This window comes from Brevibacterium sp. CSND-B09 (assembly GCF_052906525.1).
On record NZ_JBREGI010000001.1, the window covers coordinates 906,788 to 963,008 of the forward strand.

Here is a 56,221-nt window from a genome sequence, read left to right on the forward strand (position 1 = left end):
TCGTCGCCGACAGCGAATACACCGTGAAAGTCACCGCCACCACTGCCGACGGAGACGAAGTCGACCTCGACGCAACGATCACCGTCGGTGACAGCGACGGCGCCCCGATGTCGGTGCGCACAACGCTCGCCGACGATCAGACGGTCGGCGTCGCCGCCCCCATCATGCTCAACTTCGGTTCCACCGTGTCCAAGGACTTCCGCGACGATGTCGAACGCCGCCTCTCGGTCAAGGTCACCGATGAAGACGGCAAGGAGCGGGAGGTCGAGGGCTCCTGGGGTTGGCTCTACGACGATCCGCAGTCCCGACTGCATTTCCGCCCGAAGGAATTCTGGCCCGCTCATTCGAAGGTCTCCGTCGACGTCCCGCTCAAGGATGTGCCGACGGGCGAGAACAGCGTGGGTCAGAACGACCTCACCCTCGATTTCGAGATCGGACGCAAACAGGTCGTCAAGGCCGATGCGCAGTCCCATCGTATGACCGTCACTCGTGACGGCAAGACCGTCATGGACTTCCCTGCCTCGCTCGGCGCACCGAAGTCCCCGTCCTACAACGGCACGCATGTGGTCATGTCGAAGGCCGCCGACTATACGATGACCTCCGAACAATGGGACTACGAGACAGATGTGCAGTGGGCGGTGCGCATCCACAACAACGGAGAATTCATCCACGCCGCCCCGTGGTCGGCAGGTGTCCAAGGCTCGCAGAACGTCTCCCACGGCTGCATCAATCTCACCACCGAACGGGCCAAGGAGTACTACGACTCCGCGATCTTCGGCGATCCCGTCGAGGTCACCGGTTCCCAAGTGAGCCTGTCGACCAATGACAGCGACATCTCGGACTGGGTGTACTCGTGGGATGAATGGAAGAAGCTGAGCGCCCTCGATTGAGAGCGCTCAGCTTGCTTGCCTGACTGATGCGGCAGGCTCCTCGCCGACGACTTACTTGTCGAGCTTCTTCACCGCTTTGTCGATCATCGGCACATAGCGCTCGAGCGTCCAGGGGACGGTGAGCGGGTTGATGATCGAGGATCCGGTGACGAAGGGCTGATCATCCGGAGCCACGACGGCCCCGGCTTTGATCGCCGGAATATTCGCATACAGTCCCTGCGATTCGATCTCTTTCCTGTTCTTCTCATCGGAGTAGAAGGTGAAGATGAGGTCCGAATCGTTGAGCTTGTCCGCATTCTCCAGACCGATGAGCGCTGAATCCGTTCCGGGCTCGTCGTAGTCTTTCTTCAGCTCGTCGATGATCGGATCCGGGGTCAGCCCGAGCGCCGAGACCATCGCCACCCGCTGCTCGTTGGGGTAGAAGACGCCGAGGGTGCCGGGGCCCGAGTTGTAGATGAAGGAGAATGTGAGGTCCTTGTATTCCTCTCGCTTCGCCTCTTTCAGCTGCGTCTTGATGTCGTCGACGAGGCCTTCTGATTCCTCTTCCTGACCGAGCGCCTTGCCGATCGTGGTGATCTGCTCATCCCACTTGATCGTCCACGGCTGCTTCGGGTAAGCCACGGTCGGGGCGATGGCATCGAGCTGTTTGTACTGCTCGGCCGTGATTCCCGACCAGGGGGCGAGGATGACATCCGGTTCGAGTTCGGCGATGGCTTCGACGTCGAGTTCCGTATCCCCCTGGAACTGTTCGGGCAGCTTCTCACCCTTGTCCTTCACGGCCTCGTAGATCCACGGCATGTAGCCGGTGTCATCGGATCCCCAGGCATATTCCTCCATGCCGACCGGCGTCTTACCCAAAGCGATCGCAGTTTCCGTCGATCCCTGGCCGAGGGTGACGACGCGTTCGGGCTCGGATTCGATGACCGCTTCACCGAGTGCGTGCTTGATCGTCACGGTCTCGAAATTCGCGGACCCGGATTCCTCCGCGGCCTGCGATCCCTGCCCGCAGGCGGTGGCGGTGAGCGAGAGCGCGACGAGCGCTCCGGCGATGACGGCCCGGCGGCTGTGAGGAACTGACATTCCTGTCCTTTCGACAGTGGTCGGAGCCTGATACGACCCCTCGACATTAACGTAGGCCAGCCTAACTTAACCTACTGCCGTTTCCGCAACACCTGTGAGCCACTTCACGTCAGTCATCCTCATCTGCTGACAGCAGAAACCCTCGCCGAGGCGGCCCTGCCGACCGTAGGCTCACCCCATGACCGACATGCTCCCGCATAGCCCGACCCCGCCGCCGCTGTGGCGTGAGGCGCTCGGCCGCGCTCTCCGACTGCGCCGCACCGATATGGGTCTCACCCTGGCTCAGGTCTCCCACCGGTCCGGGGTCTCGACCCAGTTCCTCTCCGAGATCGAACGCGGGCTCAAGGACCCGTCGTCGGAGGTCATCGAGGCAGTGGCCGAGGTGCTCGAGCTCCAGCTGCCGCAGGTCCTCGTGCTCGCTGCCTTCGGCCTGACTTCCGGGGTCCCTGCGACCGCGCTGCTGTCGGCGACCGATATGACGCGAGCCGCACCTGCTCCGCCGGCAGCGGATCAGGTACGGCTCGCCCTCGCGGCCTGAACGGCTCAGCCGTTCCCGGCCTCGAGCCGGTTCGCCCGCAGCACCTCGAGTCGGGCACGATATTCGGCCTCCTCGATATCCCCCTGGGCGAAGCGCTGGGCCAGAGTCGCCTCGGCGCTCCTCGTTCCCTCTCGTGCCGCAGCCGCCCACGGCGGTCCCCCGGCCTGCCGCCACCGGCGACGGTTGAGGGTCACGATGAGGGTGACGATGAGTCCGATGACGAGGACCCAGAAGATCGGAATGAGGAAGAAGAACGGCCAGGCCAGCGGTCCGTGTTCCATGTGCATGATGCCTCCTTGGCGGGTGTCCACGCCGTTCGTGGACCTGACATCAATGACACACCGCAGGCCGGTCGCTGCGAATCCGCCGAAGGGAGTCACCTGCGCTGCTCCGCACGGAGCAGAACTCAGTGCTCGTTCAGCCAACCGGGCGACACCAGCCCCGATTCGTAGGCGAGGACGACGAGGTGGACGCGGTCTCTGGCCCCGACCTTCGTCATGATGCGCGAGACATGGGTCTTCGCGGTCAGCGGGGAGAGCACGAGCGATTCGGCGATCTCGTCGTTCGACTGACCGCGGCCGACGAGCGCGAGAACTTCGCGTTCGCGGTCGGTGAGAACGTCGAGCCCGGAGTCGGGTTCTGCCTTCAGCCCCAAGGACATGCGGGAGAGCAGGTATTTCGTGACTTCGGGCGAGAGCAGGGCCTCACCGGCGGCCACGACGCGCACGGCGCGGATGAGGTCGGTCGGGTCGGTGTCCTTCAACAGGAAGCCGCTCGCCCCGGCGCGCACGGCGCGGACGATGTATTCGTCGAGTCCGAAGGTCGTCACGAGCACCACGCGGACGGCATCGAACCGCGGATCGGCGGCGATCTCCTCCGTCGCCCACAGTCCGTCTCCGTCGGGCATGCGGATGTCCATGAGGACGACGTCGGCGGGTGCTGTGAGCAGTGCTTCGAGCAGGGCATGCCCTCCGGAAGCCTGGATCGTGACCTCGATATCGTCTTCGGAATCGAGCAGTGAGGCGAAGCCGGCGCGCACGAGCTGATGGTCATCGGCGATGGCGACTCGGATCGGTGTCATCGATGCGGCTCCTCGTCTGGCAGCTCTGCATGGTCGGCGTTCCAGGGGAGGTCGACGTCGACGACGGTGCCCTGCCGACCCTTCGAGGTCAGGGTGAGTGACCCTTTCAGCAGCTTCGCCCGCTCGCGCATGCCCATGATTCCCGTCCCTTCGACTCCGTCTGGGAGTCCTGTCCCGTCATCGCTGATGCTCACCTGCAGCCGATCCGAGTTCCGTGCGATGACGACTCGTGCGCTGCCGGCGCCGGCATGTCTGAGCACGTTCGTCAGCGCTTCCTGGATGATCCGATAGGCGGCTGCGTCCGTTGACTGGCCGGGTGTCTCTCTCACTCCCTCGGAGTCTGTGGCCCGCCGGTCGTCCACCCTGATGTCAGTGGAGCCGACGAGGCGGGAGACCAGCGCCGGAACGGCGTCGAGCCCGAGGACCGGAGCCAAGGGCGCCGGTCCTGAGGCTTCCGCAGCACCGGTGTCGGAGCGCATCGTGTGCAGCACGGTGCGGACTTCGTTGAGCCCTGTGCGGCTGAGTTCTCTGATGGCCGCGAGTGCGGACCGTGCCTGTTCCGGATCGCGGTCGATGAGGTGTTCGCCGACTCCGGCTTGGACGTTGATCTGGGACAGAGCATGGCCGAGGACGTCGTGGAGGTCCCGGGCGATGCGCAGTCGTTCGGCCTGGACGACCTCGGCGTGGCGTGCGCTCTGTCGGGCTGCCTCCTGGCGACGGAGCTCGCTGCGCCGGCGGACGAATGCGCCGATGCCCACGGCGATGGCGAGCCCCATCGTCGCCGAGACCACCCGTCCTACCGACCAGTCGATTCCCAGCAGGGGACCCAGCAGCAGGCAGCCCGCCCAGACTCCCGCCGCCGAGGCGATCGCCCAGACTGCATTTCCGCGGACGATCGCGGCGACGACGGCGAAGAGGAAGCCGGCGTAGAACGGCGTCGTCCCGGGCCCGGCCTCCGCGGGCGTCCAGGGACCGCGGTCGCTCCACGCACCCGGTCCCATGCCGAATCCGCCGGGGCCCGGATCGGGCGTCGCCGCCGCCCACACGAGGACGTCGAGGAGGACGAGCCCTGCCAGTACGGCGACGCGCGGTCCGGGCCACCGCGCTGCGAAGAGGAAGATCGCCGGTGAGAGGACCGCGGTGCCGATGCGGATGATCATCGCGGCCGCAGACGTCTCGGTCGCCGCGGCGAGGACGATGGCGAACGGCAGCTGCAGCACCGCTGCGACGACGGTGAGCAGGACGACTCGCCTGCGCGCGCGGCGGTCTGGACGGTCCGGTCTCATTCTCCGATCGTAGCGACCCGGACCGGACGCCGTCGTCATCCTCGGGGAGTATCTCCGTCCACCTCGGTGAGAGTACGCGGTCAGAGGATGACGTCGACGAGTCCGAAGTCCCGTGCCGCCTTCGCGTCGAGGACGAGGTCGCGATCGAAGTCACGGTGGATCTGCTCCGGGGTCCGACCGGTGCTGTCGGCGAGCATCTCTTCGACGTCCCGCCGTTGCCGGACGATCTCGTCTGCGGCGACGATGAGGTCGGGGATCGTGCCCCGCGCCCCTTCGGCATGCGGCTGTCGCAGCACGGCGCGGGCGTGGGCGAGCATGGCCCGCTGGCCGGGTTCTCCGGCGGCCAGGAGCACGGCCGCATCGGCGACGGCCTGCCCGACGCAGGTTGTGGCCACGGGTGCGCCGATGTGGTGCATTGCGTCGAAGATCGCCGTCATCGCGGTCAGGGAGCCGCCCGGGGAATTGATGTACATACTGATCGGCAGGTCCCGGCTGCTCGAATCGAGGTGGAGCAGCTGCGCGATGATCGTGTTCGCCACCCCGTCGTCGATGGGCACGCCGAGGTAGACGATGCGGTTGCCGAGCAGATGCGAGTAGACGTCGACGATCTTCTCGCTGCCACCGGTTCGGTCGACGACGTTGGGGATCGTGTACTGGCTCATCGGCTTCCTCCGATCTGAGCTCGCAGGTCGGACGGGGAGTCGATGACGCGATCGATGAGTCCGTACTCAATCGCCTCCTCGGCGGTGAACCACCGGTCGCGCAGGGAGTCTTCGAAGATGCGGTCGTAGGTCTTTCCGGTCGCCTCGGCGATCCGGTGCAGGACGGTGTCTCTGACCGATCGGAGGTCATCGCCCTGGAGTTCGATGTCGGCGGCGGCTCCGCCGATTCCGCTCGATCCTTGGTGGAGGAGGATGCGCGCGTGGGGCAGGGCGAGGCGTCGTCCGGGCGTTCCCATGCTGAGAACGAATTGTCCCGCCGAGGCGGCCCACCCGAAGGCGATCGTGACCACGTCGTTGGGCAGAGCGGCGATGGTGTCGGCGATCGCGTGCATCATCGGCACGGAGCCTCCGGGAGAGTTGATCCACAGGTGGATATCGGAGCGCGGGTCCTCGGCGGAGAGGAGGACGAGTCGGGAGATGATCTCCATTCCGTTCTCGTCGCGCAGTTCGCCGTTGAAGACGACGGACCGGTAGGCGTAGAGCATTCGCTGGGATTCGGGGATCGCGGTGGCCGCGTCGGCCTCGTCGGAGTCGGAGAACAGAGGTGGTCGGCTGTGGGGCGAAGAGTTGAGAGTGAACATGCGTCCACACTGGCAGTGCCGGTGGGAGTGGGGAACCCTGATCCGCTCGGCGCGGACGTCTGCCGCTGTGAGCGGACGGACTCAGTTTCTCTGAACGGCCCGCACAGGCCCGCGTGCTAGCATCGACGCACTGGTTAGGGGGCGAGATGATGGCGAATATGTGGCTGACTCTGCAGCTGCTCGTCGTCGTGCTCTCTTCCGATCTCGACTCGGTCGTACCCCAGTCCCCCACTCATCTCATCGTCCTGGCACTCCTCGGTGCGGCCCTGCTGACGCCGATCGCCGCATGGGCGAGCATGGCTCTGCTGCGTGTGCTCTCGCTGTCGGCGCGCCCGCCGTCTCTGCCGGGCACGCGCCGAAGCATCCGCGAATTCCGCATGCCGGAGGAGCCCGGAACTCCAGGTACGGCCCTGCCCAGAGCCCCTTCTTCCGTCGTTCACGCCATCGCCTGAACGACCTGTTCCGTACGGAACGTCTCCCCGCCTCGGCGCGGGCAATTGTCATCAATCGTCACGGTGATGGCCTTCAACGGCCCATTCAACCGCGCCTCAGTGCGCCCTGTCCGAAGGACACTCACCTGTGAACATCTACGAATTCCTGCCCATCCGCCTGCTCGTCGAGGCCGCCTACACGGTGGTCACGGGGATCAGCGACATTCTCGAACCGCTCGCCGGCGGCTTCAGTGCCGCCCTGGCCGTCATCGTGCTCACCGTCCTGGTCCGCGTCGTGCTCATCCCCGTCGGGGTGTCCCAGGTCAGGGCAGGCATCACTCGGAAACGACTGGCCCCGAAGATCAAAGAGCTGCAGACGAAGTACAAGAAGCAGCCCGAACTCATGCAGCAGAAGCTCATGGAGCTGTACAAAGAGGAGAATGCTTCCCCCTTTGCCGGATGCCTGCCGGTGCTGGCACAGACCCCAGTGCTCATGGCCGTCTATGGCCTCTTCATCAATGCGACGATCGGCGGGCACGCCAATGAGCTGCTCGGTCATACGCTCTTCGGTCTGCCCCTGAACACGAGCTTCGTCAGACTGCTCGGCGCCGGCGATCTGACCGGCACCGCGATCACGGTCTACCTCATCCTCGTCGTCCTCATCGCCGTCGTCGCGGGGTTCTCCCGACACCTGCTCACCCCGGCCACACCCGAGACCCCGACCGCTCCCTCGACGAAGACCGGAGCAGATGCTCCGGCGATGCCGGATCTGTCCGGAGTGATGAAGACCCTGAGCTTCATGCCCTTCCTCACCGCGATCTTCGCGCTCTTCGTCCCCTTGGCCGCCGCTCTCTACCTGGCGACGACGACCACGTGGACGCTCGGCGAACGGCTCGTCCTCAACCGCCTCCTCGGCGCGAACGATCCCCAGCCCGAGCAGTCCTCTGCCACCCGCGGCTGACCCGGGACGCGACGCTGCCCGCAGCAACGACAGAGCCCGGGACGAAAGAACGGAATCTTTCGACCCGGGCTCATTCCGGTTCGAACGCGTCACTCAGAGGCGACGGCCGGTACAGGGCCGCCTCGGTGATCAGGCGATGATCGGCTCCGGGCGAGTGTCGGCCACGACCTTGAGTGCGCCGTCAACGACCGTGGCACGCACGGTGCCGCCCTCATCGACCGCCTCGGTGACGAGGAGATCGGCGATGCGGTCGTCGAGCTCGCGCTGGATCGTGCGACGCAGCGGACGGGCACCGAACTCGGGTTCGTAGCCTTCATCGGCCAGCCAGTCGAGAGCCTCTGCCGAGACGTCGAGGGCGATGCCCTGAGCCTCGAGGCGCTGCTTCGACGCGGCCAGCTGGTGATCGACGATGGACCGCAGCTGCTCGCGATCGAGCCGCGAGAACATCACGGTGTCATCGATGCGGTTGATGAACTCCGGCCGCATGAACTCCTTGAGGCGACCCATGACCTTGGCCTTGAGATCCTTCTCCGCGTCTCCCGCAGCTCCGGAGGCGAAGCCCAGCGGAGTGCCGGACATGAACTCGGAGCCGAGGTTCGAGGTCATGATGACCACGGTGTTGCGGAAGTCGACCGTGCGGCCCTGACCGTCGGTGAGCCGTCCGTCGTCGAGGACCTGCAGCAGCAGGTTGAACGCATCCGGATGGGCCTTCTCGACCTCGTCGAGGAGGATGACCGAATACGGGCGACGGCGGACCTTCTCCGTCAGCTGCCCTGCCTCGTCGTAGCCGACGTAGCCGGGAGGAGCACCGACGAGGCGGGACACCGTGTGGCGTTCGCCGAACTCGCTCATATCGAAGCGGATCATGGCCGACTCGTCGTCGAACAGGGTCTGCGCCAGAGCCTTCGCCAGCTCGGTCTTGCCGACACCGGTGGGGCCGAGGAAGAGGAAGCTGCCGATGGGACGGTTGGGATCGGCCATACCGGTCTGGCTGCGGCGGATGGCGCGCGACACGGCGGTCACGGCTTCGTCCTGTCCGACCACGCGGTCGTGGAGGACCTCTTCCATGTTCGCCAGTCGTGCCTTCTGGCTCTGCGTCATCCGCGCTGCCGGGATTCCGGTGGCCCGGGAGACCACATGCGCGATCTCCTGCTCACCGATGATCGCCTCGGCGGCAGCCGTCTTCACGGCCTCCGCGTCCGGGTTCTCAGCGGATTCGATCCGAGCGGTCACCTCGTTGATCTCATCGCGGACACGGCCGGCACGCTCGTAGTCCTCCACCTCGATAGCGGACTTCTTCTCCGCTTCGAGTTCGGAGAGATTGAGCTTGAGCGCGTCGATATCGACCGCGGGTCCGCGCCTGAGCGACATCCGGGCGCCCGCCTGGTCGATGAGGTCGATGGCCTTGTCCGGCAGGAAGCGGTCGGTGATGTAGCGGTTCGACAGCTCCACGGCCGCACGGACCGCCTCGGCAGTGTAGGTGACCTCGTGGAACTCCGCGTAGCGATCCTTCAGCCCGTCGATGATCGTCACCGCATCCTCGACGCTCGGCTCGCCCACGGTCACCGGCTGGAAGCGACGCTCGAGAGCCGAATCCTTCTCGATGGTGCGGTACTCCTTGAGCGTGGTCGCGCCGATCATGTGCAGATCGCCGCGGGCCAGGCGCGGTTTGAGGATGTTGCCGGCGTCCATCGAGTTCGCCTCGCCGTTGCCGCCGGCGCCGACGAGGGTGTGGAGTTCATCGACGAAGACGATCATGTCCCCGTCGTCGGCGATCTCGTTGAGCGCTCCGGTCAGGCGCTCTTCGAAGTCACCGCGGTAGCGCGTGCCGGCGAGCATTCCCGGCATATCGAGCGCGATGATGCGCTTGCCCTGCAGCTGCTTGGGAACTTCGCCCGAGTGGATGGCCTGAGCGAGGCCTTCGGCGACCGCGGTCTTGCCGACACCGGCCTCGCCGAGGAGAACCGGGTTGTTCTTCGTCCGGCGGGCGAGGATCTCGATCGTCTGCTCGATCTCCTCCGAGCGGCCGATGACGGGATCGAGTTTGCCTTCGGCTGCGAGCTCGGTGAGGTCCGTGCCGAACTTCTCCAGTACGGATTCCTGACCGTCCTCGCCTTCGGCCTCCTGGCCGGGGTGCATACCTGCGGCTTCGGCCGCCTCGGCACCGGCCTGCAGTGCAGCCTGGGTGACGCCTGCCTGGGCGAGGATCCGACCGGCGGGCATCTCCTGGTTGAGCACGAAGGCGAAGAACATGTGTTCGGGATCGATGTAGGTCGACCCGAAGGCTCGCGCCACCTGGTAGGCGTCGAGCAGGGCGCGCTGGGCCGAACCGGTCAGCGTGGGCGTGGAATCCGCCTCGGTGTCGGTGCTGGCCGGAAGGCGCTCTTCGATCGCATGGGCGATGGCCTCGGGATCGGCGCCGGCCTGGCGCACGGCGGAGATTCCGGGTTCGGAATCGACCATGGTGCGCAGGATGTGGAGCGCGTCGACCTCGGACTGACCGTGTCGTCCTGCGAACTCCGCGGCCGCTTCGATGACCTCGTGGCTGCGCTTGCTCAGCAGTCGGTTGATGTCGACGGAACGGCCTCGGCGAGCTCCGGTCTGCCCCTGGAGGAAACGAGCGAGGAACTCGTCGAACGAGTCTCCGCCCGAGCCTGCGGGTCCGAAGAATGTGGCCAAAGCTGACCTCCTCTTTCAAAGTTGAGCGTATACGACTCAATCAACAGGTGCATGCGGACATATATTCCCACCTGTCGACCGCCCGACGACGGAGTGTGAACAACATCACCGTCGAGAAATGCATTGAATGCATTTCTGCATTTGGTGCAAATTTGCAAGAGGTGCATAATTTTCTGGTGAGTTCCGAACCGACCGAATCCCTGCGCGAGCGCCAGACCCGTGAGCGCCGTGCGTCCATCCACGCCGCGGCCGTCGATCTCGTCTTCGATCATGGACTCGACGAGGTGACTGTGGCTCGGATCGCGGAAGCTGCGGAGGTCTCGACGCGCACGTTCTTCAACTATTTCCCTACCAAGGAGATGGCGATCGTCGGACTGACGACCTCCGACGATATCGCCGCCGCTCTGCAGCGATTCATCGAGGACTTCGAGCCCCGGCGCGAGCGTCTGGTGGAGGATCTCTCCTTCACCATCCGCGCCGCGTTCGAATTCCTGCTGCCGCGGTCGGCGAACAAGCAGAAGCTGCGCGCGATCCAGGCTCGGCATCCGCACCTCGGCATGCTCAGCATGGAGACGAAACGGCACTACTCCGAGCAGATCATCACCGGCATCCGCCGGCGGATCGAACGTCGCGGAATCACCTTTGCCGATGACGACACCGCCGCACGGGCCACGCGGATGCTCGCGCAGCTGTGCAGCATCCCGCTCGAGCACGCTTTCGCCTCCGCGCGATTCGACACCGAACACGAATTGGACGACGAACGGGTGGACCAGGCGTTCACCTCCTCGATCGAACTGTTCCTGACCCTCTTAGAAAGGCTGAAATGACCACTACCGCCACCGAGCCCGCTGCCGAGAAGCAGCACGGCGCCGAGGAGGAGCCGGAGATCGAGACCTCGTCGGTCATCCTGCTATTCACCGGCCTGATGCTGGCAATGTTCATGTTCTCGCTCAACCAGACCATGCTGGCCACGGCCCTGCCGACCATCGTCGGTGACCTCAACGGCGTCGACCAGATGCTTTGGGTCTCGACGGCGTTCATGTTGGCGTCGACGATCATGATGCCGATCTACGGCAAGTTGGGCGATTCGTTCAACCGGAAGAAGATCTTCATCTTCGCCATCTGCATGTTCATCCTCGGTTCGATCGTCGGCTTCCTGGCCCACAACATGGCCGTCCTCATCACCGCACGCGTCATTCAGGGCCTCGGCGGCGGCGGTCTCATCATCCTCTCGCAGGCTCTCATCGCCGCGGTTGTGCCGGCGCGCAAACGCGGCCCGTATATGGGCATCATGGGGGCGAACTTCGCGGTCACCTCGGTGGCGGGACCGCTGATCGGAGGCTGGATCACCGAGGGTCCGGGCTGGCGCTGGACATTCGCTCTCAATCTTCCGTTCGGCGTGCTCGCGCTCATCGCCGCCATCCTCTTCCTCAAGGTCCCCAAGTCGGATCGGTCGGTCAAACGCCATGTCGATGTCGCGGGAATGATCCTCATCGCCGAATTCACCTCGGCACTCATCCTCACGACTTCGTGGGGCGGGCATCAGTACGACTGGGACGATCCGATCATCATCGGACTCATCGCCATCGCCGTCATCAGCGCCGTCGTCTTCGTCTTCGTCGAACAGGCTGTGCCCGAACCCGTCATCCCGATGTTCGTGTTCAAGGACACGAACTTCGTCCTCTGCACGATCGCCGGCATGTGCATCGCCATCGGCATGTTCGGCGTACTTTCGTACATGCCCACATTCCTGCAGATGGCCCACGGGATCGAAGCGACCAAGGCCGGGCTCCTCATGGTGCCCATGATGGCCGTGATGCTGCCGAGCTCGGTCATCATCGGCTTCGTCGTCTCGAAGACGGGACGGTACAAGTGGTACCCGGTGCTCGGCAGCGCGATCGTCGGCGTCGCCCTCTTCCTCATGGGGACCTTCGTCACGGCCGATCAGAACGTTCTCGTCGTCATCGGCTGCCTGTGTGTGCTGGGCCTCGGCCTGGGACTGTCGATGCAGATGCTCGTGCTCATCGTCCAGAACTCGTTCCCGGTGGCGATGGTCGGCACGGCGACGGCGTCGAACAACTTCTTCCGGCAGATCGGCGGCACGCTGGGCATGTCGCTGATCGGTTCGCTCTTCACCTCGCGGCTGGCATCCAACCTCGAGGACGGCATCAAGTCCCTGGGACCCCAGGGCGCCCAGGCGATGAAGGGCACGGGGTCGAACTCACTGACCCCCGAAGTGGTCAAGTCGCTGCCCGATCCGATCCACTCGATCATCGTCAATGCGTACAGCGATGCGCTGGTGCCGATCTTCCTGTGGGTCTGCCCGCTGGGAATCATCGCGGCAGTCATCCTCATGTTCGTTCGCGAGAAGGCTCTGGCCACGAAGATCGATGCGGGCGCCCCGACGGACCATCAGCGTGAGGTCGTCGCGACCGACAGCATCGCTGTCGTCGAACAGCCTGGTTCGCTGACCCCCTCGGGCACGAGCTCCGTCAGCGATGAGATCGAGTACGAGAAGGCCACGCAGGGTGCCGGAGACTACTCTCTGCGGCCCCGCTCGCCCAAGCACTGATACGCACGTCCACGCAATGACAGCGCAGGCCCCGCAATCGCGGGGCCTGCGCTGTATCGCGGCCGGAGTCTGTCCGCGACTGCCGCGGAACTAGCCTTTCGAGGGCCATCCGTTCGGCTCACACCCCTGCAGGCCCTTCGTCTGCTGCTGCATGAGCGGTGCGGTCTTGCCCGGTCCGGGGCAGGATTCGTGGCCGTGGCCGAGAGCGTGACCGACCTCGTGGTTGATGAGGTACTGCCGGTACTGGACGATATCGTCGAACTCCTCCGTGGCGGAGACCCAGCGCTTGGCGTTGAGGATGACGTTGGGTCCATTGCGGCATGAGAGCTTGCCCAGGGTCCGCAGCGGCAGGCACATCTCGTCGACGGTATCGGGGCTGGCGATGGAGATCATCGTGTCCTGGCCTTCATCGACGAGCTCGATGGAGACGTCGTCCATGTCCTGCCAGCCGCGCTCGTCCTGGAGGGTCTTGATGATGAAGTCGCCGGCCTCATCGACGTCGATGGGCAGGTTGTCTTCGACGCGCAGGGCGACCTTGAACGTCTTGCCCTCGTCGCGGTTGGGTCCGGTCTCCTCTTTCGGCCGGTCCCATTTTCCGCTGCCATGATCGTCGATATCGTCTTCGCTGACTCCGGTCGCTCCTGCATCCTCGACGTTCGCGGTCTCGGTGGGCGTGGGCGACTCACTCGGCTTGGCCTCGGCTGAGTCGCTCGGGTCCGGCGAAGCGGCCTGCGTTTCGGCCGCCTTCGGAGTCGGCCGCGTCTCTTCGTCGGCGGCGGGCGCGCAGGCGCTCAGTCCGACGACCAGTGAGACAGCGACAAGCGAGGTCAGGGTGCGGAGGCGTGGACGGGAGGCGAGACGGGTTCGACTGAGCACGCCTGTGAGTCTATCTCCTGCCGATTCATCGAGAAACGGGTTGCGTGTCGAGAAACGTGCGCACACACCCGTGTCTCGACACTCAGCCCGTTTTTCGGCGAAGTCAGAACTCGAGCACGCCGCCGGGCCCGCGCAACCTGGCACGCAGACGACAGACCGGCCCCTCGACCACCGCGGTGTCACCGGCCCCGAGTACCTCGAGCACCTGCCGCGCCGCCTCGGGCTCCGGCGATTCCGCACGGAAATCGAGCAGTTCGAGGGCGGGCAGGGCCGCCTCGGCGGGATGGACGGATTCGCCCCAGTCGATGAGGAACGGCTGCGCACCATCATGCGGCAATGGAGATCGGGTGGTCAGTCGCCATTCGAGGCGGTCGCCCTCGGCGGTGTCCCGAGCCATGTCCTGGACCTCGCCGAAATCGATGCCCGCGGTGTTCGCGGCCGCGATCTTCGCGAGGAACGCCGGCGGATGGATGGCCCAGGTCTGCAAGGTCGGCTCGGCGGCCAGATGAGCGTCGAGCGGCAGGGTGCCGTCGGCGGGCGGCTCCTGCTGCGGGTCGGGGCCGAGGATCTCGAGGTAGGTGTGGGCTCCCTCCGGCCAACCATCCGGGGTGAGTCCGAGCAGATAGTTCGCGGTCCCTCGCCCCGGGTGCGAACCGCCGGGAACCGCGCGCAGCCCGGTAGCCTCTTCCACGGCGGCGACCCCGGCGTCGAGGTCGGGCACCGTGATGATGAGGTGGTCGAGCTGCGCGGGAATGGTGTTCAGAGAGTCCATGATCCACCCGGACCTTTCAGATGAGCGTGTAGGCCCTCAGTCTCCCCTTCTTCGACATCGAGGGCAATGATGTCGAGTCCGATGCCGAAGAAGTCGAGGACCGAACCTACCGCATCCGGGTCCTCGCTCGCGCCCCACAGGCTCTCGAGTCGGACCGACGGCATCTCCTGCATCGCGGGATGCTCGGAGTCCTTCCAGTCGATGAGGAACGGCTGGATCCCCGACCACGGCAGCGGGGTGTGCCTGGTCAGGCGCCAGTCGAGAACGGCTCCGTCCGGTCTGCGGCGGGTCATGTCATGGACCTCGCCGAGGCGGACGCGCGGTTCCCGTGACCGCGCAGCGGCCGTGACGAAGCCGTCGAAATCGTCCGGACGGATCGCCCACCTCTGCACGGTCGGCGCCGTGACCCCGGCCAACCGCGCGGCCGCCAGCACCGGGTCCTGCTCGGGGTCGGGACCGAGGATCTCGAGGTACGTCAGCGGTTTCGGACCGCTCTGACGTGTGAGTCCCAGCGAATCGGAGAGTTCATCGCTGAGCTCGAGTCCGAGCAGCGCGTTGGCCGTGCCCAAGCCCGGATGCGCACCACCGTCGACCGCACTCACCCCCAGACGGCCCTCACATTGCTCAACATATTTCTGCAGATCTGGGACGGCGATAACGAGATGATCGAATTCCGCACTGTTCAACATGTCTCAATATTAAGCCCCGGATTGACGGTAATTGCACGGATGCGCTTTACTCATGGCATGCGCATCCACTTCGGGCTCCACGCCGGACACCGCCTCTGTCTGCCGTCAACGACACCTGCGATGTCCGCATATTGTTGAACTATCACACTCAGCTCCCTCTGTTCCATCCCACTTGCCCGAAGGACCTCTTCCATGCCGGACCGTCTCTCCGCCTCCGCGAGTCTGACTCAGCGCCGCCTCGACCGCCGCTCGGTCCTCAGCCTCGGTCTCGGTTTCGGCACTCTGCTCACCCTCAGCGCCTGCACACCTCACGACTCCGGTTCGCTGGCCGAGGGCGAACCCGTCCGCGGTGGAGTGCTCACCTACTTCGAACCCCAGACCTGGACCCTGCTCTACCCGCCGTCGGTCGGCTTCTACCCCAACGGCGGGATCATGAACAACATCTCCGCACGCCTGCTGTGGCAGGATCCGAAGACACTCGAGCTCTATCCGTGGTTGGCGACCGAACTGCCGGAGACGAACGCCGATGCCACGACCTACACATTCACCATCCGTGAAGGTGTGACCTATTCGGACGGTTCACCGCTGACACCTGAGAATGTGGCGAAGAACTTCGACCTGTTCGGTCTCGGCGACGAAGCACGCACGCTGCCTGTGTCCGAGCAGATCTCGAACTACGAGCGCAGCGAAGTCCTCGACGAGCATCGGGTTCGGTTCCACTTCTCCGCCCCCTCCCCCGGTTTCGCGCAGGCGACGTCGACGATGAACGCAGGACTGCTCGCCGATTCCACTCTCGACCTCGACGCCGAAGGCTTCGGCCCGGGCGGAGCCACGCAGATCCACACCTGCGGGCCCTTCCACATCACGGCCGAGACCATCGGCACGAAGCTCTCCGTCCGTGCCCGCGAAGACTACGACTGGGCTCCCCCGCATCTGAAGCACCAGGGCCGAGCCCACCTCGACGGCATCGACTATCTGACCAACAACGAATACTCCGTGCGCATCGGAGCTGTGCTCTCCGGACAGGCAGACGGCGTCCGCGACGTCCAGGCTCCGGACGAGTCCCGTGTGACCGAGCAGGGGCTGCGCCTCTATGCGAAGGCGACGAACGGAATCAACAACAGCATCAACTTCCGGTTCCGCCACGACCTGCTTGCCGATATCGACGTCCGGCGAGCGCTCATCGCCGCCATCGATCGCCAGGAGATCGTCGACAAGCTCTTCACCCCGAACTACCCGCTGGCCACCGGTCTGCTGGCCAAGGGCGCCATGGGGTATGTCGACCAGTCGGGGTCGTGGGACTTCGACCCGGACAAGGCGAATCGCCTCCTCGATGAGGCCGGGTGGAGTGAGCGCAACGGGCAGGGCTACCGTGTCAAAGATGGGCAGCCGTTGGCGCTGACGGTGAATATCGCTCTGCCGCAGCCGCGGTCGAACGAGGTCCAGACCCTCATCCAACAGCAGCTGCGCCGTGTGGGCGTGCGTCTGTCGATCAATCCCGGCGACCAATCGAAGCAGACCCTCGACGCCCTCGAACTCGACACCGTGCAGATCTACCACTCCATGGTCGCCCGCGCCGACTTCGACAACCTGCGCTCGAACTACTCGTCTGTCAACCGCGATGTCTTCCTCAACGGAGCCGACCGCCCCGACGCCGACGACGATTCGGTCGATGCAAAGGTCGACAAACTCCTCGAAACGCTGGCGTCCGAACCGAACCAGGAGAAGCGCCAGCAGGCCGCCGAGGCGGTCCAGAACTACCTCGTCGACCAGGCCTATGTGCTGCCGTTCTTCGAAGAGCCGCAGGTCTTCGCCTTCCGCCGCCGCGTCCACGGCTTCGCCACCGAACCCGTGGGACGGCCCGACTTCTACAGCACCTGGCTGGCAGGAGAGAAATGATCCTCGACACCCGTTACCTCTTCCTGCGCCTGGGCCAAGCGATCCTCGTGCTGCTGCTCGCGTTCACAGCGGCGTTCATCCTGCTCAGCCTCATCCCCGGCGACGGCGTCACTGCCCGCTTCGCCGATCCGGCGCTGGGTCTGTCCAATGACCAGATCGCTGAGATCCGTGCGGCCACCGGTGCCGACGACTCCTGGTGGTCGCGTTACGTCCTCAGCCTCACCGGATTCCTCACCGGCGATTTCGGCTATTCGGTTCAGACAGGCGCGGCCGTGTCGACGATCATCGCTGCAGCTCTGCCGTCGACCGCGGTGCTCGCGGCCTCCGGGTTCGTCACCGCCCTCGTCCTCGCCGTGATCATCGCCGTCTTCGCCACCTTCGGACCGTCCACCGGGCCGACGGCTCGGGTGCGCCGGATCCTCGACTCGGTGCCCAGCCTCTTCATCTCCATCCCGGTGTTCTGGCTCGGAATCCTGCTCATCCAGGTCTTCTCCTTCCAGCTCGGCGTCGTCTCCGTCGTCGATCCCGGCCCCGCCGAGGCGCTCGTGCTGCCGACCCTGACCGTGGCGGTTCCGCTCTCGGCCCCGATCGCCCAGGTGCTCATCCGCTCCATCACCGAGGTGCAGGCCTCCGGCTTCGTCAAGGTCACCACCGCGAAGGGCGCCTCCGAACTGTGGATCCTCGTCCACACCGTCGCCCGCAATGCGGTGCTGCCGGGGCTGACGATCATCGGGCTCGTCTTCGGCGAACTCGTCGCCGGCGCCGTGGTCACCGAGACCGTGTTCGGCCGCAACGGCATCGGACTCATCACCGCCCAAGCGGTCACCCACCGGGACAATCCGATCCTGCTGGCCGTCGTGGTCATCGCCACCTTCGGCTACGTCATCATCAACCTCGCAGTCGACCTCCTCTACCCCGTCATCGACGTCCGGCTGCGCACGAAACGCAGCTCCGCCTCGGCGGGCAGGACCCTGCGCAGCCACGATGAACCGACGCGTCGCGCTCTCACGGCATCCGCGGCCAGCGTCGGCGTCGACCTCGAATGGGATGACGAGACGAAGGAGAAGAACTCGTGAGCATCGTCTTCACCCGCGGCCAGGGCACCGAGACCCGACGCGCACGCGGCGGCCGGGCACGCGCCGCGCTCTCCCCGGCGACCATCGTCTCCGCTCTGGTTCTGCTCATCGCCGTCGCCTGGGCGCTGGCTCCCGGGCTCTTCACCCACTTCGACCCCAACGACGGCGGAGACACCCCTGCCCTGCTGGCACCGAGTCTCGAGCATTGGTTCGGCACCGACCAGACAGGTAGGGATGCCTTCACCCGAGTCGTCTACGGCGCCTCCCAGTCCCTGTTGGCCGCGCTCGTGGCCGTCGGGGTCGGGCTGATCGTCGGCACCACGATCGGGCTCATCGCCGGCACCCGGCGCGGACTCATCGACGATGTGCTCATGCGCCTGATCGATGTGCTGCTGTCCATCCCCGCGATCCTGCTCAGCCTTTCGATCGTCGTGGTCCTCGGCTTCGGCACGATCAACGCGGCCATCGCCGTCGGCGTCACCGCCATCGCCCAGTTCGCGCGTCTCGCCAGGTCACAGGCGGTGCAGATCAATACGAGCGACTTCGTTGCCGCGGCCTACGGTTCCGGCGGCACCTTCTTCTCCGTCCTCACTCGCCATATCCTCCCGAATTCGATCTCTCCCGTGCTCTCGCTGGCGGTCCTCCAGGTCGGTTCGGCGATCCTCCAGATCTCCACGCTCGGGTTCCTCGGCTACGGCACCCCGCCGCCCACCCCGGAATGGGGACTCATCATCGCTGAAGGCCGCAATTTCGTCGCCACCGCCTGGTGGCTGACAGTGCTGCCCGGCCTCGTGGTCATGGCCATCGTGCTCGCCACCCACCAGATCGGCAACACCCTGCGAAAGGTGACATCATGACCGACTCCTCACTGCTGCGCATCGACGGCCTGTCCGTCGAATACTCCCACCGAGGCGGCTCCGCGGCACCGGCCGTGAGCGAGCTCGATCTCGCGGTCCGTCCCGGTGCGATGACCGCCGTGGTCGGGGAATCCGGTTCGGGGAAGTCGACGACGGCGAACGCCGTCATCGGTCTCCTTCCCTCCTCGGCCAGGGTCGCGGCCGGGCGGATCCGCCTCGGCGAGGTTGATCTGCTCAGCCTGGGCACCTCCGGTTGGCGCGGTGTGCGCGGATCTCAGATCGGCTACGTCCCACAGGATCCGGGGTCCTCGCTCAATCCGCTGCAGACGGTCGGCAAGTCCGTCGCCGAGGCGCTGCGCATCCACCGTCGCGCGGGCCGCGCCGAGGCTCGCGCCCAGGTCGTCGAGCTCCTGGACCGGGTCGGCATCGACCAGCCGGAGAAGCGGGCCGACCAGTTCCCGCATGAGCTCTCCGGTGGGATGCGGCAGCGTGTGCTCATCGCCGCTGCCATCGCGCTGCGCCCGCGCCTGCTCATCGCCGACGAACCCACCTCCGCCCTCGACGTCACCGTCCAGAAGCAGGTCCTCGACCTTCTCGATGAACTGCGCGCCGAGACCGCGATGGGCATCCTCTTCATCACCCACGATCTCGCCGTCGCCGGCGAACGCGCCGACGAGGTCGTGGTCATGCAGGGCGGACGCATCGTCGAATCGGGGCCGGCCGGACGGGTCTTCTCCGACCCGGCCACCGATTACACCACCCGTCTCATCGCCGATGCTCCCGCACTGCAGACAAAGGCACGAACTGCCCGCGCCGAGGCGACCAGGGAGTCCACAGACCCGTTCGTCTCCGTCGAATCGCTCACCCATGTCTTCGACCGGACGGATGATCGGATCACCGGCATCGAGGGTGTGGACTTCACCGTCGCGCGCGGGACCACGCACGGTCTCGTCGGCGAGTCCGGCTCGGGCAAGACCACCACGGGCAAGGCGCTGTCCGGGTTCCTCACCCCGCAGTCCGGGCATGTGCGCATCGGTGACTTCGATGCTGCGGAGCTCGGACGCGGTCGTCCCTCACGGCAGCGGCTGCGGGAGTTCCGGCGCACCGTGCAGCTCGTCCATCAGAACCCGTTCTCCGCTCTCGATCCCAAGCATTCGATCCGGTCGACGCTGACGGAGCCGCTGCGCAACTTCCGCCTCGGCGATCGCGCCTCCCGACCGCGGCTCGTGACCGAAGCGATGGACCGGGTGGCGCTGCCTGCCGACTTCCTCGATCGGCGTCCCGCCGAACTCTCCGGCGGTCAGCTGCAGCGAGTGGCGATCGCCCGCGCCCTCATCGTCGAACCCGAACTCGTCGTCTTCGACGAGGCTGTCTCGGCCCTCGACGTGACCGTGCAGGCGCAGATCCTCACACTGCTCGACGAGCTGCAGAGGGAGCTCGGTCTGACCTACGTCTTCATCACCCATGATCTCGCCGTCGTCCGCCAGATCGCTGATACGGTGTCCGTGATGTCGCACGGACACCTCGTCGACGACGGCGCGACCGAAGAGATCTTCACTCACCCGCGCTCCGCCTATACCCGCACTCTGCTCGAGGCGATCCCCCGTCCCGCGACGCTGTCGGTCGCCGCAGCGCCTGCGAACAATCGACCGGCGACCCCGACCCTGCTCACCGCAGCAGCAGAAAGCTGAGAACCATGACCCCGCAACCCACCGACACTCAGGCGACCGACACTCAGGTAGGCGGACCGAAGCTCGGATTCTTCACCCGCCTGCTCGAAGACGCCCCCGCCGCAGACCGCTATCGCTTCGCCCTCGAACAGATCGAGGCGGCCGAGGACTTCGGCTTCCATTCGGCCTGGGTCGCCCAGCATCACTTCTCCGCGGCCGAGGGCGGGCTGCCGTCCCCGCTCGTCTTCCTCTCCCACGCCGCCGCCCGTACCACCCGAATCTCTCTGGGCACCGCGATCATCACCCTGCCGATGGAGAATGCCGTGCGCGTGGCCGAAGACGCCGCCGTCCTCGACGAGCTCTCCGGCGGTCGCCTCGAGATCGGTCTGGGCTCGGGCGGGAACCCGAAGTCGTTCCCCGCCTTCGGCACGAGCTTCGATGAGCGTCGTGAGGTCTTCGCCGACAATCTCGCGACCCTGCGCACACTGTTCTCAGGCGACCGGCTGCCCACCGACCATGGTCTCTACCCCGCTCCCGATGGGCAGCGTCCGAGCCTCGAGCGACGACTGTGGCAGGCGACGTTCTCCGCCGGCGGAGCCGGTGCGGCAGGCGCTGCCGGTGACGGTCTCATGCTCTCGCGGACTCAGCCGCGTCCCCAGGACAATCCGGCGGCACTCCTCGACGAGGTGCAGCTGCCGGTCATCGATACCTATCTCTCCCAGCTGCCCGAGGGGACCGAACCGCGTATCCTCGCCTCTCGTACCGCCGTGGTCGCCGATGCCGAGGATCTGTCCCGGCTGCGCGAGATCACCGAGCCAGCGCTGCGGGCCGAGGCCGACCGCCTCGTCGGCTATGACACCTCCGGACTGAGCCTCGATGAGCTCCTCGTCGCCACCGACACCTACCTCGGCACGCCCGAGCAGGTGAGCGAACGTCTGCAGCATGACCGCGTCCTCGATCGTGCCACCGACGTCAGCTTCCAGGTGCACTCGGTTCCGGCGACGAACGAGACCGCTCTGCGGTCCATCGAACTGCTGGCCACCGAGGTGGCACCCGCCCTCGGGTTCTCCGTGACCAAGGAGAAGGTGCACTGAGATGGCAGATATCATCAACCTCCTCGCCGGAATCGCGGCGAACGATCCTCTCGATGAGCTGCGCGGCCACCGGGCGCAGGCGAAGGAGAACGCGCAGCTGAGTTTCGAGGCTCTGCTCGAACCCGCTGATCCGAAGAGCGTGAGCTTCCGCGACCGTTATGCGGTCGCCGCGTTCACCGCGGGTCTGCTCGGTTCGACTCGGGCCGAGGAGTTCTACCGTGATCTCCTGCGTGACGAAGACGAGTCCGTGTCCTGGGCGGTCGCCGAACTCCTCGACGAGGCGACCTCGCCTGCCGGCACAGCTGGTCCCTACGGAATCTTCGAATCCACGGCGTTGGCCGAAGAGAACGTTCCCGGGCCGTGGCTGACTGCCGCCGAGGCGACGGCGGAGAGACTCGGTGAGAAGCTGACGGCAGGACTCGAATTCGCTCATCTTCTCGTTCTCCATCCGCGCGACAGCCGCCCGGGTCACCTCGCGCTTCTGCTCGAGGCGGGATGGGACGAGGACGGCATCGTCACTCTCGCTCAGCTCGTGTCGTTCCTCAACTTCCAGATCCGCATCAGCACCGGACTCACCGCGCTCACCGATGCGGCCTCAGCGACCGCGGATACTCAACCGCACCAGGCGGACCGGTCGGAAGGCGAATCCGCGAACGAGACGGACGATGCCGACGACGGCCCCGCCTCGGCGAGAGTGGACGAAGCTCTGCAGGCCGTCGGCGACAGGGTGAAGACGTATCCGAATCTCCACCGCCCGAAGCTGTTCCAGCAAGGTGGCCTCGGGTGGGTGCCGTGGATCGCTCCCGTCGCCGAGTTGGACCTCGGCGATGACCAACGGGATGCCCTCATCGAGGCCGGACGGGCGAAGAACCCGTACTTCCGGCTGCTGGCGAGGGATCCTGCCGCACTCAAGGCACGGACCCTGACCGACTTCGACATCTTCTTCAACACCACCGACGGGCTCGGCCGGGCCGAACGCGAACTCGCCGCGACAGCGGCCTCGCGGCTCAACGGGTGCCTGTTCTGTGCGTCGGTCCACGCCGATCGGGCCACCGAGGAATCCGGGCGTCGTGACGTCGTCCAGTGCCTCCTCGACGAGGGAATCGGCACGAAGAGCCACCTCGGTGATCAGGTGTGGGATGCCGTCGTCGATGCCTCGGTGGCGCTGACCCTGACCCCGCAGTCCTTCGGCGTCGCACACGTCGAGCAGCTGCGTGCGGCGGGTCTCGACGACGGCGACATCATCGACGCACTCAGCTGTGCCGCCTTCTTCAACTGGGCGAACCGACTGATGCTCTCCCTCGGCGAACCCGAGGTGCTGAACGCCGGGAAGTGACCTCTTCTCGCAGGCGCGGTGGCTGCATGCGTCCTACGGCGTCGATTGTGTGGTCGATCCGCGTCGATTTCCTCGCGGAAACGCCGTGGATCGACCACACAATCGGGCATCAGCTGCGCCGGCTACCCGGCCACGCCTCGTCTCAGCCGACGTCCATGAGCGTCGAGCGGATGATGAAGCGGTTTCCCGTCGGTGATTCGACGCTGAAGCCGCTCCCCCGTCCCGGCACCACATCGATCGTCAGATGTGTGTGCTTCCAGTACTCGAACTGCTCCGTCGACATCCAGAAGTCCAGTCCGGCCTTCTCGGCATCGTCGATGGGCAGGTCGAAGTGGCCGAGCAGCACATCGGCTTCCGAGGTGAGGAAGTCGCCTTCGGGGAAGCACATGGGCGACGAGCCGTCACAGCAGCCACCGGACTGGTGGAACATGAGCTGTCCGTGTTTGTCGACGAGGTCGGCGAGCAGGTCGATGGCGGCCTGAGTCATCGCCACTCGCGATTTCTCTTCGCCCTCGATCGTCGGTGTCGATTCGAGAGCGGCTGTTTCGGCTGTTTCACTCATCAGAAGAATCCTTGTGCATTTTCGGAGTAGCTGACCAGCAGGTTCTTCGTCTGCTGGTAGTGGTCGAGCATCATCTTGTGGTTCTCACGTCCGATGCCCGAGGACTTGTATCCGCCGAACGCGGCGTGGGCCGGGTAGGCGTGGTAGTTGTTCACCCAGACGCGTCCGGCCTGGATGTCGCGTCCAGCTCGGTAGGCGGTGTTGCCGGTGCGGGCCCAGACTCCGGCGCCGAGGCCGTAGAGCGTGTCATTGGCTGTGGCGATCGCGTCGGCGTAGTCGGAGAACGAGGTCAGGGCCACGACGGGTCCGAAGATCTCCTCCTGGAAGATGCGCATCTTGTTCGTGCCCTTGAAGATCGTCGGCTGGACGTAGAAGCCGCCGGCAAGGTCACCGTCGAGTTCGGCTTTGTCGCCGCCGATGAGCACCTCGGCGCCTTCATCCTTGCCGATCTTCAGATAGGACATGATCTTCTCGAACTGGTCGTTCGAGGCCTGTGCGCCGACCTGGGTGTCGGTGTCGAGCGGGTTGCCCTGCTTGATGGAGCGGACGCGTTCGACGCCAGCGGCGACGAAGTCGTCGAAGATCGAGTCCTGGACGAGTGCACGCGACGGGCAGGTGCAGACCTCGCCCTGGTTGAGAGCGAACATCGCGAAGCCTTCGAGCGCCTTGTCTCTGAAGCTGTCGTCGGCGGCCATGACGTCGTCGAAGAAGATGTTCGGTGACTTGCCGCCGAGCTCGAGGGTGACCGGGATGATGTTCTGCGAGGCGTACTGCATGATCAGGCGACCGGTCGTCGTCTCTCCGGTGAAGGCGATCTTGCGGATGCGTTTGTTCGACGCCAGCGGTTTGCCGGCTTCGACGCCGAATCCGTTGATGATGTTGAGGACGCCGGGAGGCAGCAGATCGCCGATGAGTTCGGCGAGGACGAGGATCGACGCCGGAGTCTGCTCGGCAGGTTTGAGGACGACGCAGTTGCCGGCGGCGAGCGCCGGTGCGAGCTTCCATGTGGCCATGAGCAGGGGGAAGTTCCAGGGAATGATCTGTCCGACCACGCCGAGGGGCTCGTGGAAGTGGTAGGCGACGGTGTCGTCGTCGATCTGTGAGATGCCGCCTTCCTGCGCCCGGATGGCTGAGGCGAAGTAGCGGAAGTGGTCGACGGCCAGCGGGAGGTCTGCTGCCAGGGGTTCACGGATTCCCTTTCCGTTGTCCCAGGTTTCGGCGACGGCGAGCATCTCGAGGTTGGATTCGATGCGGTCGGCGATCTTGAGCAGAATGTTCGACCGTTCGGCGACCGAGGTCTTGCCCCAGGCCGGTGCCGCTGCCCAGGCTGCATCGAGTGCGGTCTCGACATCATCTGCGGTGGAGCTGGGGATCTCGGTGAAGGCCTGCCCGGTGACGGGGGTGATGTTCTCGAAGTAGTTGCCGTCCTTCGGCGGCACCCACTCTCCTCCGATGTAGTTCTCATAACGGGGCTTGAACGTGACGAGCGCGCCGTCGGTACCGGGTGCTGAGTAGACTGCCATGACACTCCTTCGTGTGAGTCCATCCACCCCACAACACGTGCCTCGTCCGATGGCGGTCGGAGGCGCGGAGCGGATGTGTCCGTGTCCTCTCACCTTAGGTCGGAACCCAGGCGCGGACAATAGCCGTTGAGGGAGTTCGCAGGTGACATTCGCCCGGAATCTGAGAGACTGTCGGCGTGGACATCAGGCCCTGCGCTCCGGAAGATCGCGACGCACTCGAGGCGCTCTTCGCACGCGCAGGAGAGGGCTCGCCCACGGGCACGCTGTGGGGAGATCCGGAGTCCGAAGCCTTGATCTACCTGACTCCTTATCTCCGCCACGATCCTCAGTCGGTTCTGCTCGCATGGACGCAGTCGGGACCGGTCGGATATCTGGCCGGATGTCTCGACACCGCAGAGTTTCCCCGCGAGGACAAGCTCTTCAGCGACGCCATCTCGGCTCGATTGATCATGCGACGGCCATCCTCAGTTGCTTTCTTCGCCCGCAGCGCGGCGGACGCGATCCGCGACCGCCTGCGCAAACGGCCCGCGTCCGGCGAGCTCCTCGATCCTCGGTGGCCGGCGCATCTGCACATCAACGTCGCGCCAGAGGCACGCGGTACGGGTGCCGGGGCAGCGCTGATGGCGGCGTGGATCGATCGGCTACGGGAGCATGGTGTTCCCGGCTGTCACCTCCAGACCATCGTCGAGAACCATGGTGCGGTGCGCTTCTTCGAACGCTCGGGCTTCCGCGTGCATGGACCGACCCCGCCGGTTCCGGGCATCCGCTGGCAGGGCGGCCGCGTTCATCAGCAGACGATGGTGCAGGAATTCCAGCGAGCGCGGACAGTCGTCCGCAGTCTCACCCCACCGGCTTCACCATGATCAGGCAGGGCGTGTCCGCTCCCCACAGGTCGGTCTCTTCCAGAGGTAGGAAGCCCATCTTTTCGTAGAAGTGTCGCGTCCGTGCATAGTTCGGGTCGTCCTTCGACGGACCGAGGGTCTTCACTTCGAGCAGCTGCGCCCCTCGGGCCCGCACATCCTTAGGCACGGCCTCGTCGCGCTGAGCCCTCCAGTCGGCTTCAGTCATGGGCTCCACCCTAGACTCCGCATCGATGCTCCGGTACCCCGTTGCTAGACTCAGTCCCATGAGCGAGCCCGAGTCCCCCGTCCTCCGACTGATCCCGTATCTCGCGGCGATCACCGTCACGGTGTTCGCCACGCTGTCGGTGGTCGGCACCGGGGAGTCCAACCTGCTCGTCACGCTCGTCGTCGCAGCAGTCGGCTATTTCGGCACATATTTCATCGTCAAGCTCATCATCCACGCCCTCGTCACCCGGATCGGTTCCGACCACCACGACGACCACGACTGACAGTCGGCCAGCCGCTCCTACTTATTCGCCTGCGCCGGGACGACGACCTTGCGGATGATGATGAGCGCCGAGGCGGCCACCGGCACCGCGACCACCGCACCGAGCACACCGCCGAGGGTTCCGCCGGCGATCGCGGCGATGATGACGAGGGCGCCAGGCACGTCGACGGCCTTGTTCATGATCCGCGGGCTGAGCAGATACGCCTCGACCTGCATGTACACGAGGTAGTAGATTCCGGCTGTGATGCCCAGCCCGGGCGAGACCATCAGGCAGGAAGCGGTGATGATGATCGCCCCGGTGATCGGGCCGACCAGGGGAATGAGCGAGGCGAGGAACGCCACGAACGCCAACAGCGCCGGCAGCGGAGCGCCGATGATGGTGAGGAAGATCGCCGAGCATACGCCGTTGATGACACCCAAGGACACCTGACCGAGGACGTAGCGTCCGATGGATCGGGTGACCTCCTCGGTGACGGACTCGACCGTCGGCCGCGATGAGGCTGCGACCAGGGAGAACATCGCGGATTTGATCGTCGGCATGGACACGGCGAAGTAGATGGTGAGGATGACGACGATGATCACCCCGGTGAGGAAGCTGAGGATTCCCGCCCCGATCGACACGACGCCGCCGCCGAGGGAGAGCACATTCTTCGGATCCGAGGCCCAGTCCGCGATGTTGGCGAACACCGCATCGATGTCGATCGCGCCGGTGAATTGCTCTTCGAGCTCCGTCACCCACCCGGTCGTGGCAAGGTTCGCCACGATTCCGGGCAGATCCGCGACGAACGTCTGGATCTGACTGATCACGGCCGGCGCGATGAGCAGTGCGACGCCGACGACGATGAGGATGAAGGCCACGACGACGATGAGCACCGACAGCGACCGCGGAACCTTGCGGTCGACGAGCCACTGCACGATCGGTTCGAGACCGAGAGCGAGGAACAGTGCCAGACCGATATAGATGATCACGGTCGCCACGGACTGCAGCGCCGTCATCACCACGATCGCCAACCCGACGCCCAGGGCGCCGGTGAAACCGAGCCGGAACGCGCTGTTGAGTGTGAGGGACTTGCCCTGCCCAGTGCCCATGGAACCCAGTGTAACCAGCGATCATGCACTGGTCGGTCGACTCACGTTAGGATCGGAGCGAACCCCCAACCGCTTCAGAAAGTGAATCGTCGAGAAAATGAGCGCAGATCCGAACAGCATCGATGTCTGGGAAGCGTTCCTCGACCCGCAGTCCGACTATTCGCTGCCCGACTTCGCCGCAGTCACCCCGGAGACGCTGCTGACCGCGGTTCGCACGGCGACCGATTTCGCCCGCGCCGAGGTGGCTGCCATCATCGCCGACGACGCCGAGTCCACGTTCTTCTCCACCACGGTGAGATTCGAATCCGCGTCCGTGCCGATGACCCGCATCGCCTCCGTGGCGGCAGCCATCGAGTCGAATCATCTGCGTCCCGAACTCACCGACGCCATCTCCGAGACCTGGGAGCTCCTGTCGGCCACCGAGACCGAGATCCTGCTGAACGTCGACCTCTTCCACCGCATCGAGCAGGTTTCGGTCTCCGACCTCAACCCCGAGGACAAGCGTCAGCAGGAACTGACCATCGATCAGTTCGTGCGTGCGGGCGCCCGCCTCGGCGAGGACGAACGCGAGCAGATGGCCACGATCGCGGCCGAACTGACCACTTTGGAGAACTCCTTCTCCCGCGCGCTGCAGCTCGATACGCGCGAGTTGGCCGTCCACCTCAGTGAGGCCGATTCCCTGGCCGGGATGAACGACGATCAGATCGCGGCAGCGGCGAATCGTGCCGCCGAACGCGGCGTCGACGGCTACCTGCTGCCGCTGAACAACTTCACCCAACAGGGCGTGCTCGAATCCCTGAGCACAGCCCAGACTCGTCGGCACGTGCTGAACAACTCGATGGCCCGTGGATCCCGCGGCGGCGACGGCGACACCCGCGCCCAGGTCGCCGACACCACGGCGCTGCGTGCACTGAAGGCGCATCTGCTCGGATACCCTTCCTACTCGTCCTTCGCCATCGACAATCAGACGGCCGGCAACCCCGATGCCGCTGCCGATATCGTCTCCTCTCTCATCAATCCCGCGAATGCCCAACTCGATGAGGAACTTGCGCAGGTCAAGGAGCGCTACGGCCTCGAGACGGTCGCGTCCGAAGACGTCAAGTACTACCTTGCGAAGTTCCGCGCCGACGAATTCGGCATCGACCCTGACGAGGTGGCCAAGTACTTCGAATTCGACACAGTCCTCACCGAAGGCGTCTTCCGGGCCGCCACCGGACTGTACGGAATCACGTTCGCCCCGTACGAGGGTGTCACCGCCTGGCATGAGGACGTCCGCGTCTATGAGGTCACCGATGTCAACGAACGTCACCTGGGGCTCGTCCTCATCGACCCGTATTCCAGGGATACGAAGCGCGGCGGGGCCTGGATGGACCAGCTGGTTCCGGCCTCCCGGCTGACCGGGCTGCTGCCGGTCGTCACCCTCTCGCTCAACCTCGCCAAGCCCGGTCCGGGCCGGCCCACGCTACTCAATCCGACCGAGCTGACGACGTTCTTCCACGAATTCGGCCACGTCCTCCACGGGCTCTTCGCGAACTCCACCTACCCGTCGACGGCCGGCACCGCCGTCCCCCGCGACTACGTCGAATTCCCATCCCAGCTCAACGAGATGTGGCGCTTCCACCCGCAGGTCCTCCCCCACTTCGCCAAGCACGTCGACACGGGCGAGCCGATGCCGGCCGAACTCGTCGACGCGCTCATCGCCTCGGAGAAGTTCGGGCAGGGATTCGACACGATCGAATATCTCGCCGCTGCCATGCTCGACCTGTCCTGGCATTCGCTCGAGGCCGGAGAGCACATCACCGAAGTCCTGTCCTTCGAATCGGAGGTGCTCGCCGCGGCCGGCTTCTCGCCGCTCGTTCCGCCGCGCTACCGGTCGACGTACTTCGGGCACATCTTCGCCTCCGGGTATGCGGCCGGCTACTACTCCTACCTCTACTCCGAAGTCATCGCCGCCTGGGTGAGCGAATGGTTCGAGTCCCAGGGCGGACTCAACCGAGAAGCCGGAGATGCCTTCCGCGAGGCGATCCTCGCCCCCGGCTATTCGGTCGACCCGATGGCGGCGATCGAACGCTTCTTCGGCACCCGCCCGGATGTCGCCCCGCTGCTGCGCCGTCGCGGCCTCGCGGAACCCGTGACCGAGGTCGACGGGGAGGAAACGACCGAGACCGAGTCCGGAGCCGCCTCGGCGATGTGGGATCACCCCAACCACGAGGCGGTCGCCGCCGATCTCGCGGCTGCGGGCATCGATCCGCGCATCGAGATCTTCGACGGCTCGACGCCGACGGCGGCCGCAGCGGCCGAAGCGCTGGGCATCGAGGTCGGAGCGATCGCGAACAGCCTCATCTTCTCCTCCGGCGGCGAACCCGTGCTCATCATGGCCTCGGGCGCCCACCGGGTCGACACCGCACATGTCGCCGAACTCATCGGCGTCGACTCCCTCGACCGGGCGTCGAAGGAACTCGTCCGCGAGGCCACGGGGCAGGTCATCGGCGGGGTCGCTCCCTGCGGTCATCCGGGGCCGATTCCGACCTATGTCGATGTGTCGCTGAAGGACTATCCTGTTCTCTGGGCCGGCGCGGGGACACCGAATTCGATGGTGCCTCTGACGTACGAGCAGCTGCTCACGGTCACCGGAGGAAAGGAAATCACCGTTGTCGCAGAAGAGTCCTGAGTCTGGGCGTTCCGAGTCCGAGTCTGGGCAGCCGGATCGCACCACCGATCCGGCGCACACCACCACCTCGGCTGCACGATTCGCAGCTTTCGCTTCCTCCCGGGGCCGCTATTATGCGGTCTTCCTCGCCGTGTTCTGCGCGGTGCTCATCATCTCGAACATCTCGGCCACGAAGGTCATCGGCTTCGGTCCGATCGTCACCGACGGCGGCGCGTTCCTCTTCCCGATCGCCTACATCCTCGGTGATGTGATCAGCGAGGTGTACGGCTTCAAAGCCGCTCGCAAAGCCGTGATCACCGGATTCGCCCTGCAGATCCTGGCCACCTTCGTCTTCTGGCTCGTGCTCATCTCGCCTCCGGGGCCCGGGTACGAGAACCAGGACGCGTTCGCCGCCGTGCTCGGCTTCTACCCGCGCATCGTCGCGGCGTCCCTCGTCGGCTACTTCGTCGGCCAGCTGCTCAACTCGTGGGTGCTCGTGGCGGTGAAGAAGCGCATGGGCGAGTCGAAGCTGTGGGTGCGGCTGCTCACGTCGACCGGTGTCGGCGAGTTCGTCGACACGCTGCTGTTCTGCATCATCGCCTTCGCCGGTGTCATCCCGGGGCTCGACTTCCTCAACTACATCATCGTCGGCTTCGTCTACAAGGTCGCCGTCGAGATCATCTTCCTGCCCGTGACCTACCGGGTCATCAAGCTCGTCAAACGCCACGAACCCAGCTACGAACTCGACGCGGCTGAAGCGTAGATTTCAATGACGCCTTAGCCGACCGGCGCGCGTTCGCGAACTGATGCACCGGACGCACAACGGCTGGCCCCGAACGGAAAGCGGTTGTCGGCGAGTGTCATCGAGTTTTGTCCCTGGCCGACATCGACTTCTGATCAGGTCATCGGGATAGAACTCGATGTGCTGATCAGAAGTCGATGACTGACCGGTACGGGCCGGCGGGCGACCGCAGCGACCGCCGGAAGCGCTGCTACTTCTTCGCGTAGTAGCGGCCGAGGACCTCGGTTTCGAGCTCGTCGAAGCGGCCGTCGATCATGGCCTGGCGGATCTCGGCGACGAGCGAGACGACGAAGTGCTCGTTGTGGATGGTGCACAGGGTGGAGAAGAGCATCTCCTTCGCCTTGTACAGGTGCCTCAGGTACGCCCGTGAGTAGTTCTGGCACGTGTAGCACGTGCAGTCGGGATCGAGCGGGCCGAAGTCGCGGCGGTACTTCGCGCCGGAGAGGTTGTACCGGCCGTCGCGGGTGTAGATCGCGGCGTTGCGGGCCACGCGGGAGGGCGAGACGCAGTCGAAGGTGTCCGCGCCGGTCTTGATCGCTTCGAACAGGTCGTCGGGTTCGGAGATGCCGAGCAGGTGCCGCGGCTTGTTCTCCGGCAGCTCCTCGCACACCCAGCGGATGATGATGCCGAGGTTCTCCTTCTCCAGTGCCCCGCCGATGCCGAAGCCGTCGAAGTCCATCGCGCCCAGGTCGCGGGCGGCCTTGCGCCGCAGGTCTTCGTACTGCGCGCCCTGCAGCACCCCGAACAGTGCCTGGTAGGGCCGGTGCGACCGCTCCTCGGTGAGGCGGAAGTGCTCTTCGATGCAGCGGATCGCCCACAGCCGGGTCCGCTCGAGCGATTCCTCCTGGTAGCCGCGGGTGTTCACCAGCGTGGTCAGCTCATCGAAGGCGAACATGATGTCGGCGCCGAGTTCGTGCTGCACCCGCATCGAGATCTCCGGCGTGAACCGGTGCATCGATCCGTCGAGGTGGGACTTGAACGTGACCCCGTCATCGTCGACGTTCGACAGCCGTTCCTTGCCGACGGCGACGAGCTCGTCGTTCTGCTCCCCCGTCGACTCCATCGAGATGACCTTCTTGAACCCCGAGCCGAGACTCATCACCTGGAATCCGCCGGAGTCGGTGAAGGTGGGTCCGGGCCAGTTCATGAATTTCCCCAGCCCGCCGGCCTCGTCGATGAGGTCCGATCCCGGCTGCAGGTAGAGGTGGTAGGCGTTCGAGAGCACCGCCTGACCGCCGAGTTCGGCGACCTCGTCGGGGCGCACGGCCTTGACCGTGGCCTTCGTGCCGACGGGAATGAATGCGGGGGTCTGGATGTCGCCGTGCGGGGTGCGGATGACTCCGGTGCGTCCGCCCGTGTCCATGCGGGTGCCCACCTCGAAGCCGAACTGCGATCGGTCGTTGATGGGGGCGGTCTCGGATGCTGCCGGAGTTTCGTCTGTAGTCACCAGACAAGCTTAACTAAGTCCATGACGTTCCCCCAGATGCTCACCCTCGCCGAGGCGGCCGCCCCCATCGTCATCGACGGCGGGCTGGGCAGTGCCGCCGAGGACCGCGGCATCGACCTCGACCACGCACTGTGGTCGGCCGAGCTCATCCGCCGTGACCCCGACACCCTGCGCGCCGTGCACACCGCCTTCGCGAACGCCGGAGCCCGGATACTCACGACCGCGAGCTACCAGGCGACGCCGCTCGGGTTCGCCGCGGCGGGAATCAGCGCCGAGGAGGGCAGCCGGATCACCGGCGACAGCGTGCGCATCGCGCGCGCTGCGGCAGATCGCTGTGCCGCACCAGGCACAAGTATCCTCGTCGCAGGGTCCGTCGGCCCGTATGGGGCGGCGCTCGGCGACGGCGCCGAGTACACGGGAAGCTATCACCGGAGTCCTGAGGATTACACCGCCTTCCATCGTCCGCGCATCGAAGCCCTCGCCGAGGCGGGTGCGGACCTGCTCGCCATCGAAACCCAACCGCGCCTCGATGAGATCCGCGCCCTCATCGCTCTGGCCGAGGACATCGGCCTTCCGGCTTGGGTGACCGTGACTCTACAGGGCACCACGGACACGACCGCCCCGACCATGCCCGACGGCAGCACCCTGGCGGACCTCGCCGAGGTGGTGGCCGCCTCGGCGAGCGTGAATGCGATCGGGGTCAACTGCGTTCGCCCGTCCCTCGTGACCCCGGCGCTGAGCGAACTGTCCAAGCACACAGACCTGCCGCTCATCGCTTACCCGAACTCGGGCGAAACCTACGACGCGGACACTCTGACGTGGCACGACGGCGCGGAGCCCGGCGTCGGGTCGTGGCCGGTGGCGGAGTGGACCCACCTCGGCGCACGGATCATCGGCGGCTGCTGCCGGGTCCGTCCCGACGACATCGCAGAGCTGTCGGAGCGGACCAGCCGCTGAAGGGATCCCTCACCCCTGAGCGCCGACGAGCTCCGGATAGTACTTCTCGGCGACGTTCGGGTGGGAGCGCAGTCGGGAGAGGAAGGCGTTCTCCCCATAGACGGCGTGGAGGGCGTCGCGTTCGTCGTCGGTGACCCCGCGGGCCTCGGCGGCGAGTTCGTCGGGCAGTGCGACCTCGGGCAGGCGGGCACTGAGCGCCGGGTTATAGAAGAATGGGATGGAGATGCGGTTCTGGCCGGGACCGGTCGGCAGGACCCGGTGGACGGTGGCCTTGAGGTAGCCGTTCGTGGCGACTTCGAGGAGTTTGCCGATGTTGACGACGAAGGCGTTCTCGATCGGGTCGGCGTCGATCCAGCCGTCGTCGGTGAGCACCTGCAGGCCCGTCGTGCCCGACTGCGGGTAGAGCAGGGTGAGTGTGCCGCCGTCGCGGTGTTCGCCCACACCCTGGGTCACCGTTTCCGATTCGGCTTCGGGGTAGCGGACGATCTTGATGAAGGAGGCGGCGTCCTCGGCGAACGCGGACGCGAAGTGATCGGCGTCCTGGCCGAGACTCAGCGCCCACTGCTCCAGCAGCCTGGCTCCGACCTCGCTCAGCTGCGCATGCCAGGAGTCCGTGGCCTCCCGCAGCTCGGGCAGCGATTCCGGGTACTGGTTGGGTCCGGTGAGATGGTCGAAGTCGTTGACCGGTTCGGCCACGGGTGCGCGTTCGGGGCCGATGTCGATCTGCTCGCGCCAATCCACGCGGCCCTGGGTGCGTTCGCCGCCGGTGCGGGTGTAGCCGCGGAAGTGCGGGGAGTTCGTGTTCTCGATCGCGAGCTTCTCGTCCTCGGGCAGTGCGAAGAAGTTCTGGGCGACATCGATGATGCGGCTGAATTCGGCGTCGGGGATGCCGTGGCCGGTGAGGTAGAAGAAGCCGATCTCGTGAGTGACGCGACGCAGGTCCTCGCGGAACTGTTCGGCGGTCGCGGGGTCATCGGCGAGGCTGAGGTCGAGAACAGGCAGCTGGGTGAGCGTCATGGGGATTCCTCTCTTTTCCCAGCACCTTAGGCCGCGCCCTGACGGGGCCGGCCGCGACCGGTCACAGTCGGTCGCGAACCGTCACATTCCGAGACATGAAGAGGAGAATCAGCCGAGCATCTTGCCCGGGTTGAGGATCCCCAACGGATCCACCGCCGCCTTGATCGAGGTCTGCAGCGCCCGCGCACCCGCATCGAGTTCGCGCACCAGCCAGTCCTTCTTCAGATACCCGACCCCATGCTCACCCGTGATCGTCCCACCCAAATCGAGACCCAGCTGCATGATCTCAGCGAACGTCTCCTTCGCCTCGGCCACACTCGCCTCATCCTGGGCATCGAAGAGCACACTCGGATGCATATTCCCATCCCCGGCATGCCCGGCCGTGGACACCTCCACCGAATGCCGGGCCGCGATCTCATCCAACCTGGCGAAGAACTCGCCGAGGCGGGACCGAGGAACGCACACATCATCGATGAGCTCTCCCCCACCAAGCCCCGACACGTACTTCTCCATCGCCGGAGACACCGCCCGACGAGCCGCGACCAACATCTCCGAATCCGCCGGATCATCGGAGAAGAACACCTCATCGGCACCCTGCGCTCTGGCGATCGCCTCGAACGATTCCAGCTCGGTCACACCGGCCTGCCCCGGAGCATCCGACTGCACCAACAACAGCGCACCGGCCCCGTCGGGCAGCCCGAAATCACCATAGGCATTGATCATGCCAACGGTGCCGCCGTCCATGAGCTCGAGCATCGACGGGGCCGCCCCGGAAGCCATGAACTCAGAGACCGTATGCCCGGCCGATTCCAAGTCCGGGAAGATCCCGACACCGGTCACCGGCGGAGCCAACAGAGGTCTGAGCCCGAGGGTGATCTCGACGATGACTCCCAGAGTCCCCTCGGACCCGACGAACAGACCCGCCAGATCGAGACCGGCCACACCCTTCGCCGTCTGCCGACCCAACCGGGTCACTGTCCCATCGGCGAGGACCACGGTCAGACCGCGCACGTAGTCTCGCGTCACCCCGTACTTCACACAGCACATGCCACCGGCGTTCGTCGCGACGTTCCCGCCGATCGTGGAGATCGCCACCGACCCCGGATCCGGCGGATACGACAGACCGTGCTCGGCCAGAGCCGATTTGAGATCTTGGTTGATGACACCGGGCTGGACACGGCAGGTCTGGTTCACCTCGTCGATGTCGACGATCGCGTTCAGCTTCGCGACGTTGAGCAGGAGCGCCCCGTCGGTGGCGTTCGCCGCCCCCGACAAACCCGTCCTGGCACCCTGAGTGACCACCGGGATCCGATGCGCGGTGGCGAAGCGCATCACCGCGACCACATCATCGACGTCGGCAGCTCGCACGAGCGCCGAGGCGGTCCCCACCGGACAGAACAGGGCCTTATCCGCCGAATAGGAGCCGATGACATCCCGATCGGTGACCAGGGCGCCTGCGCTCAGCTCGGCCGCAAGTCCGTCCAGGTCCGTGCCCACCGTCGTCTCCGCACTCATCGTCACAGCGACGCGGCGACCTTGAGCACGCGCTCGAGAGCCTCATCGGGTCCGATGCTCACACGCACACCGCCCTGCAGACGACGCACGGCCACGGCCTGCTTCGCGCACTCGCCTTCGAAGGCGACGGCCGCCTCGGGGTCGAGCGCGATCCACACATAGTTGCCCTGAGCATCGGGCACGGACAGACCCAGCTCCCGCAGATCGTGAGCGAACCGGTCGCGCACCGCGGCGACTTCCTTGGCGCGCACGGCCACCTCGTCGACGCGTGCCAGGGATTCCCGGGCGGCGGCCTGGGCACCGGCGGTGACGGAGAACGGGGCGATGACCTGGCGCATCGCCGAGGCGATCTCGGCGTCGGCGATGCCGTAGCCCACGCGCAGACCTGCCAGGCCGTGCGCCTTCGAGAAGGTGCGGGCGAGCACGAGATTCGGGTGCTTGGCGCGAGCGGCGAGGGAGTCGGCCGCCTCGGTGGCGAATTCGAGGTACGCCTCGTCGAGGACGACGATGACGGACTCGGGCACCTCGGCGAGGAATCCCTCGAGTTCGGCATCGGTGATCGTCGGACCGGTCGGATTGTTCGGCGAGCACAGCAGCACGAGGCGGGTCGTGTCATCGATCGCCGCGGCCAGCCCGGCGAAGTCGTGCCGACCGTCTTCCAGGAGGTCGACGGGGCGCTTCTCCGCGCCCCGCGCCGAGGCGAGGATCGGGTACATCTCGAACGACGGCCACGGATAGACCACGGACGTGCCCGCTTCGAGGGTGATGTTCGTCAGCGCCGTGAGGACCTCGGAGGCCCCGGCGCCGGGGACCACCTCGGCGGGTTCGACATCGAGGTGGGAGGCGATATCGGCCACGAGCGCGGCTGCGGTGGGATCGGGGTAGTTCCCCGGAATCGCCGAGGCGGATGCCGCCGATTCGACGACACCCGGCAGCGGCGGCAGGTGGTTCTCGTTCGACGACAGTTTGTACGGGGTCAGGCCGGGGGATGCGACGGGAGGCTTGCCGGGAACGTAGGGAGGGAATTCGGCGAGCGCGTCACGGAGCTGGAAACGTTTGGACATGTGCCCATAGTTGCATATCTTGTGGCGGGCAACACAGACTGTCTTGCCAAAGCGTCCGAATGGTCGGATAAAGGCGAGCAGGGCGGACGTCCATCCGCTGTGAGAATGCTCTCGCGACGCTTCGTTCCCTCCTCCCGGGTTACAGGTGGGCCGATGCCGGAGAGTACCCTGAGAGACGAATACATGTAGTCAGAGACGAGGAATGAGAGTCCAAATGCCCTCACCGCAGGAAAAAGTCGACGTCGTCTTGATCGGCGGCGGCATCATGAGCGCCACTCTGGGCGCCATGCTGACCGAACTTCAGCCCGATTGGGACATCCGTGTCTACGAGAAGCTCGACTATGTGGCAACAGAGAGCTCCGACCCCTGGAACAACGCCGGGACCGGCCACGCCGCACTCTGCGAACTCAACTACACCCCCGAGGACTCCAACGGTCAGATCGACCTGGAGAAGGCCTCGAACATCAACCAGCAGTTCCACCACTCGCGCCAGTACTGGTCGCACCTCGTCGACACCGGTGTCATCACCGATCCGACGACCTTCATCAATCCCATCGCCCACGTCAGCTACGGACGCGGCGACAAGGGACGTGACTACATCAAGAACCGCTACGAGACGATGGTGCGCAATCCGCTGTTCGCGGACATGGAATACACCGAGGACGCGGACACTCAGGCCGAATGGCTGCCGCTGATGTTCTCCGGCCGTGGTCCCGGTCAGGTCAACGGCATCTCGCGCATCAAGCAGGGCACCGACGTCGACTTCGGCTCTCTGTCGTCTCAGCTGCTCAGCTACGTCGCCGCCAAGGGCGCGACCGTGCGCACCAGCCACCAGGTCACCGACCTCGACCGTTCCTCCGACGGCTGGACTCTCACCGTGAAGGATCTGCTCTCGCACGAGACCCACCAGGTGGGCGCGAAGTTCGTCTTCGTCGGCGCCGGCGGCGGTGCACTGCCGCTGCTGCAGAAGTCCGGCATCCCGGAGGGACGCGGCTACGGCGGCTTCCCGGTCTCCGGCTACTTCCTGCGCACCGCGAACCAGGATCTCGTCGCCCGCCACCAGGCGAAGGTGTACGGCCAGGCCGCTCAGGATGCTCCCCCGATGTCGGTGCCGCACCTCGACACCCGTGTCGTCGACGGCCAGGACTACCTGATGTTCGGTCCCTACGCCGGCTTCTCGCCGAAGTTCCTCAAGAAAGGCCGCTTCACCGATCTGCCGCTGTCCGTGCGCGGAAACAACATCGGCACGATGCTCAATGTCGCTAAGGACAACACGGATCTTGTCACGTACCTCCTCGGTGAGCTCGCCGCAACGAAGAAGGCACGCTTCGAGGCCCTGCAGACCTTCATCCCCTCCGTCGACCCCGCCGACTGGGAACTCATCCAGGCCGGTCAGCGCGTGCAGGTGATGAAGAAGGATCCGAAGAAGGGCGGCGTCCTCCAGTTCGGCACCGAACTCATCTCGTCCGCCGACGGTTCGCTGGCGACCCTGCTCGGTGCTTCACCGGGTGCCTCGACCGCGGTGCCGATCATGATCGAACTGCTCAAGACCTGCTTCCCCCGCGAGTTCGCCGGCTGGGAGAAGAGCTTCAAGGACATGATCCCCTCGCTCGGCCGCGACCTCGTCGATGACGAGACGCTGCTCAAGGAGGTCTCCGAGTACACCTCGCGGACCCTGCAGCTCATCTGAGTGGACTGACGCACTCAGGCGACTGACATACAGGAGAAGCGGCTGGCCGGAATCCTTTCCGGCCAGCCGCTTCTTACGTCCCCTCAGGAGTTCGGAGCGTCGAGAACCTCAGAGCTCGACCTGGCGGTTGACGTCCTTGTACAGCAGGTAGCGGAAGCGTCCGGGCCCTCCGGCATAGCAGGCCTGCGGGCAGAAGGCGCGCATGGAGATGAAGTCGCCCTCTTGCACCTCGACCCAGTCGCCGTTGAGACGGTAGACGGCCTTGCCCTCGAGCACATAGAGGCCGTGCTCCATCTCATGCGTCTCCGCGAACGGGATGACCGCTCCGGCTTCGAAGGTGACGATGTTGACGTGCATGTCGTAGGCGAGGTCGTCCGGGTCGAGCGGGCGGGTTGTGCGCCAGCGTCCGTCGGTTCCGGGCATCGGCGACGGTTCGACATCGGCCTCGTTGCCGAACTTCGCCTCAGGGGTCAGCCCCGCCACGGGCTGGTAGCGTTTGCGCACCCAGTGGAAGCGGGCCGCCTCGGTGCCGGTGGACGTCGCCGACCACGTCGATCCGGCGGGCAGGAACGCGAACCCACCTGGAGTCAGCGTGTGCGCGGTGCCCTCATGGGTGACCTCGAGCGTTCCGGCCATGACGAAGAGGAACCCTTCGACCTCGGGCTGCGGTTCCGGGGCCTGCGAGCCGCCGCCGGGTGCGACTTCGAGGATCGTCTGCGAGAACGTCACCGCTCCCCCGGCCACGGGCTTGCTCAGCACCCACGACCGGGTCCCGGTCCACTCGGGCAGATTCGAAGTGACGATATCGCGCATCACTCCGCGCGGAATGACCGTATAGGCCTCGGTGACGAGTGCACGGTCGGTGAGCAGATCGGACTGCGGCGGGTGGCCGCCGGTCGGTGCCCAGTAGGTGTACGGGTCGGTCGTCGTCATGGACGGTGTCTCCTTCGGTCGGTGGTCAGTGGGCTCAGTCGAGCGAGCCGGTGCGGGCGAGCTGCCCGAGCTGGGTGAGGCTGAGATTCGTCCGCGAGGTCACGAACTCCTCGGTGTGGGCTCCGCAGACGAGCCCCCGGTCGAGGTAGCGGGCGAGCGCCTTCGCGGTCGCGGGTTCGTCGAGGACCGTCGAATCCGCCTTGAACACGTAGTCGTGCAGCCGCTGAGCCGCCCGTGGCCCGCCTTCGCGGTAGAAGGCGAAGGTCGCCAGGAACCTGGTCGGCAGCTGGTGCGGGTGCAGGTCCCAGCCCTGGTAGATCCCTCGTTTGAGATGGCGGCGGACGAGGCCGGCGTGCAGCGCCCACGCGTGGTGGACCTCCGCCGGCTCGCCGAGCGGGAGGATGTTCGTCGACCCGTCGGAGAGGTGGACTCCGGTGCCCGCGACGGCGAGCATCATCTGGTTCTTCGCGAAATCCGCGACCGGATGGTCCATCGCCTGGTAAGCCGCGGCCACTCCCATCGACGCCGAATAGTCATAGGTTCCATAGTGCAGCGAGGTCACGCGCCCGGCCCCGGCCTGCAGCGCTGTCGCCAGCGGCACGGTGCCATCGGCGGCGAGGACGAGCTGCGGGGTCTCGACCTGGATCTCGAAAGTGATAGTCCCTTCACCGAGGCTGTGCTCGGCTTCCAGCGCTCGCGCGGCGAGCACCATCGCCCGGACCTGATCGACGGTGCTGACCTTCGGGAGGGTGAGCACGAGATTCTCCGGCAGTCTGCCGCCTGCCTTGATGAGTTCGGAGAGGAACAGGTCGAGAGTGCGCAGACCGCGTTCCCGGGTCGCTGACTCCATGCATTTGAACCGGATGCCGACGAAGCCGGGGGCTGCCTTCTCCGCGCGGCCGGCCACCGCATCGCGGGCGGCCTGGACGACCCACCGATCCTCGGTCTCATCCCCCTGGTCGCCGAATCCGTCTTCGAAGTCCAGACGCAGGTCCTCGATCGGCTCACGTTCGAGCTTCGCGGTGACCGCCTCGGCGAGGAGTTCGGCCTCCCGCGCCACCTGGTGGATGCTGGGCACCTGGCCAGGGATCGCGGGACCGGATTCCTTCCGGGCTGCGGTGATGACGCGTTCGGCCAGCTGCAGCATTCCGCCGTGGGCCTCGACGCATTCGAGCGCCTGCTGCCCCCACTGGTACGGCAGGTCCGCATTCGTGCGGTGTCCGGGCACGTACACGGTGTGCACTGGCTGGCGGACGTCACGATCACCGGGGTACGCGGTCGCCAGTAGCTCGTCCGTGTCTCCCAGCAGTGAGTCGATATCGGCGAGTGTTGATCGTTCCACTTTCACATTCTCTTTCTCTGCACGGGGTTCGACGGCGAGGCGGCGATGCCTGACCTGGCCTCATTGTCTCTCATTCTCCGTCCCCAGGCACACAAGGCTCTCTGGGGTTTCAGGACGAGACCCGGGCGACCGCCTCGGCGACCTTCTTCGCGACTTCGGGATCGAACACGGAGGGGATCACGTAGCCGGGGTGGAGTTCGTCCTCGGGGATGCACGAGGCGATGGCATCGGCGGCGGCGACCATGATGTTCTCATCCACGTCGCGGGCTTCGGCGTCGAGGAGTCCGCGGAAGATTCCGGGGAACGCGAGCACATTGTTGATCTGATTCGGGAAGTCGCTGCGGCCGGTGGCCACGACGGCTGCGTGTTTCGCCGCCTCGGCGGGGTCCACCTCGGGGTCGGGATTGGCCATGGCGAAGACCAGCGCGTCCTTGTTCATCGCCGCGATATCGTCACCGTCGAGCACATTCGGGGCGGAGACGCCGATGAACGCGTCGGCGCCGACGACGGCTTCCTTGAGGGTGCCGGAGAAGCCCTCGGGGTTCGTATTCGCCTGCAGCCACTTCTTGTGGTCGGTGTCGACCGTCGAGCCCGGGCCGATCGCCCCATCGCGGCCGCAGGCGATGATGTTCGCGGCACCGGCGACCTGGAGGAGGCGGATGATGGCGTTGCCGGCCGCGCCGACTCCGGAGACGACGATGCGCAGGTCCTCGATCTTCTTGTCGACGACCTTGAGCGCGTTCTTCAGCGCGGCGAGGGTGACGACGCCGGTGCCGTGCTGGTCATCGTGGAAGACGGGGATGTCGAGCTCCTCGCGCAGCCGGGCCTCAATCTCGAAGCAGCGCGGGGCAGCGATGTCTTCGAGGTTGATTCCGCCGTAGGCCGGTGCGATGGCCTTGCAGATGGAGATGATCTCCTCGGTGTCCTTCGTGTCGAGGGCCACCGGCCACGCGTCGACATCGGCGAACTGCTTGAACAGCACGGCCTTGCCCTCCATCACCGGCATGGCCGCTTCGGGGCCGATATCGCCGAGGCCGAGCACCGCGGTCCCGTCGGTGACCACGGCGACGGTGTTGCGTTTGATCGTCAGCCGACGTGCATCCTCTTTGTTCTCAGCGATCGCCTTGCACACACGGGCCACACCCGGGGTGTAGGCGCGGGAGAGGTCGTCGCGGTTGCGCAGGGGCACCTTCGGGGTGGATTCGAGCTTGCCGCCGAGGTGGAGCAGGAAGGTCCGGTCCGACACCTTGTGGACGTCGACTCCGGGCAGGGCACCCAGCGCATCGGAGACTTCGTCGGCATGGGCGACGTCGCGGGTATCGGCGCTGACGTCGATGATGACCGAGTGCGGAGTGGACTCGACGACGTCGAGGGCGGTGACTGACGCGCCGGTGGCGGCGGCCGCGGCGACGAGGTCGGAGGTCGAGGCCTGACCGACCTGGGTGCCGACGCGCAGAGTGATGGAGTATCCGGGGCTGGTGGCGACCATGGGCAATATCCTCCTTGATATCGAGTTTCCGTATTATGGATAGTAACTTTTGCCTAGTGGAAATACTAGACGGTGTCAGTGGATTCGGAAAGTTTCTTCCATTTCGGGACTAGACTGAACGGAGTTTCACTGCCGAGACTCACCACAGATTAAGGAACATCGATGAGCAGCAAGGACACCCCGGCGATCCGCCAGTCCAAGGGCGGCGTGCAGTCCGTCGAACGCGCGTTCGGACTGCTTGAGTGCATCGCGAACTCCGCAGGATCGGCGACGCTGAGCCATATCGCCGCGGACGTCAATCTGCCCCTGCCGACGATCCATCGCCTGCTCAACACCCTGGTCAACCTCGGTGTGGTCCGACAGCTGCCCGACCGCGGCTATGCGCTCGGACCCGGGCTGGTGCGACTCGGCGATATCGCCGGCTCCCAGCTCGGTGCCGTCGCCCGCCCCTATCTGCGCGAGCTCGTCGCCGAGCTCGGGGAGTCGGCAAACGTGGCAACGATGGACGGAGACATGGTCGTCTACGTCGATCAGGTCGCCTCCGAACGCCAGATGAGGATGTTCACCGAGGTGGGACGCCGTGCCCATATGCACGCCACCGGGGTCGGCAAGGCCATTCTCGCGGGGCTCGAGTCCGAGCAGGTCCGGCATATCGCAGCCACCGCCGGAATGCCCACCCCCACGGAATACAGCATCGGGACGATCGAAGACCTCGAGGCCGAGCTGGGCCGCATCCGTGAGCGCGGCTATGCCATCGACGAGCAGGAGCAGGAGCTCGGCGTGCGCTGCTTCGCCATGGCCATCCCGGACTCCCCCGCTCCTTTGGCGATCTCCGTATCGGGTCCGATCAGCCGCGTCGACCAGTCGTTCGCCGATCGCGCCGTGCCCCTGCTCAAAGACGCGGCCGCCCGCATCTCCGCAGAGATGCAGAGCGGCCGCTGACTCTGGCTTCAGCTCCCGGACCGGGTCAGGAGTCTCCGCCGGCCGTTCCCGAGGTGCCGGCGTTGACGTCGTTCAGACGATAACGTCGAGCCGCCTCGGCGGGAATGGATCCGTCGATCTCACCGCGCTTGGCAAGCAGCTGCAGGGTGCGCACGACCATCGAGTGCGCGTCGATCTTGAAGTGCCTGCGCGCGGCGGCGCGGGTGTCGGAGAAGCCGAACCCGTCGGCGCCGAGCGTCGCGAAATCGTGGTCCAGGTACGGCCGAATGAGATCCGGCTGGGTGGAGTCGAAGTCGCTCGTGGCCACGATCGGGCCAGGCTGACCCTCCAGCTTCTGACGCACGTACGGGACGCGGTCGGCCGACTCGGTGCCGTCGGCGGCGCTGAGCTCCGCGGCTTCGCATTCGAGGCCGTCGCGGCGCAGCTGCGCCCATGAGGTCACTGACCACACGGCGGCATCGACGCCCCAGTCGGCGGCGAGCAGGTCCCGGGCCTCGAGAGCCCAGGGCACGGCCACACCGGAGGCGAGCAGCTGCGCTTGCGGACGGTCGCCGGGGGCCGCCTCGGCGACGCGGTGGATGCCCTTGAGGATGCCCTCGACGTCGACGTCTTCCGGTTCGGCCGGCTGGAGCATCGGCTCGTTGTACACGGTGAGGTAGTACATGACGTTGCGCTCGTCCTCGCCGAGGTCGTGCTCTCCGTACATGCGATGCAGACCGTCGCGGACGATGTGCCCGATCTCATAGCCGAAGGCCGGATCAAAGACGCGCACGGCCGGGTTCGTGGCCGCGAGCACCGGGGAATGTCCGTCGGCGTGCTGCAGGCCCTCACCAGTCAGGGTCGTGCGTCCGGCGGTGGCGCCGATGATGAACCCGCGGGTCATCTGGTCGCCGGCGGCCCAGAAGGCGTCACCGGTGCGCTGGAACCCGAACATCGAGTAGAACACGTAGATCGGGATCATCGGTTCGCCGTGGGTGGAGTACGCGGTTCCCGCGGCGGTGAATCCGGCCGCGGCACCGGCCTCGTTGATGCCCACGTGGAGGAGCTGACCGCTGGTGGCCTCCTTGTACGAGAGGAACATCTCGCGGTCGACGGCGAGGTAGTTCTGCCCGTTCGGGTTGTAGATCTTCGCGGTCGGGAAGAACGCGTCGATGCCGAAGGTGCGGGCCTCATCGGGGATGATGGGCACGATCCGCTCGCCCAGCCCCTTCTCTCGCATGAGGTCCTTGAGCAGCCGGACGAAGGCCATCGTCGAGGCGGCCATCTGCTGCCCCGAGCCCTTCTTCGTCTGTGCGAACGCCTTGTCGCTGGGCGCGGGCAGGGTGATCTTGTTGTGCTCGGGTTTGCGTGCCGGCAGGAATCCGCCGAGCTGACGCCGACGGTCGAGCATGTACTGGATCTCTTCGGAATCCTTGCCCGGGTGGTAGTAGGGCACCGCGTACGGGTCCTCGTCGATGACCTTGTCGCTGATCGGAATGTCCATCCGATCGCGGAAGGCCTTGACGTCGTCGGCGGTGAACTTCTTCATCTGGTGCGTGGCGTTGCGGGACTCGAACGTCGTGCCCAGGCCGTAGCCCTTGACGGTCTGCACGAGGATGACGGTCGGCTTGCCCTTGGTGTTCACGGCCTTCTGGTAGGCGGCGAAGACCTTGTGATAATCGTGGCCGCCGCGCTTGAGGTTCCAGATGTCGTCGTCGGACAGGTGGTCGACGAGCCCCTTCGTCGCAGGTGTGCGGCCGAAGAAGTTGTCGCGGATGAATCCGCCGGACTCGGCCTTGAAGGTCTGGTAGTCACCGTCGAGGGTCTCGTTCATGATCTTCACGAGGTCGCCGGTGCGGTCCTTGGCCAGCAGGTCGTCCCATTCGCGGCCCCACAGCACCTTGATGACGTCCCAGCCGGCGCCGGTGAAGGTCGCCTCGAGCTCCTGGACGATCTTGCCGTTTCCGCGCACGGGTCCGTCGAGACGCTGGAGGTTGCAGTTGATGACGAAGGTGAGGTTGTCCAGCCCTTCGTTCGCGGCCAGCTGCAGGGCGCCGCGCGATTCGGGTTCGTCCATCTCGCCGTCGCCGAGGAACGCCCACACCCGCTGATCCGAGGTGTCGGAGATGCCGCGGTTGTGGAGGTAGCGGTTCATCTGCGCCTGGTAGATAGCGTTGATCGGGCCAAGACCCATCGACACGGTCGGGAACTGCCAGAACTCCGGCATCAGCCGTGGGTGCGGATACGAGCTCAGTCCGTGCGGGGCACGCGAGACCTCCTGCCGGAACCCGTCGAGGTCGGCCTCGGTCAGGCGGCCCTCGAGGAACGCCCTGGCGTACATTCCCGGTGAGGCATGGCCCTGGAAGAAGACCTGATCGCCACCGCCGGGGTGGTCCTGACCGCGGAAGAAGTTGTTGAATCCGATTTCGTAGAGCGTGGCGGCGCCGGCGTAGGTGGAGATGTGCCCGCCCACGGAGATCTCGGGCCGCTGCGCCCGATGGACGAGCATGGCGGCGTTCCACCGCAGCCATCTGCGGAAGCGGCGCTCGACCTTCTCCTCGCCGGGATAGAACGGTTCCTGGTCAACGGGGATGGTGTTGACGTAGTCAGTGGTGGTGACCTTGGGCTGGGCGACGGAGTTCGTGGCCGCGCGTGCACGCAGCGCCTCCATGATCTCGCCCGCGCGCTGGGTTCCGCGCGCGTCGACGAGCCCTTCCCAGGACTCGATCCATTCATCGACCTCTTCGTCGACGTTTCCCCTCGGACTCGCCGAGGTTGTGTCCTGTGTCATATCGGGGTTTCCTTCTCACGGGGTCCGGGCTCCCGGAACAGTACCCCGGGAGCCCGGAGATGGAAAGTCCTGTCTCAGCAGGTGATGTTCAGATCTCAGCAGAAGCCGGCGACCTGTGCCCATGCGTCCTTGTTCTCGTCGACGCCTTCACGGGTGAAGGTGGCTTCGATGAGGCCGTATGGGCGGTCGGCGACGATGAAGACCTCGTTCGGGTTCTCGAGCCCGAAACGTTCGATGTCATAGAGGAAGTGGTGCTTGTTCGGGCAGGAGAAGCGGATCTCGTCGATCTCCGGCACGGCCTCGATGACCTTCTCGCCCATCTGGTACAGCGTGTGCTGCAGGGCGTGGGAGAAGTGATCGGTGAAGGAGTCGAGGATGATCTCCTTGACCTTGGTGTACACGGCTTCGAAGTCGAGGTCGGTGGTGTTGTAGATCCACCGGGTGGCGATATCGGTCGCGAGGATCCGGTCCTGGGTCTCCGGCAAGGTCGTGTACTTGTCCTTCGGGTAGCCGACGAAGCCCGACTCCGTGGTCTTGAGCACGGTGAGTCCGTTGAAGCCGGAGATCAGCGTGTCCTTGTCGCCGTCACGGGTGAAGACGACAGTGCGGACTTCGGGTGCGGACTTGTAGAACGAGTGCTTGTGGTCGTTGATCCGGTCCCAGCCGTATTCTTCGGCCTCCCAGCGTCCGCCGGTGACCCAGTCGAAACTCGAGGTGAAATGGTCGGCCAGGCCCATGAGGAACTGTTCGGGGGAGCTCACGCCCAGCTCCTTGGCCTTCGCGAAGACCGTGTTCTTCTGGGTGTCGGTGGCGACGACATGCTCGTTGTCGCCCTCGGTGTGAGCGGTCTCGAAGTCGCCCCACAGCTGTGAGGTGACATTGAGATCGCGGATCTCGTGGCGGTCGGTGTCGCGGTAGACCCGCATGAGTCGGTTCTCTGCCTTGCCGTACTGGTTCGATGTCAGTCGGACCTTGCTCATTTTCTTCCTCCAGTTCGTCGGCGTGCGCACCTGCACACGCCGTGACCATTCGATTGGCGAGGCCTGCCGGCAGGGACCGGTCAGCTTCGGCGGTTTGTTGAGGATGGCGATCCTGCAGGGGGCCTGCTTCCCCTGTGAGCGATTGCGGGCGCGGCTCAGCTGCCGCGATAGGTGCTGTAGGCGAAGGGGCTGAGCAGCAGGGGAATGTGATAGTGCTCCTGCCCGGCCTGGACGGTGAAGTCGATGGTGACCACGGGGTGGAAGTGATCGATCTCCCTGGCCGCGAAGTAGTCGCCGGTGCCGAAGACGATCCGGTAGTCCCCCGGCTCGAGGTGGTCGGGGCCGAAGTCGGAGACTCGCCCGTTGTCGTCGGTGCGGGCCGAGACGATGGTCTCGGTCCCGGAGTAGAGAGTGACCTCGAGGTCGGCGGCGGGGGTGCCGACCATGGAGTCGAGCGCGTGGGCGGTGATGAAGCTCATGAGAGGATCCCTTCGAGTCTCAGTTCGGCGATCTGGATGAGCTGCTGCCCGACCTCGGCGGTCTCATCCTCGTCGGTGTTGTCCATGCGGCGCTGCAGTTCGGAGAGGATCTCCTCAGGGGTGCGACCGGCGGCGCGGATGAGGAAGACGCGGTCGAAGCGGTCTTCGTAGGCGGCGTTGCCCGCGGCCAGCTGGGACTGCACGTCTGCTTCCAAGGTGCCGAGTCCGGCCTGTTCACGGCTCGAATGGGCCGCCTCGGCGCTGTCACCCTTCGCCTTCTCACCGATGCGCGGATGATGGGACATCGCCGCGTCGATCTCGGCGGTGGTCAGCGGTGCGGCGGCGCGGGACGCCGCCTCGGCGGAGTCGAGGTCGGCCAGGGGGCGGGCGTCGACGATCGCGTCGATCCACCGGTCGACGTCGAGGCAGGGACGCAGAATTCCGCGGGCATCATCGGCTGGGAGTCGGTTGAACTCGGCCAGGTCCACGGTGACCTCCTTGGCAGGCGCTGAATGACTTTCACCGTTCGGAATACCATTTCCGAACAACTGCTCCGAGTCTGCTGGGCGTCATCGGCAATGTCAAATTGCTCACACATTTTTGTGGAAACTTTCTTCCGTATAGTGGATACTGTTCGTGTGGCAACCGCCGCACACCCGGCCATCGACGATGAGGTTGAATGAGTGCATGAGCCTGACAACGACAGATCAGACCCCGTCAATCGTCTGCGCCCCTGACTCATTCAAGGGTTCGGCCTCCGCTCCGGCCGCCGCAGCCGCCATGGCCCGCGGAGCTCGAGCAGTCTTCCCCGGCGCACGAGTCACCGAACTGCCCTTCGCCGACGGCGGGGAGGGCACGCTCGACGCCCTGCTCGCCGTGTGGGGAACCCGGCCGCGCACCGTCGACACGGTCGATGCCCTGGGCAGGACCACCTCGGCGGACTTCAGCCTCTCCCCCGACGGAAAGACCGCGGTCATCGAGGCGGCCCAAGCCAATGGCCTGCCTCAGGTCTCGGACGTGGAGCTGCAGCCCGAACGCGCCGATACCTTCGGCGTCGGGCTCATCGCGACCGCGGCGCTCGACCTCGGCGTCGAGGAGATCCTGCTGTGCATCGGCGGCTCGGCGAGCACGGACGGCGGGACCGGAATACTGGCCGCCCTCGGCGCCCGTTTCACCGATGCCGCAGGTCGGCCGGTCGCGCCGGGCGGAAGCGGCCTGGCCGCGATCGCTGCGGTCGACACCTCGGGGCTGGACCGGCGGGCGACGGCCGTGCGGTGGCGCATCGCCGTCGACGTCGACAATCCCCTCACCGGGCCCCGCGGGGCCGCTGCGGTCTTCGGTCCGCAGAAAGGGGCGGACGCGGACTCGGTGGCCGTGCTCGATTCCGGACTCGCCCACTTGGCCGAGGTGCTCACCGGCACCTCTGCCGAGGCGAAAGACCTGGCGGCGACTCCGGGATTCGGGGCTGCCGGCGGGATTCCGTTGGCGCTGACGACGATGCTCGGCGCCGAGGTGGTTCCCGGATCGACGATGGTCGCCGAGGCCGTGGAACTGTCCGAGGCTCTGGCCGACGCCGATTTCGTACTCACGGGAGAGGGATCCTTCGATTCCCAATCCTTGGGTGGGAAGGTCGTCGCGGCCGTGCGGGACCATGCCCCCGCCTCGGCGAGGGTGATCGTCATCGCCGGTCGGGTCGGCCTGACCGCCGCGGAATGCCGGGATGCCGGGATCACGGCGGCGCTGTCGATCGCACCGGGACCGGCGGACCTCACCACCCTGTCCGAGCGCGCCGAAGCGCTCATCGAGGACACGGCCGCACAGGCGTGCGCACTCAGCGCACCGCCGGACGCACCATTTCAACGACGAAAGGACGCACCATGACCACGACCACTCAGACTCAGCTCACCGTCGGAGACATCGCTCCCGACTTCACGCTCACCGACGCCGAGGGGCGGACGGTGTCGAAGGCCGACTATGCCGGCCGCAGCGTCATCCTCTACTTCTACCCGAAGGCCGCATCGCCGGGGTGCACGACGGAGGCCTGCGACTTCCGGGACAACCTCTCGGCGCTGGCGGCCGCCGGCTTCGAGGTCCTCGGGGTCTCCCCCGATGACACCGAATCGCTCAAGGAGTTCGCCGCCGAGGAGGGGCTGACCTTCTCGCTGCTCTCCGACCCTGGCGCTGCAGTGGCGAAGGCCTACGGCAGCTATGGACAGAAGACGGTCGGCGAGCACACGTTCCAGGGCACCCAGCGCTCGACCTTCGTCATCGGCGCCGACGGCACGCTCACCCACGCCGAGTACAACGTCGACGCCCGCGGCCACGTGGCCCGCCTCCGCGAAAAGCTCAACGCCTGACCCCCCTAGTTACTACCTGGCGGCGGCGGTGCCACCTCGCGCGAGGTGGCACCGCCGCCGCCACCTGCGTCTGGGAGCGCTTCCGGGCACTCAGTTCGTGCGCAGACGGGTGGCGAGCTCTCCGAGGATCCGCTCGAACGGAGCCGCGCGGAAGAGATCGCCGTATGTGAGCCGGATGATCGTGTACCCCCTGGCTTCGAGTGCGGCCTGACGCGCCTTCTCCGCGGCGATGCTCTCTTCCGGCGAACGTACCTTCATCGTGTACTTCTCCATGCCGTCGATCTCGATGATCAGACGGGCATCGTGATTGCAGAAGTCGACTCGGGCGACAACGCCTCCGGAGTGGTCGAAGAATTCGACTTGCGGTTCGAAGCCGATGATTCCGTGTTCGAAGAAGCGCACTGCTGCGATCGACTCCGACGGGGCTTCGCGCCTGCCATCAGTGAGGTCGAGGGCGCGCAGCACCGCCGCGTCCCCGCGTAGTTCGGGGCATTCGGCCAGCACCGCCTCGATGCGGAATCGCGCGGTGCGGCGTCGGCGGATCACCTCGTCGAGCATCGGCACCGACATATCGGGTCCGTAGTCGCGGGCGACGTCGATGAGCGTCCGTTCCATCGTCGTCACCGCATAGATGCCGACCATCTGGCGATGTGGTGACGGAACTTCTCTGTCCCGGACATATAGGTGCTTGTACTTGCGGCTGATGTTGGGACGCAGCACCTCCACCCTGGACTCGGCCGGATAGGCGATCGGGAGGCCGTGGATGAGCGCCGCCGACAGATGCGAGAAGACCTCACGCCCCTTCGTCACTCGCCACCGTCCAGAAGCGGTGTGGATCTTCTCAGCACGAGTCCGGATGAGTACGCGAAGACGCTCGATCTCATCACGCATGTCGCCGTGGTGGCCGAACTCCTCGAAGTCCTCTTCACTCAGTGCCGACCAGATCGGCTCATGTCGCGCGTCCGTGCAGGAGCCGGTGGCCACATATCGTCCTCGCGCTACGCGTTCGAGGCAGCACTTCTCCCCGCGCCGAATCTCGTCTTTGGTGAACCCGAGCCGATAGAGCTTCTGCGTCGTCATACTTAAGTACATGACACCAAACTGCACTCTTGACCTTCAAAAGACAATAACCGAGAGCAATCTGTGGATAACTTCTCCCCACAACTACCTGACGGCGGCCGTGCCACCTCGCGCGAGGTGGCACGGCCGCCGTCAGGTAGTAAATCAGCGGGCTTTGAGGAGGCGGCCTCCCGGGGTCTCGAAGTCGACCGGGGCCCCGCGCAGCACCGTCTGCGTGACCTGCCCGCGGACGGTGCGGGTGTCGTACGCGCTGATCTGGTTGCGATGCCAGAGCTCCGTCGCCCGCACGGTCCACTCGTCGTCGGGGGCGAAGACGGCGAAGTCCGCGTCATTGCCTTCGGCGATCGAACCCTTGCCTTCGACCCGAGCCACGGCCGCCGGTGCCGCGGACATCCAACGGACCACCTCGGCGAGCTCGATTCCGCGCTTCGCGGCTTCGGTCCACACGAGCGAGAGTCCCAGCTGCAGCGACGAGATCCCACCCCACGCCGCACCGAAGTCGCCCGTGTCGAGCAGCTTGAGCTCGGCCGTCGAGGGCGAATGGTCGGAGACGATGCAGTCGATCGTGCCGTCGATGAGGCCCCGCCACAGCGCCTCCCGGTTCGATTCCTCGCGGATCGGCGGGCAGCACTTGTGTGTCGTCGCCCCGTCCGGGATCTCCTCGGCAGTGAAGACGAGGTAGTGCGGGCAGGTCTCGACGGTGAGCTTGACCCCTTCAGCCTTGGCCGCAGCGATCTGATCGAGCGCATCCGCCGAGGACAGGTGCAGGATGTGCGCCCGGGCACCGGTCTCCCGAGCAGCGTCGATGACGCGAGCGATCGCGACGTTCTCGGCCTCGCGGGGGCGCGTGGCGAGGAAGTCAGCGAACCTCGGACCCGAGTTCTTCGGTGCCGAGGTCATCACCTCGTGATCCTCGGCATGGACGATGAGCATTCCGTCGAAGGAGGCGATCTCGGCCATGTCCGCCGTCATCTCCGCCGGTTCCAGCGGCGGGAACTCCTCGACGCCGGAGTCCTCGAGGAAGCATTTGAACCCGTAGACGCCGGCCTCATGCAGGGGGCGCAGATCCGCGGTGTTGCCGGGGATCGCCCCGCCCCAGAAGCCGACGTCGACGAAGGCCTTGGGCTCGGCGACCGCCCGTTTCGTCTCCAGAGCTGCGACGTCGACCGTCGGTGGCAGCGAGTTCAGCGGCATGTCGACGATCGTCGTCACTCCCCCGGCCGCGGCCGCGCGGGTGGCGCTGGCGAAGCCCTCCCATTCGGCGCGACCGGGATCGTTGACGTGGACGTGGGAGTCGACGAGACCGGGCAGCAGCACCTGATCATCCGCGATCTCGATGACTTTCACCTCCGCCGAGGCGGCCGTGCCCAGATCCTGTCCACCGCGGGCGATCTCGGCGACCCTCCCGTCCCTGACCCCGATCGTCACCGGTTCGATGCCCACCGGCAGCAGAGCCTTCTCGGCATGGATGATCAGGTCGAAGTCGGCGTCGTTGCTCATGTTCCTCCTCGGTCGCCCGCCCCTGGGGGCCGGTGGATTCAGTTTCGGTATACCGTTCTAGCCTACTCGGCTCGGGCGGTTCGGCCCAGCCCTCCGGCGGGTTGGACTCTGCCTATTTCGCTGCGGCCAGTTCGCCCATCGGGCTCAGCGCCGTCGGAGCGTCGGCCAGGGTCTGGGCGAGCGTCTCGAACTCGTTGATCTGATCGAGGGCGGTTCCCATCGAGATGTTCGTGACGCGCTCGAGGATGACCTCGACGACCACGGGCACCTGGTGTTCGTCCATGAGCTCCTTGGCCACGCGCAGGCCTTCGCCGATGAGTTCGGGGTCCTCGACCCGCAGCGCCTTGCACCCGAGCCCCTGGGCGACGGCCACATGGTCGACTCCGTAACCGGACGATGCGGAACCGGCGGTGTTGATGTTCTCGAATGCCAGCGACACCTCGTAGTCCATCTCGAACCCGCGCTGGGACTGGCGGATGAGACCGAGGTAGGAGTTGTTGACGACGACGTGGACATAGGGGATCTGGTGCTGCGCTCCGACGGCGAGCTCTTCGATCATGAACTGGAAGTCGTAGTCGCCCGACAGCGCCACGACGGTCTCGCCGGGCTTGCCCTTGGCCACACCGAGCGCGGCCGGTCCGGTCCAGCCCAGGGGCCCGGCCTGTCCCGCGTTGATCCAGTGCCGAGGTCGGTAGACGTGCAGCATCTGGGCGCCGGCGATCTGGCTGAGCCCGATCGTCGAGACGTAGGTGACGTCGCGGCCGAAGGCCTGGTTCATCTCCTGGTAGACACGCTGGGGTTTGATCGGCACCTCGGTGAAGTTCGTCTTCCGGTGCTCGGTCGACTTCCGTGCCGTGCATTCGCCGGCCCAACCGGTGAAGTCCGGCAGCCCGCCCGACCGAGAGCGTGCGGCAGCCAGCAGTGCGTCGAGGGCGGCTCCGGCGTCGGAAGCGACCCCGTAGTCGGGGGCGAAGACGCGTCCGATCTGGGTGGGTTCGATGTCGATGTGGACGAACTTCCGACCCTTGCGGTACACGTCCAGATTCCCGGTGTGGCGATTGGCCCAGCGGTTGCCGATGCCGATGACGAGATCGGATTCGAGGAAGGACGCATTGCCGTAGCGCACATGCGTCTGGATTCCGACCATGCCCGCGGCCAACGGGTGGTCATCGGGGATCACACCCCAGCCCATGAGGGTCGGCGAGACCGGGATGGAGGTGAGTTCGGCGAATTCGACGAGCCTGGCGGCGGCGTCGGCGTTGATGATTCCACCGCCGGCGATGATGATCGGGTGCTCCGCCTCGGCGATGAGGTCGAGGATCTTCTCCGCCTGCGTCGCGGTGGCCGCGGGCTTCGCCGGGGCCAGCGGTTCGTAGGTGTCGATGTCGAATTCGATCTCGGTCTGCTGCACGTCGATGGGCAGGTCGATGAGCACGGGTCCGGGACGGGCAGAGCGCATGAGCTGGAACGCGGTCTGGAAGACACCGGGCACCTGCCCGGCTTCGAGCACCGTCTTGGCCATCTTCGTCACGGGCTTCGCGATCGAGGCGATGTCGACGGCCTGGAAGTCCTCCTTGTCGAGCACGGCGACGGGTGCCTGGCCGGTGATGCACAGGATCGGCTGGGAGTCTGCGGCCGCGGCGTAGAGGCCGGTGATCATGTCGGTGCCTGCCGGGCCCGAGGTGCCCAGGCAGACTCCGATGTTGCCCGGTGCCGAACGGGTGTATCCGTCGGCCATGTGGGAGGCTCCCTCGACGTGCCGGGCGAGGGTGTGGCGGATTCCGCCGTGGGCCTTCATCGCCGAGTAGAGCGGGTTGATCGCCGCCCCCGGCAGCCCGAAGGTCTCGGTGGCACCTTCCTTCTCGAGGATGAGCACAACGGCGTCGACTGCGCGCATACGTGTCATTGTTCGTCCTTTGTTCGTGAGCCGGCGACGACGCTGTCGCCGGCTCGGTTCATGGTTGGGCGGGACCGTCGGTGTCGTTGGGCCGACGACCCCGCCCGGCTGGTGTGGCCTCGCCGAGGCGGTCGTTCAGTTCTCGTTCTTGCCGGAGAGGGCTTCGATGACGGTGAAGAGGCCCGAGTGATCGAGTCCTCCGTTGCCCTGCTGCACGGTTGCGGCGACGAGCTGGGCGACCGTGGCGCCGAGCGGGATCGCGACTCCGGCCTCGCGGGCGGCGGCGGTGACGATGCCCATGTCCTTGTGGTGGAGTTCGAGCCGGAATCCGGGGTCGAAGGAGCGGTCGAGCATCTTCTGCCCCTTCTGGTCGAGCACCTTGGACCCGGCCAGACCGCCGCCGAGGACCTGCAGCGCCGCACCTGTTTCGACTCCATAAGCCTCGAGGAAGACGACGGCCTCGGCGAGAAGTCCGATATTGCCGGCGACCATGAGCTGGTTCGCGGCCTTGACCGTCTGGCCGGCCCCCGAGGGGCCGACGAGGACGATGGTCTTGCCGACGGCTTCGAAGACATCGGACACCGCGTCGAAGTCGGCCTGGTCGCCGCCGACCATGACGGAGAGGACACCGTCGATGGCTCCGGGCTCCCCTCCGGAGACAGGGGCATCGAGCGGTTTGAGGCCGGCGGCCTTGGCCTGTTCGGCCAGGTCCTTCGCGACATCGGGGCGGATGGTGGAGAAGTCGATCCAGGTGGCCCCGGCGGACGCGTGGGCGAGGATTCCGTCGTCGCCGGTGAGCACGGCTTCGACGTCGGGTGAGTCGGGAACCATGGTGATGATGACGTCGGCCCCGTCCACCGCCTCGGCGATGGTGGCGGCGGCACTGCCTCCCGCCTCGGCGAGGGCGTCGGCCTTGGCCGGGGTGCGGTTGAAGCCGCGGACGTTGAATCCGGCGTTGACGAGGTTCTTGGCCATGGGCAGGCCCATGATGCCGAGTCCGATGAAAGCGATGGTCTTGGACATGGTGGGGGTTTCCTTCGAGTCGTCGGTGGTGATGTTCAGGCGGTCTGGGCGGCGCGGTCGAGCCAGTCGAAGGCGGTCGCACGGTCCTGTTTGTATTCGAGTGCCACGGCTCCGGTGTAGCCGAGCTCGTAGGCGCGGTCGATCCACTGGCGCAGCGGCAGCGACCCGGTTCCCGGTGCCCAGCGGCCGTCGGCGTCGGCGATCTGGATGTGGCCGAAGTTCGCGGCTTCGGCCTCGATGACGGCCGCGACGTCGTCGCCGTTGACGTGCATGTGGTAGAAGTCGGCGAGCACGGCGAAGTTCTCGGGTCCGTCGGCGCGGACCTGGGCGACCACCTCGGCGGCGTCGGCGTAGCGCTTGAGCGGGTAGGCCTCCGCTCCGGAGACGGGTTCGACGAGGACGGTTCCGCCGATTTCGGCGACCTTTCCGGCGGCCAACGCGAGGTTGGCGGCGGCGGTGGCGTCCTGAGCGGCCGGGTCCTGGCCATCGGTGCGCAGCCCGTAGAGGGCGTTGAAGGCGCGGCAGCCGGTGCGACGGCCGATGTCGACGACGATGTCGACGTTCTTCGCGAAGTCCTCTTCGGCATCGATGATCGAGACCATTCCGCGATCGCCGGCTGCCATGTTCCCGGCCCAGAAGTTCAGGCCTTTGAGGGCGACGCCTGCGGATTCGA

At 66.0% G+C, this 56,221-nt stretch carries 51 protein-coding genes (2 of these 51 cut by a window edge); 21 read left to right on the top strand and 30 right to left on the bottom strand.

Annotated features, from left to right (window positions below; all coding sequences use genetic code 11):
* On the top strand, positions 1-890 hold the 3' portion of the coding sequence (locus ACU4IU_RS04395; RefSeq protein WP_446655950.1) for a L,D-transpeptidase. It extends 607 nt beyond the left edge of the window; the window shows 890 of its 1,497 coding nt (coding positions 608-1,497); its start codon lies beyond the left edge, outside the window; it ends in the stop codon at positions 888-890.
* A 51-nt stretch (positions 891-941) separates the two neighbouring features.
* Here the strand turns inward: ACU4IU_RS04395 and ACU4IU_RS04400 are convergent, their stop codons facing one another.
* The gene (locus ACU4IU_RS04400; RefSeq protein WP_139469356.1) at positions 942-1,970 is read right to left on the bottom strand and encodes an iron-siderophore ABC transporter substrate-binding protein; all 1,029 of its coding nucleotides are present in this window, start codon (positions 1,968-1,970) and stop codon (positions 942-944) included.
* Positions 1,971-2,148: 178 nt separating this feature from the next.
* Between ACU4IU_RS04400 and ACU4IU_RS04405 the strand changes: the two genes are divergently transcribed.
* Positions 2,149-2,508, top strand: coding sequence for a helix-turn-helix domain-containing protein (locus ACU4IU_RS04405; protein WP_446655951.1), 360 nt, complete (start codon positions 2,149-2,151; stop codon positions 2,506-2,508).
* Between the two features lie 5 nt (positions 2,509-2,513).
* Here the strand turns inward: ACU4IU_RS04405 and ACU4IU_RS04410 are convergent, their stop codons facing one another.
* The 5 genes from ACU4IU_RS04410 to ACU4IU_RS04430 all read right to left on the bottom strand — a co-directional run bounded on the left by ACU4IU_RS04410 (position 2,514) and on the right by ACU4IU_RS04430 (position 6,178).
* On the bottom strand, positions 2,514-2,795 hold the full coding sequence (locus ACU4IU_RS04410) for an SHOCT domain-containing protein (protein ID WP_139469354.1): 282 nt from the start codon (positions 2,793-2,795) through the stop codon (positions 2,514-2,516).
* Positions 2,796-2,914: 119 nt separating this feature from the next.
* Complete coding sequence (locus ACU4IU_RS04415; protein ID WP_446655952.1) at positions 2,915-3,589, bottom strand: response regulator transcription factor; 675 nt, start codon at positions 3,587-3,589, stop codon at positions 2,915-2,917.
* Complete coding sequence (locus ACU4IU_RS04420; protein WP_446655953.1) at positions 3,586-4,875, bottom strand: sensor histidine kinase; 1,290 nt, start codon at positions 4,873-4,875, stop codon at positions 3,586-3,588. The genes ACU4IU_RS04415 and ACU4IU_RS04420 overlap by 4 nt, the downstream gene beginning before the upstream one ends.
* 80 nt (positions 4,876-4,955) lie before the next feature.
* Positions 4,956-5,537, bottom strand: coding sequence for a ClpP family protease (locus tag ACU4IU_RS04425; RefSeq protein ID WP_139469351.1), 582 nt, complete (start codon positions 5,535-5,537; stop codon positions 4,956-4,958).
* Positions 5,534-6,178 (bottom strand): ClpP family protease, encoded by a 645-nt coding sequence (locus ACU4IU_RS04430; protein WP_259357019.1) that lies wholly within the window; start codon positions 6,176-6,178, stop codon positions 5,534-5,536. The genes ACU4IU_RS04425 and ACU4IU_RS04430 overlap by 4 nt, the downstream gene beginning before the upstream one ends.
* A gap of 146 nt (positions 6,179-6,324) precedes the next feature.
* Between ACU4IU_RS04430 and ACU4IU_RS04435 the strand changes: the two genes are divergently transcribed.
* Positions 6,325-6,630, top strand: coding sequence for a hypothetical protein (locus tag ACU4IU_RS04435; protein ID WP_172174076.1), 306 nt, complete (start codon positions 6,325-6,327; stop codon positions 6,628-6,630).
* 127 nt (positions 6,631-6,757) lie between these two features.
* Positions 6,758-7,570, top strand: coding sequence for a YidC/Oxa1 family membrane protein insertase (locus ACU4IU_RS04440; RefSeq protein WP_446655954.1), 813 nt, complete (start codon positions 6,758-6,760; stop codon positions 7,568-7,570).
* 129 nt (positions 7,571-7,699) lie between these two features.
* On the opposite strand, the gene ACU4IU_RS04445 is transcribed toward ACU4IU_RS04440, so the two are convergent.
* Positions 7,700-10,249: an ATP-dependent Clp protease ATP-binding subunit gene (locus ACU4IU_RS04445; RefSeq protein WP_446655955.1), complete on the bottom strand. Its 2,550-nt coding sequence runs from the start codon at positions 10,247-10,249 to the stop codon at positions 7,700-7,702.
* A gap of 176 nt (positions 10,250-10,425) precedes the next feature.
* Between ACU4IU_RS04445 and ACU4IU_RS04450 the strand changes: the two genes are divergently transcribed.
* Both ACU4IU_RS04450 and ACU4IU_RS04455 read left to right on the top strand, forming a co-directional pair.
* A complete protein-coding gene (locus tag ACU4IU_RS04450; RefSeq protein ID WP_258041884.1) occupies positions 10,426-11,076 on the top strand; it encodes a TetR/AcrR family transcriptional regulator in 651 nt (216 codons plus the stop codon).
* Positions 11,073-12,821: a DHA2 family efflux MFS transporter permease subunit gene (locus tag ACU4IU_RS04455; RefSeq protein WP_446655956.1), complete on the top strand. Its 1,749-nt coding sequence runs from the start codon at positions 11,073-11,075 to the stop codon at positions 12,819-12,821. Before ACU4IU_RS04450 ends, ACU4IU_RS04455 begins: the two co-directional genes overlap by 4 nt.
* 90 nt (positions 12,822-12,911) lie before the next feature.
* Here ACU4IU_RS04455 and ACU4IU_RS04460 read toward each other — a convergent pair whose 3' ends face one another.
* From ACU4IU_RS04460 to ACU4IU_RS04470, 3 genes are all read right to left on the bottom strand, one after another.
* Positions 12,912-13,697: a DUF3152 domain-containing protein gene (locus tag ACU4IU_RS04460; RefSeq protein ID WP_180987817.1), complete on the bottom strand. Its 786-nt coding sequence runs from the start codon at positions 13,695-13,697 to the stop codon at positions 12,912-12,914.
* Between the two features lie 103 nt (positions 13,698-13,800).
* Positions 13,801-14,469 carry a VOC family protein gene (locus ACU4IU_RS04465; RefSeq protein ID WP_446655957.1) on the bottom strand — a complete coding sequence of 223 codons (669 nt, stop codon included), beginning with the start codon at positions 14,467-14,469 and terminating at the stop codon, positions 13,801-13,803.
* Positions 14,457-15,158, bottom strand: coding sequence for a VOC family protein (locus ACU4IU_RS04470; protein WP_446655958.1), 702 nt, complete (start codon positions 15,156-15,158; stop codon positions 14,457-14,459). The genes ACU4IU_RS04465 and ACU4IU_RS04470 overlap by 13 nt, the downstream gene beginning before the upstream one ends.
* 192 nt (positions 15,159-15,350) lie before the next feature.
* Here ACU4IU_RS04470 and ACU4IU_RS04475 point away from each other — a divergent pair, with 192 nt between their 5' ends.
* Genes ACU4IU_RS04475 through ACU4IU_RS04500 form a run of 6 tightly spaced genes read left to right on the top strand, consistent with a single transcriptional unit; the run spans position 15,351 to position 23,090 of the window.
* Positions 15,351-17,057 (top strand): TIGR04028 family ABC transporter substrate-binding protein, encoded by a 1,707-nt coding sequence (locus ACU4IU_RS04475; RefSeq protein ID WP_446655959.1) that lies wholly within the window; start codon positions 15,351-15,353, stop codon positions 17,055-17,057.
* Positions 17,054-18,133 carry an ABC transporter permease gene (locus ACU4IU_RS04480; protein WP_446655960.1) on the top strand — a complete coding sequence of 360 codons (1,080 nt, stop codon included), beginning with the start codon at positions 17,054-17,056 and terminating at the stop codon, positions 18,131-18,133. Before ACU4IU_RS04475 ends, ACU4IU_RS04480 begins: the two co-directional genes overlap by 4 nt.
* The gene (locus ACU4IU_RS04485; RefSeq protein ID WP_373284079.1) at positions 18,130-18,990 is read left to right on the top strand and encodes an ABC transporter permease; all 861 of its coding nucleotides are present in this window, start codon (positions 18,130-18,132) and stop codon (positions 18,988-18,990) included. Before ACU4IU_RS04480 ends, ACU4IU_RS04485 begins: the two co-directional genes overlap by 4 nt.
* The gene (locus tag ACU4IU_RS04490) at positions 18,987-20,681 is read left to right on the top strand and encodes a dipeptide ABC transporter ATP-binding protein (RefSeq protein ID WP_446655961.1); all 1,695 of its coding nucleotides are present in this window, start codon (positions 18,987-18,989) and stop codon (positions 20,679-20,681) included. The genes ACU4IU_RS04485 and ACU4IU_RS04490 overlap by 4 nt, the downstream gene beginning before the upstream one ends.
* A 5-nt stretch (positions 20,682-20,686) precedes the next feature.
* On the top strand, positions 20,687-21,754 hold the full coding sequence (locus ACU4IU_RS04495) for a putative FMN-dependent luciferase-like monooxygenase (protein WP_446655962.1): 1,068 nt from the start codon (positions 20,687-20,689) through the stop codon (positions 21,752-21,754).
* Between the two features lies 1 nt (position 21,755).
* Positions 21,756-23,090 (top strand): alkylhydroperoxidase domain protein, encoded by a 1,335-nt coding sequence (locus ACU4IU_RS04500; protein ID WP_446655963.1) that lies wholly within the window; start codon positions 21,756-21,758, stop codon positions 23,088-23,090.
* Positions 23,091-23,232: 142 nt separating this feature from the next.
* Here the strand turns inward: ACU4IU_RS04500 and ACU4IU_RS04505 are convergent, their stop codons facing one another.
* Both ACU4IU_RS04505 and adh read right to left on the bottom strand, forming a co-directional pair.
* Positions 23,233-23,652 carry a DUF779 domain-containing protein gene (locus tag ACU4IU_RS04505; RefSeq protein ID WP_139469337.1) on the bottom strand — a complete coding sequence of 140 codons (420 nt, stop codon included), beginning with the start codon at positions 23,650-23,652 and terminating at the stop codon, positions 23,233-23,235.
* On the bottom strand, positions 23,652-25,175 hold the full coding sequence (gene adh, locus ACU4IU_RS04510) for an aldehyde dehydrogenase (protein WP_420097408.1): 1,524 nt from the start codon (positions 25,173-25,175) through the stop codon (positions 23,652-23,654). Before adh ends, ACU4IU_RS04505 begins: the two co-directional genes overlap by 1 nt.
* 176 nt (positions 25,176-25,351) lie before the next feature.
* On the opposite strand from adh, the gene ACU4IU_RS04515 reads away from it, so the two are divergent.
* Positions 25,352-26,038, top strand: a complete 687-nt coding sequence (locus ACU4IU_RS04515; protein ID WP_420097409.1) for a GNAT family N-acetyltransferase — start codon at positions 25,352-25,354, stop codon at positions 26,036-26,038.
* Here ACU4IU_RS04515 and ACU4IU_RS04520 read toward each other — a convergent pair.
* A complete protein-coding gene (locus tag ACU4IU_RS04520) occupies positions 26,016-26,243 on the bottom strand; it encodes a hypothetical protein (protein ID WP_446655964.1) in 228 nt (75 codons plus the stop codon). The genes ACU4IU_RS04515 and ACU4IU_RS04520 overlap by 23 nt on opposite strands.
* Positions 26,244-26,301: 58 nt before the next feature.
* Here ACU4IU_RS04520 and ACU4IU_RS04525 point away from each other — a divergent pair, with 58 nt between their 5' ends.
* On the top strand, positions 26,302-26,526 hold the full coding sequence (locus ACU4IU_RS04525) for a hypothetical protein (RefSeq protein WP_139469332.1): 225 nt from the start codon (positions 26,302-26,304) through the stop codon (positions 26,524-26,526).
* A gap of 17 nt (positions 26,527-26,543) precedes the next feature.
* On the opposite strand, the gene ACU4IU_RS04530 is transcribed toward ACU4IU_RS04525, so the two are convergent.
* Positions 26,544-27,614 (bottom strand): AI-2E family transporter, encoded by a 1,071-nt coding sequence (locus ACU4IU_RS04530; protein ID WP_446655965.1) that lies wholly within the window; start codon positions 27,612-27,614, stop codon positions 26,544-26,546.
* Positions 27,615-27,711: 97 nt separating this feature from the next.
* On the opposite strand from ACU4IU_RS04530, the gene ACU4IU_RS04535 reads away from it, so the two are divergent.
* Positions 27,712-30,285: a M3 family metallopeptidase gene (locus ACU4IU_RS04535; protein ID WP_446655966.1), complete on the top strand. Its 2,574-nt coding sequence runs from the start codon at positions 27,712-27,714 to the stop codon at positions 30,283-30,285.
* Entirely contained in the window at positions 30,266-31,027 is a 762-nt protein-coding gene (locus tag ACU4IU_RS04540; RefSeq protein WP_248284022.1) for a queuosine precursor transporter, read from the top strand. The genes ACU4IU_RS04535 and ACU4IU_RS04540 overlap by 20 nt, the downstream gene beginning before the upstream one ends.
* A gap of 229 nt (positions 31,028-31,256) precedes the next feature.
* Here ACU4IU_RS04540 and tgt read toward each other — a convergent pair whose 3' ends face one another.
* Positions 31,257-32,513, bottom strand: a complete 1,257-nt coding sequence (tgt, locus tag ACU4IU_RS04545) for a tRNA guanosine(34) transglycosylase Tgt (RefSeq protein WP_446655967.1) — start codon at positions 32,511-32,513, stop codon at positions 31,257-31,259.
* Between the two features lie 21 nt (positions 32,514-32,534).
* Here tgt and mmuM point away from each other — a divergent pair, with 21 nt between their 5' ends.
* Entirely contained in the window at positions 32,535-33,470 is a 936-nt protein-coding gene (mmuM, locus tag ACU4IU_RS04550; RefSeq protein WP_446655968.1) for a homocysteine S-methyltransferase, read from the top strand.
* A gap of 9 nt (positions 33,471-33,479) precedes the next feature.
* On the opposite strand, the gene ACU4IU_RS04555 is transcribed toward mmuM, so the two are convergent.
* From ACU4IU_RS04555 to ACU4IU_RS04565, 3 genes are all read right to left on the bottom strand, one after another.
* Positions 33,480-34,487, bottom strand: coding sequence for an isopenicillin N synthase family dioxygenase (locus ACU4IU_RS04555; RefSeq protein ID WP_446655969.1), 1,008 nt, complete (start codon positions 34,485-34,487; stop codon positions 33,480-33,482).
* Positions 34,488-34,595: 108 nt separating this feature from the next.
* Complete coding sequence (locus ACU4IU_RS04560; RefSeq protein ID WP_446657575.1) at positions 34,596-36,002, bottom strand: FAD-binding oxidoreductase; 1,407 nt, start codon at positions 36,000-36,002, stop codon at positions 34,596-34,598.
* Between the two features lie 2 nt (positions 36,003-36,004).
* Positions 36,005-37,066 carry a pyridoxal phosphate-dependent aminotransferase gene (locus tag ACU4IU_RS04565; protein ID WP_139469326.1) on the bottom strand — a complete coding sequence of 354 codons (1,062 nt, stop codon included), beginning with the start codon at positions 37,064-37,066 and terminating at the stop codon, positions 36,005-36,007.
* Between the two features lie 214 nt (positions 37,067-37,280).
* Here ACU4IU_RS04565 and ACU4IU_RS04570 point away from each other — a divergent pair, with 214 nt between their 5' ends.
* Positions 37,281-38,756, top strand: a complete 1,476-nt coding sequence (locus tag ACU4IU_RS04570) for a malate:quinone oxidoreductase (RefSeq protein ID WP_139469324.1) — start codon at positions 37,281-37,283, stop codon at positions 38,754-38,756.
* A 108-nt stretch (positions 38,757-38,864) separates the two neighbouring features.
* Here ACU4IU_RS04570 and ACU4IU_RS04575 read toward each other — a convergent pair whose 3' ends face one another.
* The 3 genes from ACU4IU_RS04575 to ACU4IU_RS04585 all read right to left on the bottom strand — a co-directional run bounded on the left by ACU4IU_RS04575 (position 38,865) and on the right by ACU4IU_RS04585 (position 42,520).
* Positions 38,865-39,689 carry a bifunctional allantoicase/(S)-ureidoglycine aminohydrolase gene (locus ACU4IU_RS04575; RefSeq protein ID WP_139469323.1) on the bottom strand — a complete coding sequence of 275 codons (825 nt, stop codon included), beginning with the start codon at positions 39,687-39,689 and terminating at the stop codon, positions 38,865-38,867.
* Positions 39,690-39,723: 34 nt separating this feature from the next.
* The gene (locus ACU4IU_RS04580) at positions 39,724-41,031 is read right to left on the bottom strand and encodes a DUF6986 family protein (protein ID WP_446655970.1); all 1,308 of its coding nucleotides are present in this window, start codon (positions 41,029-41,031) and stop codon (positions 39,724-39,726) included.
* A gap of 109 nt (positions 41,032-41,140) precedes the next feature.
* Positions 41,141-42,520, bottom strand: coding sequence for a malic enzyme-like NAD(P)-binding protein (locus ACU4IU_RS04585; RefSeq protein ID WP_446655971.1), 1,380 nt, complete (start codon positions 42,518-42,520; stop codon positions 41,141-41,143).
* 162 nt (positions 42,521-42,682) lie between these two features.
* Between ACU4IU_RS04585 and ACU4IU_RS04590 the strand changes: the two genes are divergently transcribed.
* On the top strand, positions 42,683-43,462 hold the full coding sequence (locus tag ACU4IU_RS04590; protein ID WP_139907129.1) for an IclR family transcriptional regulator: 780 nt from the start codon (positions 42,683-42,685) through the stop codon (positions 43,460-43,462).
* 25 nt (positions 43,463-43,487) lie between these two features.
* Here the strand turns inward: ACU4IU_RS04590 and aceE are convergent, their stop codons facing one another.
* From aceE to uraD, 4 genes are all read right to left on the bottom strand, one after another.
* A complete protein-coding gene (gene aceE, locus ACU4IU_RS04595; RefSeq protein ID WP_139907128.1) occupies positions 43,488-46,232 on the bottom strand; it encodes a pyruvate dehydrogenase (acetyl-transferring), homodimeric type in 2,745 nt (914 codons plus the stop codon).
* 95 nt (positions 46,233-46,327) lie between these two features.
* Positions 46,328-47,212, bottom strand: a complete 885-nt coding sequence (gene pucL / locus ACU4IU_RS04600) for a factor-independent urate hydroxylase (RefSeq protein WP_446655972.1) — start codon at positions 47,210-47,212, stop codon at positions 46,328-46,330.
* Positions 47,213-47,367: 155 nt separating this feature from the next.
* Positions 47,368-47,691 carry a hydroxyisourate hydrolase gene (uraH, locus tag ACU4IU_RS04605; protein WP_446655973.1) on the bottom strand — a complete coding sequence of 108 codons (324 nt, stop codon included), beginning with the start codon at positions 47,689-47,691 and terminating at the stop codon, positions 47,368-47,370.
* Complete coding sequence (gene uraD / locus ACU4IU_RS04610) at positions 47,688-48,179, bottom strand: 2-oxo-4-hydroxy-4-carboxy-5-ureidoimidazoline decarboxylase (protein ID WP_139469311.1); 492 nt, start codon at positions 48,177-48,179, stop codon at positions 47,688-47,690. The genes uraH and uraD overlap by 4 nt, the downstream gene beginning before the upstream one ends.
* 199 nt (positions 48,180-48,378) lie before the next feature.
* Between uraD and ACU4IU_RS04615 the strand changes: the two genes are divergently transcribed.
* Positions 48,379-49,572, top strand: coding sequence for a glycerate kinase (locus ACU4IU_RS04615; protein ID WP_446655974.1), 1,194 nt, complete (start codon positions 48,379-48,381; stop codon positions 49,570-49,572).
* Positions 49,569-50,048 (top strand): thioredoxin-dependent thiol peroxidase, encoded by a 480-nt coding sequence (gene bcp / locus ACU4IU_RS04620; RefSeq protein ID WP_446655975.1) that lies wholly within the window; start codon positions 49,569-49,571, stop codon positions 50,046-50,048. The genes ACU4IU_RS04615 and bcp overlap by 4 nt, the downstream gene beginning before the upstream one ends.
* A gap of 90 nt (positions 50,049-50,138) precedes the next feature.
* Here bcp and ACU4IU_RS04625 read toward each other — a convergent pair whose 3' ends face one another.
* The 5 genes from ACU4IU_RS04625 to ACU4IU_RS04645 all read right to left on the bottom strand — a co-directional run.
* A complete protein-coding gene (locus ACU4IU_RS04625; RefSeq protein WP_446655976.1) occupies positions 50,139-51,155 on the bottom strand; it encodes a DUF559 domain-containing protein in 1,017 nt (338 codons plus the stop codon).
* 117 nt (positions 51,156-51,272) lie between these two features.
* The gene (gene allB / locus ACU4IU_RS04630) at positions 51,273-52,628 is read right to left on the bottom strand and encodes an allantoinase AllB (RefSeq protein WP_446655977.1); all 1,356 of its coding nucleotides are present in this window, start codon (positions 52,626-52,628) and stop codon (positions 51,273-51,275) included.
* Positions 52,629-52,740: 112 nt separating this feature from the next.
* Complete coding sequence (gene gcl / locus ACU4IU_RS04635) at positions 52,741-54,534, bottom strand: glyoxylate carboligase (RefSeq protein WP_446655978.1); 1,794 nt, start codon at positions 54,532-54,534, stop codon at positions 52,741-52,743.
* A 126-nt stretch (positions 54,535-54,660) separates the two neighbouring features.
* Positions 54,661-55,548, bottom strand: coding sequence for a 2-hydroxy-3-oxopropionate reductase (locus ACU4IU_RS04640; protein ID WP_446655979.1), 888 nt, complete (start codon positions 55,546-55,548; stop codon positions 54,661-54,663).
* A 35-nt stretch (positions 55,549-55,583) separates the two neighbouring features.
* Positions 55,584-56,221: the 3' portion of a TIM barrel protein gene (locus tag ACU4IU_RS04645; protein ID WP_446655980.1), read on the bottom strand. 187 nt of this gene lie beyond the right edge of the window; the window shows 638 of its 825 coding nt (coding positions 188-825); the start codon falls outside the window, past its right edge; its stop codon occupies positions 55,584-55,586.

What these genes read in the sequence shown, in the direction of transcription:
- ACU4IU_RS04400 (WP_139469356.1), bottom strand. Translation starts at nt 1,970, where the DNA reads ATGTCAGTTCCTCACAGCCGCCGGGCCGTCATCGCCGGAGCGCTCGTC.
- ACU4IU_RS04405 (WP_446655951.1), top strand. Translation starts at nt 2,149, where the DNA reads ATGACCGACATGCTCCCGCATAGCCCGACCCCGCCGCCGCTGTGGCGT.
- ACU4IU_RS04410 (WP_139469354.1), bottom strand. Translation starts at nt 2,795, where the DNA reads ATGCACATGGAACACGGACCGCTGGCCTGGCCGTTCTTCTTCCTCATT.
- ACU4IU_RS04415 (WP_446655952.1), bottom strand. Translation starts at nt 3,589, where the DNA reads ATGACACCGATCCGAGTCGCCATCGCCGATGACCATCAGCTCGTGCGC.
- ACU4IU_RS04420 (WP_446655953.1), bottom strand. Translation starts at nt 4,875, where the DNA reads ATGAGACCGGACCGTCCAGACCGCCGCGCGCGCAGGCGAGTCGTCCTG.
- ACU4IU_RS04425 (WP_139469351.1), bottom strand. Translation starts at nt 5,537, where the DNA reads ATGAGCCAGTACACGATCCCCAACGTCGTCGACCGAACCGGTGGCAGC.
- ACU4IU_RS04430 (WP_259357019.1), bottom strand. Translation starts at nt 6,178, where the DNA reads ATGTTCACTCTCAACTCTTCGCCCCACAGCCGACCACCTCTGTTCTCC.
- ACU4IU_RS04435 (WP_172174076.1), top strand. Translation starts at nt 6,325, where the DNA reads ATGATGGCGAATATGTGGCTGACTCTGCAGCTGCTCGTCGTCGTGCTC.
- ACU4IU_RS04455 (WP_446655956.1), top strand. Translation starts at nt 11,073, where the DNA reads ATGACCACTACCGCCACCGAGCCCGCTGCCGAGAAGCAGCACGGCGCC.
- ACU4IU_RS04465 (WP_446655957.1), bottom strand. Translation starts at nt 14,469, where the DNA reads ATGGACTCTCTGAACACCATTCCCGCGCAGCTCGACCACCTCATCATC.
- ACU4IU_RS04470 (WP_446655958.1), bottom strand. Translation starts at nt 15,158, where the DNA reads ATGTTGAACAGTGCGGAATTCGATCATCTCGTTATCGCCGTCCCAGAT.
- ACU4IU_RS04475 (WP_446655959.1), top strand. Translation starts at nt 15,351, where the DNA reads ATGCCGGACCGTCTCTCCGCCTCCGCGAGTCTGACTCAGCGCCGCCTC.
- ACU4IU_RS04480 (WP_446655960.1), top strand. Translation starts at nt 17,054, where the DNA reads ATGATCCTCGACACCCGTTACCTCTTCCTGCGCCTGGGCCAAGCGATC.
- ACU4IU_RS04490 (WP_446655961.1), top strand. Translation starts at nt 18,987, where the DNA reads ATGACCGACTCCTCACTGCTGCGCATCGACGGCCTGTCCGTCGAATAC.
- ACU4IU_RS04495 (WP_446655962.1), top strand. Translation starts at nt 20,687, where the DNA reads ATGACCCCGCAACCCACCGACACTCAGGCGACCGACACTCAGGTAGGC.
- ACU4IU_RS04500 (WP_446655963.1), top strand. Translation starts at nt 21,756, where the DNA reads ATGGCAGATATCATCAACCTCCTCGCCGGAATCGCGGCGAACGATCCT.
- ACU4IU_RS04505 (WP_139469337.1), bottom strand. Translation starts at nt 23,652, where the DNA reads ATGAGTGAAACAGCCGAAACAGCCGCTCTCGAATCGACACCGACGATC.
- adh (WP_420097408.1), bottom strand. Translation starts at nt 25,175, where the DNA reads ATGGCAGTCTACTCAGCACCCGGTACCGACGGCGCGCTCGTCACGTTC.
- ACU4IU_RS04520 (WP_446655964.1), bottom strand. Translation starts at nt 26,243, where the DNA reads ATGACTGAAGCCGACTGGAGGGCTCAGCGCGACGAGGCCGTGCCTAAG.
- ACU4IU_RS04525 (WP_139469332.1), top strand. Translation starts at nt 26,302, where the DNA reads ATGAGCGAGCCCGAGTCCCCCGTCCTCCGACTGATCCCGTATCTCGCG.
- ACU4IU_RS04530 (WP_446655965.1), bottom strand. Translation starts at nt 27,614, where the DNA reads ATGGGCACTGGGCAGGGCAAGTCCCTCACACTCAACAGCGCGTTCCGG.
- ACU4IU_RS04535 (WP_446655966.1), top strand. Translation starts at nt 27,712, where the DNA reads ATGAGCGCAGATCCGAACAGCATCGATGTCTGGGAAGCGTTCCTCGAC.
- mmuM (WP_446655968.1), top strand. Translation starts at nt 32,535, where the DNA reads ATGACGTTCCCCCAGATGCTCACCCTCGCCGAGGCGGCCGCCCCCATC.
- ACU4IU_RS04555 (WP_446655969.1), bottom strand. Translation starts at nt 34,487, where the DNA reads ATGACGCTCACCCAGCTGCCTGTTCTCGACCTCAGCCTCGCCGATGAC.
- ACU4IU_RS04560 (WP_446657575.1), bottom strand. Translation starts at nt 36,002, where the DNA reads ATGAGTGCGGAGACGACGGTGGGCACGGACCTGGACGGACTTGCGGCC.
- ACU4IU_RS04565 (WP_139469326.1), bottom strand. Translation starts at nt 37,066, where the DNA reads ATGTCCAAACGTTTCCAGCTCCGTGACGCGCTCGCCGAATTCCCTCCC.
- ACU4IU_RS04570 (WP_139469324.1), top strand. Translation starts at nt 37,281, where the DNA reads ATGCCCTCACCGCAGGAAAAAGTCGACGTCGTCTTGATCGGCGGCGGC.
- ACU4IU_RS04575 (WP_139469323.1), bottom strand. Translation starts at nt 39,689, where the DNA reads ATGACGACGACCGACCCGTACACCTACTGGGCACCGACCGGCGGCCAC.
- ACU4IU_RS04585 (WP_446655971.1), bottom strand. Translation starts at nt 42,520, where the DNA reads ATGGTCGCCACCAGCCCCGGATACTCCATCACTCTGCGCGTCGGCACC.
- ACU4IU_RS04590 (WP_139907129.1), top strand. Translation starts at nt 42,683, where the DNA reads ATGAGCAGCAAGGACACCCCGGCGATCCGCCAGTCCAAGGGCGGCGTG.
- aceE (WP_139907128.1), bottom strand. Translation starts at nt 46,232, where the DNA reads ATGACACAGGACACAACCTCGGCGAGTCCGAGGGGAAACGTCGACGAA.
- pucL (WP_446655972.1), bottom strand. Translation starts at nt 47,212, where the DNA reads ATGAGCAAGGTCCGACTGACATCGAACCAGTACGGCAAGGCAGAGAAC.
- uraH (WP_446655973.1), bottom strand. Translation starts at nt 47,691, where the DNA reads ATGAGCTTCATCACCGCCCACGCGCTCGACTCCATGGTCGGCACCCCC.
- ACU4IU_RS04615 (WP_446655974.1), top strand. Translation starts at nt 48,379, where the DNA reads ATGAGCCTGACAACGACAGATCAGACCCCGTCAATCGTCTGCGCCCCT.
- bcp (WP_446655975.1), top strand. Translation starts at nt 49,569, where the DNA reads ATGACCACGACCACTCAGACTCAGCTCACCGTCGGAGACATCGCTCCC.
- allB (WP_446655977.1), bottom strand. Translation starts at nt 52,628, where the DNA reads ATGAGCAACGACGCCGACTTCGACCTGATCATCCATGCCGAGAAGGCT.
- gcl (WP_446655978.1), bottom strand. Translation starts at nt 54,534, where the DNA reads ATGACACGTATGCGCGCAGTCGACGCCGTTGTGCTCATCCTCGAGAAG.
- ACU4IU_RS04640 (WP_446655979.1), bottom strand. Translation starts at nt 55,548, where the DNA reads ATGTCCAAGACCATCGCTTTCATCGGACTCGGCATCATGGGCCTGCCC.